This window comes from Shewanella oncorhynchi, assembly GCF_012584455.1.
Taxonomy (GTDB): domain Bacteria; phylum Pseudomonadota; class Gammaproteobacteria; order Enterobacterales; family Shewanellaceae; genus Shewanella; species Shewanella oncorhynchi.
Genome location: NZ_JABAEB010000002.1, coordinates 1 through 57,671, shown reverse-complemented (window position 1 = coordinate 57,671; position 57,671 = coordinate 1). Strand labels below are relative to the sequence as shown.

General features: G+C 46.6%; 51 protein-coding genes (1 of these 51 running past the window's edge). 35 read left to right on the top strand and 16 right to left on the bottom strand.

Going from position 1 to position 57,671, the window contains the following annotated elements; genetic code table 11:
• The 8 genes from phhA to ompW all read left to right on the top strand — a co-directional run.
• Window positions 1-762 carry the 3' portion of a phenylalanine 4-monooxygenase gene (gene phhA, locus HGO26_RS02645; RefSeq protein ID WP_168823149.1) on the top strand. The gene continues 39 nt to the left of window position 1, outside the view, so only the last 762 of its 801 coding nucleotides appear in the window; the start codon falls outside the window, past its left edge; its stop codon occupies window positions 760-762.
• A gap of 166 nt (window positions 763-928) precedes the next feature.
• Window positions 929-1,267, top strand: a complete 339-nt coding sequence (locus tag HGO26_RS02640) for a 4a-hydroxytetrahydrobiopterin dehydratase (protein ID WP_106650051.1) — start codon at window positions 929-931, stop codon at window positions 1,265-1,267.
• A gap of 268 nt (window positions 1,268-1,535) precedes the next feature.
• Window positions 1,536-3,074, top strand: coding sequence for a transcriptional regulator TyrR (tyrR, locus tag HGO26_RS02635; RefSeq protein WP_113938940.1), 1,539 nt, complete (start codon window positions 1,536-1,538; stop codon window positions 3,072-3,074).
• 384 nt (window positions 3,075-3,458) lie between these two features.
• The gene (locus HGO26_RS02630) at window positions 3,459-4,445 is read left to right on the top strand and encodes a fumarylacetoacetate hydrolase family protein (protein WP_028760574.1); all 987 of its coding nucleotides are present in this window, start codon (window positions 3,459-3,461) and stop codon (window positions 4,443-4,445) included.
• Window positions 4,446-4,532: 87 nt separating this feature from the next.
• Window positions 4,533-5,183, top strand: a complete 651-nt coding sequence (gene maiA, locus HGO26_RS02625; protein WP_168823147.1) for a maleylacetoacetate isomerase — start codon at window positions 4,533-4,535, stop codon at window positions 5,181-5,183.
• Window positions 5,184-5,269: 86 nt separating this feature from the next.
• Window positions 5,270-5,560 (top strand): hypothetical protein, encoded by a 291-nt coding sequence (locus HGO26_RS02620; RefSeq protein ID WP_168823145.1) that lies wholly within the window; start codon window positions 5,270-5,272, stop codon window positions 5,558-5,560.
• Window positions 5,561-5,636: 76 nt separating this feature from the next.
• Window positions 5,637-6,293: a nucleotidyltransferase family protein gene (locus HGO26_RS02615; RefSeq protein ID WP_247651456.1), complete on the top strand. Its 657-nt coding sequence runs from the start codon at window positions 5,637-5,639 to the stop codon at window positions 6,291-6,293.
• 476 nt (window positions 6,294-6,769) lie between these two features.
• Window positions 6,770-7,432: an outer membrane protein OmpW gene (gene ompW / locus HGO26_RS02610; RefSeq protein WP_168823143.1), complete on the top strand. Its 663-nt coding sequence runs from the start codon at window positions 6,770-6,772 to the stop codon at window positions 7,430-7,432.
• Window positions 7,433-7,531: 99 nt separating this feature from the next.
• Here ompW and HGO26_RS02605 read toward each other — a convergent pair whose 3' ends face one another.
• Window positions 7,532-8,275 (bottom strand): SDR family NAD(P)-dependent oxidoreductase, encoded by a 744-nt coding sequence (locus HGO26_RS02605; protein WP_131523783.1) that lies wholly within the window; start codon window positions 8,273-8,275, stop codon window positions 7,532-7,534.
• A gap of 117 nt (window positions 8,276-8,392) precedes the next feature.
• Here HGO26_RS02605 and HGO26_RS02600 point away from each other — a divergent pair, with 117 nt between their 5' ends.
• From HGO26_RS02600 to HGO26_RS02550, 11 genes are all read left to right on the top strand, one after another.
• Window positions 8,393-8,812 carry a YbaY family lipoprotein gene (locus HGO26_RS02600; protein ID WP_105249705.1) on the top strand — a complete coding sequence of 140 codons (420 nt, stop codon included), beginning with the start codon at window positions 8,393-8,395 and terminating at the stop codon, window positions 8,810-8,812.
• Between the two features lie 70 nt (window positions 8,813-8,882).
• Window positions 8,883-9,824, top strand: coding sequence for a homoserine O-acetyltransferase MetA (gene metA, locus HGO26_RS02595; protein WP_028760567.1), 942 nt, complete (start codon window positions 8,883-8,885; stop codon window positions 9,822-9,824).
• A 291-nt stretch (window positions 9,825-10,115) separates the two neighbouring features.
• Window positions 10,116-11,306 carry a thiolase family protein gene (locus tag HGO26_RS02590; protein WP_168823141.1) on the top strand — a complete coding sequence of 397 codons (1,191 nt, stop codon included), beginning with the start codon at window positions 10,116-10,118 and terminating at the stop codon, window positions 11,304-11,306.
• A 136-nt stretch (window positions 11,307-11,442) separates the two neighbouring features.
• Window positions 11,443-12,942: a CoA-acylating methylmalonate-semialdehyde dehydrogenase gene (locus HGO26_RS02585; RefSeq protein ID WP_105249702.1), complete on the top strand. Its 1,500-nt coding sequence runs from the start codon at window positions 11,443-11,445 to the stop codon at window positions 12,940-12,942.
• A 79-nt stretch (window positions 12,943-13,021) separates the two neighbouring features.
• Window positions 13,022-14,179, top strand: coding sequence for an acyl-CoA dehydrogenase family protein (locus HGO26_RS02580; protein ID WP_113938930.1), 1,158 nt, complete (start codon window positions 13,022-13,024; stop codon window positions 14,177-14,179).
• Between the two features lie 59 nt (window positions 14,180-14,238).
• Entirely contained in the window at window positions 14,239-15,012 is a 774-nt protein-coding gene (locus tag HGO26_RS02575; protein ID WP_011789976.1) for an enoyl-CoA hydratase, read from the top strand.
• Complete coding sequence (locus HGO26_RS02570; protein WP_168823139.1) at window positions 15,012-16,181, top strand: enoyl-CoA hydratase/isomerase family protein; 1,170 nt, start codon at window positions 15,012-15,014, stop codon at window positions 16,179-16,181. The genes HGO26_RS02575 and HGO26_RS02570 overlap by 1 nt, the downstream gene beginning before the upstream one ends.
• 134 nt (window positions 16,182-16,315) lie before the next feature.
• Window positions 16,316-17,218 carry a 3-hydroxyisobutyrate dehydrogenase gene (mmsB, locus tag HGO26_RS02565; protein WP_113938927.1) on the top strand — a complete coding sequence of 301 codons (903 nt, stop codon included), beginning with the start codon at window positions 16,316-16,318 and terminating at the stop codon, window positions 17,216-17,218.
• Window positions 17,219-17,242: 24 nt separating this feature from the next.
• Window positions 17,243-18,001 carry an SDR family oxidoreductase gene (locus tag HGO26_RS02560; protein WP_168823138.1) on the top strand — a complete coding sequence of 253 codons (759 nt, stop codon included), beginning with the start codon at window positions 17,243-17,245 and terminating at the stop codon, window positions 17,999-18,001.
• Between the two features lie 215 nt (window positions 18,002-18,216).
• Entirely contained in the window at window positions 18,217-18,459 is a 243-nt protein-coding gene (locus HGO26_RS02555; RefSeq protein WP_028760560.1) for a hypothetical protein, read from the top strand.
• 78 nt (window positions 18,460-18,537) lie between these two features.
• Entirely contained in the window at window positions 18,538-20,586 is a 2,049-nt protein-coding gene (locus HGO26_RS02550) for an alpha/beta hydrolase family protein (protein WP_168823136.1), read from the top strand.
• Between the two features lie 33 nt (window positions 20,587-20,619).
• On the opposite strand, the gene HGO26_RS02545 is transcribed toward HGO26_RS02550, so the two are convergent.
• Window positions 20,620-21,081, bottom strand: coding sequence for a MerR family DNA-binding protein (locus HGO26_RS02545; protein ID WP_247651451.1), 462 nt, complete (start codon window positions 21,079-21,081; stop codon window positions 20,620-20,622).
• 155 nt (window positions 21,082-21,236) lie between these two features.
• On the opposite strand from HGO26_RS02545, the gene HGO26_RS02540 reads away from it, so the two are divergent.
• Both HGO26_RS02540 and HGO26_RS02535 read left to right on the top strand, forming a co-directional pair.
• Window positions 21,237-23,471 (top strand): heavy metal translocating P-type ATPase, encoded by a 2,235-nt coding sequence (locus HGO26_RS02540; protein ID WP_168823134.1) that lies wholly within the window; start codon window positions 21,237-21,239, stop codon window positions 23,469-23,471.
• 382 nt (window positions 23,472-23,853) lie between these two features.
• Window positions 23,854-25,446: an ABC-F family ATPase gene (locus HGO26_RS02535; RefSeq protein WP_081729050.1), complete on the top strand. Its 1,593-nt coding sequence runs from the start codon at window positions 23,854-23,856 to the stop codon at window positions 25,444-25,446.
• 202 nt (window positions 25,447-25,648) lie between these two features.
• Here the strand turns inward: HGO26_RS02535 and HGO26_RS02530 are convergent, their stop codons facing one another.
• From HGO26_RS02530 to HGO26_RS02490, 8 genes are all read right to left on the bottom strand, one after another.
• On the bottom strand, window positions 25,649-26,173 hold the full coding sequence (locus HGO26_RS02530; RefSeq protein WP_168823132.1) for a lipocalin family protein: 525 nt from the start codon (window positions 26,171-26,173) through the stop codon (window positions 25,649-25,651).
• Between the two features lie 119 nt (window positions 26,174-26,292).
• Window positions 26,293-27,171: a DMT family transporter gene (locus HGO26_RS02525; protein ID WP_168823130.1), complete on the bottom strand. Its 879-nt coding sequence runs from the start codon at window positions 27,169-27,171 to the stop codon at window positions 26,293-26,295.
• Window positions 27,172-27,269: 98 nt separating this feature from the next.
• On the bottom strand, window positions 27,270-29,864 hold the full coding sequence (locus tag HGO26_RS02520; RefSeq protein ID WP_168823128.1) for an FAD-binding oxidoreductase: 2,595 nt from the start codon (window positions 29,862-29,864) through the stop codon (window positions 27,270-27,272).
• A 132-nt stretch (window positions 29,865-29,996) separates the two neighbouring features.
• Window positions 29,997-31,025: a sensor domain-containing diguanylate cyclase gene (locus HGO26_RS02515; RefSeq protein WP_168823125.1), complete on the bottom strand. Its 1,029-nt coding sequence runs from the start codon at window positions 31,023-31,025 to the stop codon at window positions 29,997-29,999.
• A gap of 673 nt (window positions 31,026-31,698) precedes the next feature.
• Window positions 31,699-32,073 carry a DP-EP family protein gene (locus HGO26_RS02505; RefSeq protein ID WP_168823123.1) on the bottom strand — a complete coding sequence of 125 codons (375 nt, stop codon included), beginning with the start codon at window positions 32,071-32,073 and terminating at the stop codon, window positions 31,699-31,701.
• A 36-nt stretch (window positions 32,074-32,109) separates the two neighbouring features.
• Window positions 32,110-35,319: an nSTAND1 domain-containing NTPase gene (locus HGO26_RS02500; RefSeq protein WP_168823121.1), complete on the bottom strand. Its 3,210-nt coding sequence runs from the start codon at window positions 35,317-35,319 to the stop codon at window positions 32,110-32,112.
• A 432-nt stretch (window positions 35,320-35,751) separates the two neighbouring features.
• Window positions 35,752-37,080 carry a DUF4785 domain-containing protein gene (locus tag HGO26_RS02495; protein WP_168823119.1) on the bottom strand — a complete coding sequence of 443 codons (1,329 nt, stop codon included), beginning with the start codon at window positions 37,078-37,080 and terminating at the stop codon, window positions 35,752-35,754.
• A gap of 11 nt (window positions 37,081-37,091) precedes the next feature.
• Window positions 37,092-37,949: a lipase family protein gene (locus tag HGO26_RS02490; protein ID WP_168823117.1), complete on the bottom strand. Its 858-nt coding sequence runs from the start codon at window positions 37,947-37,949 to the stop codon at window positions 37,092-37,094.
• Between HGO26_RS02490 and HGO26_RS02485 the strand changes: the two genes are divergently transcribed.
• The 9 genes from HGO26_RS02485 (at window position 37,948) to HGO26_RS02445 (ending at window position 45,819) form a co-directional block, all read left to right on the top strand.
• On the top strand, window positions 37,948-38,148 hold the full coding sequence (locus tag HGO26_RS02485) for a hypothetical protein (protein WP_168823115.1): 201 nt from the start codon (window positions 37,948-37,950) through the stop codon (window positions 38,146-38,148). The two genes, HGO26_RS02490 and HGO26_RS02485, sit on opposite strands and share 2 nt — an antisense overlap.
• Before the next feature lie 596 nt (window positions 38,149-38,744).
• A complete protein-coding gene (locus HGO26_RS02480) occupies window positions 38,745-39,092 on the top strand; it encodes a hypothetical protein (protein WP_105249687.1) in 348 nt (115 codons plus the stop codon).
• A 186-nt stretch (window positions 39,093-39,278) separates the two neighbouring features.
• Entirely contained in the window at window positions 39,279-39,980 is a 702-nt protein-coding gene (locus HGO26_RS02475; RefSeq protein WP_168823112.1) for a TetR/AcrR family transcriptional regulator, read from the top strand.
• A complete protein-coding gene (locus tag HGO26_RS02470; RefSeq protein ID WP_168823110.1) occupies window positions 39,980-40,975 on the top strand; it encodes an HlyD family secretion protein in 996 nt (331 codons plus the stop codon). The genes HGO26_RS02475 and HGO26_RS02470 overlap by 1 nt, the downstream gene beginning before the upstream one ends.
• The gene (locus tag HGO26_RS02465) at window positions 40,972-41,928 is read left to right on the top strand and encodes an ABC transporter ATP-binding protein (protein ID WP_168823108.1); all 957 of its coding nucleotides are present in this window, start codon (window positions 40,972-40,974) and stop codon (window positions 41,926-41,928) included. The genes HGO26_RS02470 and HGO26_RS02465 overlap by 4 nt, the downstream gene beginning before the upstream one ends.
• On the top strand, window positions 41,918-43,054 hold the full coding sequence (locus tag HGO26_RS02460; RefSeq protein ID WP_168823106.1) for an ABC transporter permease: 1,137 nt from the start codon (window positions 41,918-41,920) through the stop codon (window positions 43,052-43,054). Before HGO26_RS02465 ends, HGO26_RS02460 begins: the two co-directional genes overlap by 11 nt.
• A 169-nt stretch (window positions 43,055-43,223) precedes the next feature.
• Window positions 43,224-44,510: an acetyl-CoA hydrolase/transferase family protein gene (locus HGO26_RS02455; RefSeq protein WP_168823104.1), complete on the top strand. Its 1,287-nt coding sequence runs from the start codon at window positions 43,224-43,226 to the stop codon at window positions 44,508-44,510.
• A gap of 184 nt (window positions 44,511-44,694) precedes the next feature.
• Entirely contained in the window at window positions 44,695-45,168 is a 474-nt protein-coding gene (locus tag HGO26_RS02450) for an NTF2 fold immunity protein (protein ID WP_168823102.1), read from the top strand.
• Window positions 45,169-45,291: 123 nt separating this feature from the next.
• Window positions 45,292-45,819 carry a DUF4303 domain-containing protein gene (locus tag HGO26_RS02445; protein WP_168823100.1) on the top strand — a complete coding sequence of 176 codons (528 nt, stop codon included), beginning with the start codon at window positions 45,292-45,294 and terminating at the stop codon, window positions 45,817-45,819.
• Between the two features lie 228 nt (window positions 45,820-46,047).
• On the opposite strand, the gene HGO26_RS02440 is transcribed toward HGO26_RS02445, so the two are convergent.
• Window positions 46,048-46,602 (bottom strand): DUF1415 domain-containing protein, encoded by a 555-nt coding sequence (locus tag HGO26_RS02440; protein ID WP_168823098.1) that lies wholly within the window; start codon window positions 46,600-46,602, stop codon window positions 46,048-46,050.
• 26 nt (window positions 46,603-46,628) lie between these two features.
• Window positions 46,629-47,222, bottom strand: coding sequence for a LysE family translocator (locus HGO26_RS02435; RefSeq protein ID WP_028760538.1), 594 nt, complete (start codon window positions 47,220-47,222; stop codon window positions 46,629-46,631).
• 399 nt (window positions 47,223-47,621) lie between these two features.
• Between HGO26_RS02435 and HGO26_RS02430 the strand changes: the two genes are divergently transcribed.
• On the top strand, window positions 47,622-48,305 hold the full coding sequence (locus HGO26_RS02430) for a DUF4136 domain-containing protein (protein WP_168823096.1): 684 nt from the start codon (window positions 47,622-47,624) through the stop codon (window positions 48,303-48,305).
• Between the two features lie 248 nt (window positions 48,306-48,553).
• Here the strand turns inward: HGO26_RS02430 and HGO26_RS02425 are convergent, their stop codons facing one another.
• The 3 genes from HGO26_RS02425 to HGO26_RS02415 form a co-directional block, all read right to left on the bottom strand.
• Window positions 48,554-49,375, bottom strand: a complete 822-nt coding sequence (locus HGO26_RS02425) for a DUF2797 domain-containing protein (RefSeq protein WP_168823094.1) — start codon at window positions 49,373-49,375, stop codon at window positions 48,554-48,556.
• Window positions 49,376-49,536: 161 nt separating this feature from the next.
• Complete coding sequence (locus HGO26_RS02420) at window positions 49,537-50,190, bottom strand: DedA family protein (RefSeq protein ID WP_168823092.1); 654 nt, start codon at window positions 50,188-50,190, stop codon at window positions 49,537-49,539.
• Between the two features lie 460 nt (window positions 50,191-50,650).
• A complete protein-coding gene (locus HGO26_RS02415; protein ID WP_028760534.1) occupies window positions 50,651-51,151 on the bottom strand; it encodes a glycine cleavage system transcriptional repressor in 501 nt (166 codons plus the stop codon).
• A gap of 200 nt (window positions 51,152-51,351) precedes the next feature.
• Here HGO26_RS02415 and HGO26_RS02410 point away from each other — a divergent pair, with 200 nt between their 5' ends.
• The 4 genes from HGO26_RS02410 (at window position 51,352) to phoU (ending at window position 56,961) form a co-directional block, all read left to right on the top strand.
• Window positions 51,352-53,610, top strand: a complete 2,259-nt coding sequence (locus HGO26_RS02410; RefSeq protein WP_168823090.1) for an ABC transporter permease subunit — start codon at window positions 51,352-51,354, stop codon at window positions 53,608-53,610.
• 59 nt (window positions 53,611-53,669) lie between these two features.
• Window positions 53,670-55,328: a phosphate ABC transporter permease PstA gene (gene pstA / locus HGO26_RS02405; RefSeq protein WP_168823088.1), complete on the top strand. Its 1,659-nt coding sequence runs from the start codon at window positions 53,670-53,672 to the stop codon at window positions 55,326-55,328.
• Between the two features lie 33 nt (window positions 55,329-55,361).
• On the top strand, window positions 55,362-56,180 hold the full coding sequence (gene pstB, locus HGO26_RS02400) for a phosphate ABC transporter ATP-binding protein PstB (protein ID WP_028760531.1): 819 nt from the start codon (window positions 55,362-55,364) through the stop codon (window positions 56,178-56,180).
• Window positions 56,181-56,250: 70 nt separating this feature from the next.
• Window positions 56,251-56,961: a phosphate signaling complex protein PhoU gene (gene phoU, locus HGO26_RS02395; RefSeq protein WP_028760530.1), complete on the top strand. Its 711-nt coding sequence runs from the start codon at window positions 56,251-56,253 to the stop codon at window positions 56,959-56,961.
• A 321-nt stretch (window positions 56,962-57,282) separates the two neighbouring features.
• Here phoU and HGO26_RS02390 read toward each other — a convergent pair.
• The coding region (locus tag HGO26_RS02390; protein WP_168823086.1) for a transposase at window positions 57,283-57,671 on the bottom strand (389 nt) is incomplete at its 5' end.

Sequence of the window (57,671 nt, the reverse complement as noted above, 5' to 3'; positions counted from 1 at the left end):
GACACAGGGTTTATCAACTACCCGCAAGAAGAACATGAGATTTGGAGCCAGCTTTATGCCCGTCAAGCGATAAACCTGCCTGGCCGTGCCTGTAAGGAGTATTTGCAAGGGCTAGATGCCTTGGCTATGCCAAAGGATCGTATTCCGCAACTTACTGAAATTGATACTGTATTGCAAGCGACCACCGGCTGGAAAACGGCAGCCGTACCTGCGCTTATTTCCTTCGGCCGTTTCTTTGAACTACTGGCCAATAAAGAGTTTCCTGTGGCGACATTCATTCGCCGTAAGGAAGAGTTTGATTACCTTCAAGAGCCTGATATTTTTCATGAAATTTTTGGTCACTGCCCTTTGCTCACCAACCCTTCATTTGCCAATTTTTCACATATGTATGGCCAATTAGGTTTAAATGCCAGCAAAGAAGAAAGGGTATTTTTAGCGCGTTTATACTGGTTTACGGTCGAGTTTGGCTTGCTACAGCCTAAAGATGGCCCCTTGTGTATCTATGGTGGCGGTATTTTAAGCTCACCTGGTGAAACTTTATATGCAATGGAAAGTGACGTGCCAGAACGTCAGCCCTTTGATTTATTGAATGTGCTACGAACCCCATATCGCATTGATATTATGCAGCCGATTTATTATGTGATTGAGCACATTGATATGCTTGATGAAATTGCCAAAATGGACATCATGAGTTATGTCACTAAGGCACGTCAGTTAGGTTTATTTGCTCCTAAATATCTTCCCAAAGCCAAGGCGAGCTAGTCTCGATTCGATGGATAGTTTGATGTGTCATTTGAGTCGCCATCTAATTTAGTTATGTGATTTAAGTAATTAATAAGTAATAAGTAATAAGTAATAAGTAATAAGTAATAAGTAATAAGTAAAGTGCAACTGAATATCCCTATCAATGTTGCCAACAGGAGTATGTATGACTGCGTTATCGAATATGAAATGTGAAGCGTGCCAAGCCGATGCACCAAAAGTGACCGATGAAGAATTGGCAGAACTTATTCGTATGATCCCTGATTGGGGCGTGCAAGTGCGTGACGGCGTAATGCAGCTTGAGCGCGTCTACAAGTTTAAAAACTTTAAACTGGCGATGGCATTCACGAATAAGCTGGCGGATTTAGCGGAAGAAGAATTCCACCATCCAGGCATTTTCACTGAATGGGGCAAAGTGACTGTCACTTGGTGGTCGCACTCCATTAAGGGGCTACATAAGAATGACTTCATCATGGCCGCCAAGACAGACCAGTTACTAGGTTAATTATTTAATCAATTTAATCAGCATCTTAATGTGTTTTATGATGCTGATTTTTTCTTCCTGTTACAATTCAACTGTAAACTAGGCTTGCCACTTTCAGTTTAACCTTCTAACGTATACGGGCTCTGCTATTTCCCCTCATCGCTGACGTTTTCGTCAAAGGTAACGATTTGCCTAGCAAGCGTTATTTTTGTTGTAAAGCCTAAGGCGAAAAATAGCTCTGCACGGTTTATCCCCAAAATTCAAATCAAAAAAGGGAATATCAGTCATTATGCGCTTGGAAGTCAGCTGTCAGGATCGTGTTGGTTTAGCCAAAGATATCTTAGTCGTGTTAGAGCGTTATGGTATTAATTTAATTGCCATAGATGCCAGTAACCAAGGATTCCTGTACTTACAATTTGCCGAAATTAGTTTTGAAACCTTGAGTGCCTTGATGCCGCAGATCCGCAAAGTGGAAAGTGTCCACGATGTGCGTACGGTGTCATTTATGCCCTCAGAGCAAGAACATTACGCCCTTAAAACCCTGCTCAAAACCTTACCCGACTCCGTTTTTTCTATCGATGCCAAGGCACGTATCCGTATCGTTAATGAGTCCGCCTTGCTCAATATCGGCATGGGTGAGCACGAAGTGCTCGAAGAGTCGCTTAATCATTGGGTGCAAGGTTTTAACTTCAGCCGTTGGTTGAGTGAAGCACAAGTATTGCCACAAGCGGCGCGAGTTCAAATCGGTCCAAACGAATATTTAGCGGAAATGCTGCCGATTTACCTACCCGATGAGGATGAAAAAACCATCTTGGTTGGTGCTGTGGTGTCGCTGAAATCCCCTGCGCGCGTTGGAAAACAGTTTAACGCGCTGCAGAACCAAACCACTGGCTTTGAAAATGTATTAGCCAGCAGTGACAAGATGAAGGAAGTGCTTAAGCAAGCGCGGCGTATGGCCCAGCTCGATGCACCTTTGTTGATCACGGGTGAAACGGGTACTGGCAAAGAATTAATGGCCAGAGCTAGCCATGATGCGGGGATGCGCCGTGAAAAACCTTTTATCGCCATCAACTGCGCCGCTCTGCCCGACAGCGCTGCCGAAGAAGAATTATTCGGTTACGTCAGTCAGGGTAAAGTCGTCAAACGAGGCTTTTTTGAAGAAGCTAAGGGGGGCACAGTATTTCTCGATGAAGTGGCGGAAATGTCTAGGGCGGCTCAAGTTAAGCTGCTACGGCTATTGCAAGATGGCACTTTTAGACGCATAGGGGGCGATGAAGAAGTGCGTGCTGATGTGCGAATTATCTGCTCGACCCAGAAAAATTTAGCTGAACTATGCCAAACCGGTGAGTTTAGGGAAGATTTGTACTATCGCATCCATGTGTTGAGTTATCACATCCCGTCTTTACGCGAGCGTAAAGTCGATATCATTCCACTGACGGAAATGTTCCTCGAACATTACAGTCAACAGCTGTCTAGCCCTGTTCGGCGGATTTCGGCCCAGTGCCGCGATCATTTGCTCACCTACGCTTGGCCAGGTAACGTACGCCAATTAAAGAACGCGGTATTTAGAGCCGTGTCTATGTGGGATGGCTCGGCCGAGTTGACGGTAGAACAGCTGAAATTGCCGTCATACGCCGAAGGTTTTGGTTACTTTGATAATGAGTTTGAAGGCAATCTCGACGATGCAATGAAGCAGTTTGAAGCGAGTCTGTTGCGTCGATTATATCCGGCCTATCCGAGCACTCGCCAGTTGGCGAAAAAGCTAGGTGTATCACACACAGCTATTGCTAATAAACTGCGTGAATACAAGATAGCCAAGCGCCGTTAGTCAGAGTCTCGTTGGGTTGACACAGTCAATGTAACAGTATCGTTCCACTTAGTTGCCGACTTTTCAGGCATATTGCTTACCGAGATATTGATAAGCGGTAACTAGGTTATAAACGTAATGATTAGTTTACAAAATGTGAAATAATTGACCTAAATGTGATTTTGGTCACGCTATAGGAATCTTGAGCTGCATCGGGTATTTCTACGCGCAACAAATACGTTAAAGCAAGTAACAGAGCATGCCTCGTTGGCGCGGACTGCGTAAAGTGTATGCCCTTAATGAGTCAAAAAGTCCGATTTAAATCGCCGAATATAAGCTGGGTGACGTCGCACGTTTTCCAGCACAATAAAATTGTACACCTAGCCGAAGAGCACTGGAGCCAATATGAAACTTGCAAGTTATAACAATGGTCGTCGTGATGGTCAGTTGATGTTAGTCAGCCGCGATCTCACTAAAACGGTTGCCGTTCCTGCCATTGCCCACACTATGCAGCAATTACTCGATGGTTGGGATTTACTGAGACCGCAATTGCAAGAATTGTACGATGCGTTAAATGAAGGCATGTTAGATAACGCGCAAGCGTTCGACGAAGCTAAGTGTTTGTCGCCATTACCGCGTGCTTACCAATGGGCCGATGGTAGCGCTTATGTGAATCACGTTGAGTTAGTCCGTAAAGCCCGTGGCGCAGAAATGCCAGAAACCTTTTGGACAGATCCGTTATTTTATCAAGGTGGCTCAGACAGCTTTATTGCCCCTAAAGCGGATATCCCATTGGCGAGCGAAGACTGGGGTATCGATTTCGAATCTGAAATTGCGGTTATTACCGATGATGTGCCTATGGGCGTGAGCACTGACAATGCAGCTAAGCACATTAAATTGTTGATGCTAGTCAACGATGTGTCATTGCGTAACTTGATCCCTGGTGAGTTGGCGAAAGGCTTTGGTTTTTTCCAATCTAAACCATCGAGCAGTTTTTCGCCTGTGGCTGTGACACCGGATGAATTGGGTGTCCGTTGGGAAGATTCGAAAGTGCATTTACCGCTGATCACCTATTTAAATGGTGAATTATTTGGTCGTCCGAATGCAGGCGTTGATATGACCTTCAATTTCAGTCAGTTAGTTTCGCATGTTGCAAAAACCCGTCCATTGGGCGCAGGCGCGATTATTGGCTCTGGTACTATTTCTAACTATGACCGTAGCGCAGGTTCGAGCTGTTTAGCGGAAAAACGTATGTTAGAAGTGATTGCCGAAGGCAAAGCCACTACGCCATTTATGCGTTTTGGTGACACAGTGCGTATCGAAATGCTCGATGATAATGATGTAACCATTTTTGGTTCTATCGATCAAAAAGTGGTTGAATACAAAGCCTAAGGCTTTCCCTTAAAGGGCGACACCGACTCAAACTAACGGGGCTTAATTGCCCCGTTTTTATACTGACTTTTATAAGGACATGAAAATATGAAACTTTACGGTTATTGGCGTTCCAGTGCAGCCTATCGGGTTCGAATTGCCCTTAATCTCAAGGGGATTTCAGCCGAACAGTTTTCAGTACATCTCGTACGTGATGGCGGCGAGCAACATAAAGCTGCCTACATTGCGCTTAATCCTTTAGAGTTAGTGCCAACCTTAGTGGTGGATGATGAGCTGGATGTGGATGCCTTGTCGCAATCTTTAGCGATTATCGAATATCTTGATGAGATACATCCACAGTCACCATTACTGCCTGCATCGGCTCTTGAACGTGCCCACGTGCGTGCTATGGCACTGACGGTCGCCTGTGAGATCCATCCATTAAACAACTTGCGGGTATTACAGTATTTAACGCAAACCTTAGGTGCTGATGACACCGCCAAAAATACTTGGTATCACCATTGGGTCGCAAGTGGTTTTACGGCCTTAGAAACCTTGTTAACACGGCATAGCGGTCGTTATTGCTTTGGGAATGCCGTGACATTAGCCGATCTGTGTTTAGTACCGCAGGTGTATAACGCCCAGCGTTTTAATGTGGATTTAACGGCTTATCCCAATATCATGCGCGTGTGGGCCGAGTGTAATCAGCTTGAAGCCTTTGCCAATGCTGCACCAGAGCGCCAAGCGGATGCGGTGTAACGAATTGCGCGGATACGGTTTTTACGAATAGAAAGAATGGATGATGAGGCTTGCTTTAAAAGTCTAATCTCAGCGATGGAGTTTAAATGCTTTTCAGTAAAAAATGTCCGTATTGCAAAGGTAAACTCGGCGCTAAGGAAGTGCCGATTAAGGAAGGACGCTGCTGTCATTGTGATAAGCCGATACTGTACAAATTCAATATAATAAAATGGATGGTCCTGTTCGTGCCTATCTATATTGTTAGCGTTAATCTGCTAGACAAAGATGTACATGGTTTTTGGATTTGTGTTGCGGTGATGGCACCTATTTATAGTCTTGTTTCACTACTCTGTCATGAGGTCGTAAAGTGCCCAGAAATCGATGGCGAAGTGGAGTAAGCCTAATGTCTTTCCCGTGTTTTTATCTGATATTGAAGCGGGCGATACTGTTATGAGTGGTGCTAGGGGTAATGTCATGAGTGTTGCTACGAATAATGTTATGAATGATGCAATGAGTGAAACAGCGCTAGAACATCAATTACTCGAATGGATAGCTCAAGACTGCGAGCGGGTGAGGGCGCTTGAACTCGCGCTTCAATGCGCCCAAGTACACTCCATGCCGCAGTGGTGTCTGGCGGCAGGATTTGTCCGTAATTTAGTTTGGGATCGTTTGCACGAATTTGAGTTGAGTCCACTGAATGATATCGATCTGATCTATTTTTGCCCTTTAGATATTAGCCCTGAGCGGGATCTGGCGATTGAAGCCTATCTTCATCAGCTTGCCCCTGAGTTACCTTGGTCGGTTAAGAATCAGGCGCGCATGCATAGTCGCAATCAAGACATGGCTTACACATCTTGTATTGATGCTATGGCACATTGGCCAGAGTTAGAAACTGCGGTTGGGGTGTGTTTAAAATCTCATGTTGAGACAGATACTCAGGTAGATGAAGAGACTGATCATCATTGCACGCATTACGGTATTGAGCTGGTGGTTCCCTTTGGGCTGAACTCCCTGTTTGCCCTCAAATTGAGCGCCAATCCAAAGCGATCATTACCAGTGTTTGAGCACAGAGTTGCGACTAAGGGCTGGCTAACTCGCTATCCTTTGCTTACGTGTTGCTACTCAAGCTAATCTTCTCACTTTCTTATTCGTTCAGTCTAAAACTGATCTAACCGCCTCACACTGTCATTCCATGCAATCAAGTTATCTAACATGATAGGTATCATCCTCAAGCCGTTTTTATTTGTCCATTTTTTGTTTTTATCCTCATTCAACCAGTCTCTATAATTTGAAATTAATGTTCAAATAACCTCTTAGTTAAGTGCTTTTTATTGTTACTAAAATGTTTATGGTGTTATTGGTCACTACCTCTTGCAGAAGTCATTAGTGATGGCTAATACAACACTTAGCTCACAGAAAACAAAGGGGTATTATCAATAAATGTTTGAATTTCGTGATTCAGCTCCCATGTGTAGTACCTATAAGTGAGTATTGCTCACTCACTTTGATTTGGATCAATAAATCAGCCGCATATCTCTGGCAGTGTAGGCGTCAATTGTTAAGGATGTAATGCAAAACAAAAACCTATGTTGTACATATGGAGTATGATGATGAATAAAAACACTGTTTCTACACTGGTCGCTGCCACCCTTTTAGCCGCTGGTTTTTCTGCCTCTGTATCGGCTCACCAAGCGGGTGACATTATCGTTCGTGCGGGTGCTGTGGTTGTTGCGCCAAATGAATCAAGCCAAGATGTAGTTATACCTGGTGTAGGCAATCTTGGTGAATTCCAAGTGAGTAATAATACTCAAGTGGGTTTGAACTTCGGTTATATGTTGACTGATAACTTCGGGGTTGAGTTATTAGCAGCAACGCCTTTTAGCCACGATGTCTCTTTGGCTGGCGTAGGTAAGATTGCTGAAACTAAGCATTTACCACCCACTTTAGTGGCGCAGTACTACTTTGGTGATGCACAGTCTAAATTACGCCCATACGTGGGTGTTGGTGTGAACTATACTAATTTCTTTGACAATGAGTTTACTAATGATTTAGGTGGTGCGTTAACGGATTTAAGCATGAGCACTTCTTGGGGCTTAGCGGCACAAGCGGGTGTTGATTATCAAGTTAACAAAAACTGGTTAGTGAACGCTTCCGTGTGGTACGCCAAAATTGATAGTGACGTTAAATTTAAATACCAAGGTACCCCAGTTACCATCGAAACCGATATTGATCCATGGGTTTATATGGTCAGCGTGGGTTACACTTTCTAATCCACTGATTAGATAAGCGTAAAAAAGGAGCCTTAGGCTCCTTTTTCGTTTCTGCACTTTTTATCGCGCTATGTTCTGTTCCACTTAGGCTAAGCTGATTTAGCGCTTTGGCTTTTTAGCTTTCCAGTGGCGAGTGTTATAGATAAATTCGGGTAATAACACAGTAAGCCAAGCGACGAGGCGCCAGCGTTTGGTCACATAGACGCGGCGTTTGCCTTGTTTCATCGCCTTGATGATTTGCGCTGCGACTTGTGGCAATGGTGCAAGCCACATCGCACTTTGCTGCATAGCGGCTTTATCGAGCAAACCAAGTTGGATATCGGTAATCGTAATCGGTAGCTTAAGGCGCTGAGCATGCATACTTAAGCCCTCAAGGTAATTCTGCCCAAAGGCTTTTGAGGCGTGATAGGCCACACTCGGCCCGCCGCGTAGGCCTGCAATCGAGTTGATTGCCGCCAGTTGTCCATAACCTTGCTCGCGAAATAGTCTAAATGCCGTATTGCAGATGGCAGCAAAACCTCGCACATTGACATCGATAATGTCTTGCTCCGGTAGCCAAGGCAACTCGGGGTCATAGCTATTGAGACCTGTATTGACTAAGACTAAGTGTGCGCCGCCAAGACTTTGCCAGACTGATTCAAGTTGGTTGATGATGGCTTGAGGTTGTTCAATTTGAAGTGCAAAAACTTGTACTTTTGTTGGCAAGGATAAGGCAAAATCGCGCAGTGATTCTGGATCTTGGGCGAATAAGACTAATTCAACCTGTTGATCTGCCAATTGCTTTGCAAGTTCACGACTTAATTGTGAGCTAGCTCCCACAATGATTGCAGTTGCTTGGGTCATAGATTTTTCGGCAACGAAATGGTGGCTTATGATAGAAAGTTATGTTCACCAAGACAAGATTTATAGCTTGGGCGTGTGGACATCTAGAAGTCTTTATGTATGATTAGGAGAAACAAAATGAACAAATGGTTGCGTTTAAGTGCGTTGAGATTAACAGCCTTAGCATTAATGGCCGTAATGGGTGTGTTATCGGGTTGTGCGACACCGAATGCTATCGTTGAGATAAAAGGCGAGACCTTATATCGCGAACGGATAGCCTTACCTGCCGATGCTAAGGTCATAGTGCAACTGCTTGATGTCTCAAAAATGGATGTGCCAGCCATAGTGATGGCGGAGCGCGTGCAACAAGGTGCTGTGACACCCGCGCCATTCAGTTTTGCGATTGGTAGCGATCAGTTCCAACCCGGTCACACTTATGCCATAGGTGCCCGGATTATGTTGGGTGATAAGTTATTGTTTATTAATACTCAAGCCTATCACATTGATCTCAATTCCACTGAGCCAATGACGATACTGCTAGAGAAAGTCGGTGGCTAGTTAGCTCGCTCAGAAGTGAGCTGACATACGCGCCGAATCCGTTAGTATTTACGAACAGAAGAGGCGCGGTATGCCGGTTAGAATTCCAGATCATCTGCCCGCAGCAGGGGTGTTAGAGTCAGAAAATATTTTCGTTATGTCCGAGACGCGGGCGGCGAATCAAGATATCAGGCCGATGAAGGTGCTGATTTTGAACTTGATGCCGAACAAAATCGAGACTGAAACCCAGTTATTGCGCTTACTGGGCAACACGCCTTTACAAGTCGATGTGGATTTACTGCGCATTCACGACAAAGAGTCCAAGCATACTTCCATCGACCACATGAATACTTTTTACCGTGATTTTGAAGCCGTGCGCCATAAAAATTACGACGGTCTTATCATCACGGGCGCGCCGCTTGGGCAAATCGATTTCGAAGATGTGGTTTATTGGGATCATATCCGTGAAATCATCGACTGGTCCCAAGAGCATGTCACCTCAGTGTTGTTTTTATGCTGGGCAGCTCATGCGGGCTTGTATCATCTCTATGGTTTAAATCGAAAAATATTGCAACAGAAGCGTTCTGGCGTATTTGTACATAGGCGCACTTGTCAGCATTTCCCACTGTTACGTGGTTTTGATGATGAGTTCTTTGCACCCCATTCGCGTTTTGCCGAGATGGATGTGGAAGAAATTAGACAACACCCGCAGTTGCAAGTGTTAGCGCAGTCCGATGAGGCCGGGGCCTATTTAGTATTAAGTCGCAATAACCGTAACTTGTTTGTAATGGGGCACCCTGAATATCAAAAATCGACCTTAAACGATGAATACCATAGGGATTTAGCCCAAGGCTTAACGCCAAATGTGCCACAAAACTATTATCGAAATAATAATCCAGAAGCCGAAGCCATTGCCCGCTGGCATAGCCACGGTAGTTTGTTGGTCAGTAATTGGCTCAATTATTACGTTTACCAGTTAACGCCTTATGACTTAAGTGATATGACGGCGATGACGCCGTGGGAATCGCGATAAGGTTTTGTTTAGCCTTTTATGGTGATGTGGTCACATGGATGTGACCTAAGCTGATACCCAAAATCCCTTAATTTATCTCTCCCTTCGATTCTGTTGTCCACGCTTGACTGTGCTTAATTCCTGCCTCGCTGTAAATCCTTACTGACAATTTTTACCCGATAAAATCGACACATTAGACCAAGGAATACTTGCTTTACGTTCGCGTAAACGTCAGAGTTGTTTTATTGTCGATTTTATTAAACGTCCCAAGGCTAGCACTAGGCCTTGTGGTCAATTTGGGTTGGAGCCTGCATGAGTACTGAACCGTTAAATCAAGATATCGTTATTGTTGCCGCTAAACGCACCCCTATGGGTGGTTTTCAAGGCAGTTTGTCATCTGTTGCATCACCGACTTTAGCCGCGACAGCCATTAAGGGCTTGTTGGCGGAGACTCAATTGGCGGGTGAACATGTCGATGAAGTCTTGATGGGCTGCGTATTACCCGCTGGTTTAGGTCAAGCGCCTGCACGTCAGGCCACTTTAGGTGCAGGATTACCCTTATCCGTTGGTGCGACCACAGTGAATAAAGTCTGTGGCTCAGGCATGAAGACGGTAATGTTAGCCCACGATTTGATTAAAGCGGGCAGTGCAAAAGTGGTGATCGCTGGCGGTATGGAAAGTATGAGCCAAGCGCCGTATCTTTTGGATAAAGCTCGCGGCGGCATGCGCATGGGCCACGGCAAAGTGCTCGATCATATGTTTTTAGATGGTCTTGAGGATGCTTATACTGGCGGCGCCATGGGAACGTTTGCCCAGAAAACCGCCGATGAATTTGGGATCACCCGCGAGCAGATGGATGCTTTCGCCCTAAGCTCGCTCGAAAAAGCCAATGCCGCGATTAACTCGGGTGCCTTTAAGGCCGAAATTACGCCTGTCACAGTTAGTGATCGTCGCGGTGATGTGACTATCGATACCGACGAGCAACCCGGTAATGCCCGCCCTGAAAAAATTCCTACGCTGCGCCCAGCCTTTACCAAAGATGGCACTATCACAGCGGCTAACTCTAGCTCTATTTCCGATGGCGCAGCGGCATTGATGCTGACCTCGCGTGGCGAAGCTAAGCGTTTAGGTTTAACGGTATTAGCCACCATTAAAGGCCACACGACCCACGCCCAAGAGCCTTCACTCTTTACCACTGCACCTGTCGGCGCTATGGCTAAATTGCTGGCCAATGTGGGTTGGTCAACGGATGACGTCGATTTATTCGAAATCAATGAAGCCTTCGCCATGGTGACTATGCTTGCCGTGTCTGAACTGGGTTTAGATGTGGCTAAAGTTAACGTCAATGGCGGCGCTTGCGCCTTAGGTCATCCTATTGGTTGCTCAGGTTCACGTTTGCTGGTGACCTTAATTCATGCATTGAAAGCCCGCGGCCTTAAACGCGGTGTCGCCTCGCTGTGTATCGGCGGTGGTGAAGCAACAGCGATGGCCATTGAGGTCTAATCGCAAAGGTTTTTGTCAAATCAGGTTTTAGTTAAATCAACAAGACGGGGCTGGCAAGGGCAATCAATCACTTCCCTTGAGGATAATCATAATATCGCACCGCCAGCCCATCACTCTACAAGGAAAGGATTGCAACATGACCACACAAGTAAAGCATTACATTGACGGCGAGTTTATTCAAGGTACTGGCACATCACAGATTATTGTCACCAATCCCGCGAATAACTCGCCGATTGCCGTGATTAATGCTGCCACTAGCGAAGAAGTTCACGCTGCGATAGCCAGCGCCAAAGCGGCCTTTAAAACCTGGAAAGAAGTGCCAGTGTCTGAACGTGCGCGCGTCATGTTGCGTTATCAACATCTGCTAAAAGAACATCACGACGAACTGGCGACCATTCTTGCAAAGGAAACCGGTAAAACCTTTGAAGATGCCAAGGGCGATGTATGGCGCGGTATCGAAGTCGCTGAACATGCTTGTAACGTGGCTTCATTATTGATGGGTGAAACCGTCGAGAACGTCGCGCGTTCAATTGACACTTACAGCTACACTCAACCGCTCGGTGTGTGTGCCGGTATTACGCCATTTAACTTCCCTGCGATGATCCCGTTATGGATGTTCCCATTGTCGATTGCCTGCGGTAACACCTTCATTTTAAAGCCTTCTGAACAAGATCCAATGACGCCGCAGCGCCTTGTTGAATTGTTTGTTGAAGCGGGTGCACCTAAGGGCGTATTGCAATTAGTGCATGGCGACAAAACTGCCGTAGATATTCTGCTGGCAGACCCTGCGATTAAAGCCATTTCCTTTGTCGGTTCTGTGGCTGTGGGTCAATATATTTATAAAACCGGTACAGATAACTTAAAACGCGTACAAGCCTTTGCGGGCGCAAAAAATCACTGCGTCATTATGCCTGATGCAAACAAACAGCAGGTGATCAACAACTTAGTCGGCGCTTCTGTGGGCGCGGCGGGTCAGCGTTGTATGGCGATTTCGGTTGCCGTGTTTGTTGGCGCTGCTAAAGAGTGGATCCCAGAATTAAAAGAAGCCTTAGCCAAAGTTCGCCCAGGTTTATGGGACGACAAAGAAGCGGGTTATGGTCCGGTTATCAGCCCAGCAGCTAAGGCGCGGGTGCTTAAACTTATCGCCCAAGGTAAAGCCGAAGGCGCCGAGTGTTTACTCGATGGCAGCGATTTTACTGTGGAAGGTTATGAATCCGGTAATTGGATTGGCCCAACCATGTTCGATAAAGTCACCACTGAGATGAGCATATACAAGGAAGAAATCTTTGGCCCTGTACTGTGTTGTATGGAATCAGACTCCTTAGAAGCCGCCATCGAATTAGTTAACGCCAGTCCTTATGGCAACGGCACGTCTATCTTTACCGCTAGCGGTGCAGCTGCCCGTAAATATCAACATGAAATCGAAGTCGGCCAAGTGGGGATTAACGTGCCTATTCCTGTGCCATTACCTTTCTTCTCATTTACCGGTTGGAAGGGTAGTTTCTACGGCGATCAACATGCTTATGGTAAGCAAGCGGTGCGTTTCTATACCGAGACCAAGACCATCACTTCCCGCTGGTTTGAGTCTGATATTGCCGTAGCTTCAACGCCAAATATGAGCATTAACCTACGCTAAGCTCGGTTATAAACCATGGCGTCTTTATGGCGCCCAATTTATTCAATAAAAAGTGACCATAGAGTCATAGGAGAGCCCAATGGATTTTAATTTCAACGATGACCAACGCCAGTTTGCCGATCTTGCGCGCCAGTTTGCCGCGGAAGAATTAACCCCGTTCGCCGCCAAGTGGGATGAAGAACATCATTTCCCCAAAGACGTGATCCAAAAAGCCGGTGAGCTAGGTTTTTGCTCTCTGTATTCGCCAGAATCCGAAGGTGGCATGGGCTTATCGCGCCTCGATGCCTCGATTATTTTTGAAGAACTTGCCAAGGGCTGCACTGCAACCACAGCCATGCTGACCATTCACAATATGGCGACTTGGATGGTGACGACTTGGGGCACTGAAACCCTGCGTCAGACTTGGTCTGAGCCGTTAACCACTGGGCAGATGTTAGCGTCATACTGTTTGACTGAGCCGGGCGCGGGTTCGGACGCTGCATCTTTGCAAACTAAAGCGGTGCGCGACGGCGATGAATATGTGATTTCAGGCTCGAAAATGTTTATCTCGGGTGCGGGCGCAACTGAGCTTTTAGTCGTGATGTGCCGTACAGGTCAAGCTGGCCCTAAGGGGATCTCGGCCATTGCCATTCCGGCGGATGCCGCTGGTGTTATCTACGGTAAAGCTGAAGATAAAATGGGCTGGAATGCCCAGCCGACCCGTCAAATCACCTTTGAAAACGTGCGCGTGCCAGTGGCGAATTTGCTCGGTGAAGAAGGCCAAGGTTTTGCTTTCGCTATGAAAGGCTTAGACGGTGGTCGCATCAATATAGCCACCTGTTCTGTGGGGACGGCGCAGTCGGCTTTAGAGCGTGCAACTCAGTATATGAATGAGCGCCAGCAATTTGGTAAACCGTTAGCGGCTTTCCAAGCGCTGCAATTTAAGCTTGCCGATATGGCAACAGAATTAGTCGCAGCCCGTCAAATGGTGCGCCTTGCGGCCTTTAAACTCGATAGTGGCGATCCTGAAGCCACGGCTTATTGCGCTATGGCGAAACGCTTTGCCACCGATGTGGGTTTTCAAGTCTGCGATGCGGCGCTGCAAATTCATGGTGGATATGGTTATATAAGGGAGTACCCGCTGGAACGTCATTTCCGTGATGTGCGTGTGCATCAGATTTTAGAAGGCACTAACGAAATTATGCGCTTAATTATCGCCCGTCGTTTACTCGATGAAAATGCAGGACAAATCCTGTAATTCAACTCGCAATATGCGTGACTTACAGGTCGGCGATAACTGAAAAGGAGTCTATAAAGATGGAATATTTAGTTGAACGTATCGAAGGCCACACGGCGATTCTGACCATGAACAATCCGCCAGCCAACACTTGGACCGCCGAGAGTTTGCAGGCGCTTAAAGCCAAAGTGCTTGAGCTGAATGCCAATAAAGAGATTTACGCCTTAGTGTTAACGGGCCAAGGGCAAAAGTTCTTCTCCGCTGGCGCCGATTTAAAACTGTTTAGCGATGGTGACAAAGGTAATGCGGCAACGATGGCAAAGCATTTTGGTGAAGCCTTTGAAACCTTAAGCCAATTCCGCGGTGTGTCGATTGCCGCGATTAACGGCTATGCCATGGGCGGCGGCTTAGAAGTCGCGTTGGCCTGCGATATTCGTATCGCCGAAATTCAAGCTGTGATGGCATTGCCCGAAGCAACGGTCGGTTTATTACCCTGTGCGGGTGGCACTCAAAATCTGACTGCATTAGTCGGTGAAGGGTGGGCTAAACGGATGATTTTATGCGGCGAGCGTATCGATGCGACTCAAGCATTGAATCTACGTTTAGTGGAAGAAGTGGTCGACACTGGCGAAGCGCTTAATGCGGCAATCGCCTTAGCCGTCAAAGTGGCGAATCAAAGCCCAAGCAGCGTGACTGCATGTAAGACACTTATTCAAGCGGGGCGCACTATGGCGCGTAGCCAAGCGCTACCGATTGAGCGTGAGTTATTTGTCGGATTATTTGATACTGAAGATCAGGCCGAAGGCGTGAATGCGTTTTTAGGGAAACGTAAAGCTGAGTGGAGAAACCGCTAATGACGAATGTAGTAGATAATGACGTGGTCGAGCATGTCGAAAATCAGGTCACGACCACACAAAATGTGGTTTTTCAAACCTTAGCCACTGCTTCTGGCAAATTGGTTGGGGTGGTCACACTCAATGTGGAAAAAGCCCTCAACGCCTTAGATTTAGTCATGGTGCGCGCTATGACGGCGCAGCTTAATCTGTGGAAGAAAGATCCCCTTATTGCTTGCATCGTATTAGATGGTAGCGGTGAGAAGGCATTTTGTGCCGGGGGTGATGTGCGCGCTTTATACCATGCTTCCATTGCCGCTAATGGGCAAGTGACTGAGGAAGCAAAGGTTTTCTTCGAAGAAGAATATCGCCTCGATTATCTACTGCATACCTTTGGCAAACCTGTGTTGGTGTGGGGCGATGGCATAGTCATGGGCGGCGGCCTCGGTTTGATGGCGGGCGCGAGCCACAGAGTCGTTACCGAAACCTCGCGTATCGCTATGCCTGAGGTGACTATCGGCCTGTATCCCGATGTGGGCGGCAGTTATTTCCTTAATCGTATGCAGGGCAAGATGGGATTGTTTTTGGGATTGACCGCCTATCAACTCAATGCCGCCGATGCCTGTTATGTGGGCCTTGCGGATCATTACCTGAACCGCGACGACAAAGAGCTGATGTTTGATGCCATGGCAACCTTAGATTGGAGTGATACGCCAGCTCTTAATCATCAACGTTTAGATAGCATGATCAACGAGCTGTCTAATCAAGTGGATATTCCTAAGGGCGACAGTGTATTAGCCGAAAGCCAAGACATAATTGACAGGCTTATGGCGGGCAGTCTGCAGGATATTGCAGCACGCATGTCAACTCTGGTATCGGAAGAAAAGTGGTTAATGAAAGCGCGGGACACCTTCCTTGCGGGTAGCCCTATCAGCTGGCACTTGGTCTATATCCAAGGGCAGTTAGGGACTAAGCTTAGCTTAGCTCAATGTTTCAAATGGGAGTTAACCGCAAGTGTTAACGTGTGTGCCCACGGTGATTTCTGCGAAGGCGTTCGTGCACTCTTGATTGATAAAGACAAGAAACCGCAATGGCGTTTTAAGGATGTTAACTCAGTACCCACAGCGGTACTTGAGCAAATATTGGCTTCCCCATGGGGCGAGGCGCATCCCTTTAACCAACTGAGTTAAGCGTTTAAGGGCCGAGTTGGCTAAGCGCTGTGTTTATTTGCTTAGCCAAGCTCGCTTTACTCTGTGATAAAGTCAGCATAATCAATTTGATAGCATTATCACAACACTAAAAAGAACAACACAGGAGTGATGGCATGAGTACAGTAGCCTTTATCGGTTTAGGTAATATGGGCGGCCCAATGGCGGCCAATTTATTAAAAGCAGGCATGACGGTTCGCGTCTTTGATTTAGTCCCCGAGGCTATGCAGCAATTGGCCGAAAAAGGCGCCTTAGTATCAAGTACCGCCTGCGGCGCTGCAGCGGGCGCAAGTGTGGTGATTACTATGCTGCCTGCGGGCAAGCATGTGAAAAGTTTATATTTAGGCAATGGAACAGACAAAGGTCTGCTTGAAGTGGTTGCGGGTGATACCTTGCTCATCGATTGTTCAACCATCGATGCACAAAGCGCACAATTAGTGGCGGCCGAAGCGGCTAAAAGCGGCATCGAATTTATGGATGCACCAGTTTCTGGCGGCACGGCAGGCGCGGCAGCGGGTACTTTAACTTTTATTTGTGGTGGCTCGGATAACGCTTTTGAACGTGCGCAGCCCGTACTTAAGGCTATGGGTGTGAATATCTTCCACGCAGGCGGTCCAGGTGCGGGGCAAGTCGCGAAAATCTGCAATAACATGCTGTTATCTGTGTTGATGGTCGGTACTTCCGAAGCCCTGCAAATGGGCGTCGATCATGGTCTCGATCCCAAAGTGTTATCCGACATTATGAAGGTCAGCAGTGGCGGAAACTGGACGCTAGAGAAGTACAATCCCTGCCCAGGCGTGATGGAAACAGTGCCTTCTTCTAAGGGCTATCAGGGTGGCTTTATGGTAGATTTGATGGTCAAAGATCTCGGTCTGTCACAAGAAGCTGCATTATTGAGCAACTCTAGCACGCCAATGGGCGCTTTAGCCCGCAGCTTGTATGTCAATCATGCAAGACAAGGCAATGGCCGCCGAGATTTTTCCAGTATATTTGAACAATTTGCACCACTTAAAAAATAGACACAGATAACAAGGGATCACCAGATGGATTTAAAAGATAAGGTTGTCGTCATTACTGGCGGCGCGGGTGGCTTAGGCTTAGCAATGGCGCAAAATTTTGCGCAGGCGGGTGCTAAGATAGCGCTTATCGATGTGGACCAAGAAAAACTCGAGCGAGCCTGCGCTGAGCTTGGATCGGACACTGAAGTCCAAGGTTATGCCTTAGACATTACCGACGAAGAAGACGTCGTCGCGGGTTTTGCCTATATTCTCGAAGATTTTGGTCAAGTGAACGTGTTAGTGAACAACGCCGGTATTCTGCGTGATGGCATGTTAGTCAAAGCCAAAGACGGCAAAGTCACTGATCGTATGTCTTACGAGCAATTCCAATCGGTGATCAATGTGAACCTGACCGGCAGTTTCCTCTGTGGCCGTGAGGCCGCAGCTGCCATGATTGAATCGTGTCAAGCGGGGGTGATTGTTAACATCTCTAGCCTTGCTAAGGCGGGTAATATGGGTCAATCAAATTACGCGGCCTCAAAAGCGGGTGTTGCGGCTATGTCTGTCGGCTGGGCGAAGGAGTTAGCGCGCTACAATATCCGTAGTGCAGCCGTAGCACCAGGTGTGATTGCGACCGAGATGACGGCAGCAATGAAGCCAGAAGCATTGGAGCGTTTAGAGAAACTCGTGCCTGTTGGCCGCTTAGGTCATGCCGACGAGATAGCTTCTACCGTACGTTTTATTATTGAAAATGATTATGTTAACGGTCGTGTGTTTGAAATCGATGGTGGTATTCGTCTTTAGAGCGATATCTTATTGATTTGCATAAAAACCGAGCTTAGGCTCGGTTTTTTTATAGGGTAAATAAAGATAATGGTTCTTATACCCTAGCTTTCGGATTTATTTAGATTTCACTGTTGGAGTTGACATTTAGTTGTTAACCTTCAACAATCGCTCTCCCGTTTTTTTACATAACTTTACAAACATGTTGATCACATGTAATGGAGCTTGAAATCCGGATGTCTTGGCAGGAAAAAGCCCACTGGCTTGAGAAAATCACTAAGCGCATGATGTTGATCGTGGGTATCTTAGGGTTGGTTGTGATTTATTGCGGTTTCTTTTTTCTGCTCTTTAGTGGCCGTTCTGTGGCCGTGATCCCATGGTTTTTTCTTATCTCACCTTGGGTGTGTATTTATTTTGGTTTAACGCAAGTACAACAAGTGCAAGTGGTAAATTGGTTCTTAAAAAAATTTAAAAAATAACTAATTTACACATAACTCATTTCTGCAAGTTCATATTTTGTTTCGGTTTGTGCAGTTGGCAAACATTGGGGAGAAACAATGAAGCTACATGGATATTTATGGATGCTGGGGGGCTTATTTTGTTTAGGTGCTTGCGAGCGCTCGAACAAAGAGACGCCGCATCTTAGTGATAATGGCGCGCGCATAGTTGCGCCCTATGGTAGTTGGCTGTCTCCGTTATCGGCGACTGAAGTGTTTGAGCAGGCCGATAATGTGGCTGAGTTGCAAAGCGTTGATGGTGCAATTTATTTCTCTGAGTCTGATGGTGAAAAACAAGGCCAAGTCGGCATTAAACGCCTCGATCAACGGGGAAAAATTACCGACATAGTGCCGCCTGCGTTTAATGTTAAATCCGCCGTTCATGAATACGGTGGTGCCGCCTTTTTGGGGATTGGTCAGAGTCTGTTTGCCACTAAGGCACAGGACCAACTGTTTTATCGTTTTGCCCCTAATCAACCCCCTTTGCCTTTAACGCCAAATGGTACTCGTCATGCAGATTGTATTGCTTACCCCAAAGGGTCGAGGATTATCTGTGTGCGCGAAGATCATCGTCAAGCGGGTGAGCCTAAGGCGAGTCTTGTTACCATTAATCTTAATTTTGCCGGTGAAGGCGATACCTTTGTTTCGGGCCATGACTTTATTTCTTCGCCAGCCATCTCGCCCGATAACAGCCAACTGGCGTGGATCACGTGGGAACATCCCTATATGCCATGGGATAATAGCGTGCTCTGGCTTGGGGATCTGGACCGTAAAGGACAATTACACAATATTCGTAAGGTAAACACGCCCGCAGATTCTTCGGTGTCGCAGCCGTTATTTAGTCCTGATGGACAATTGTATGTCGTATCGGATATCAGTAACTGGTGGAATATCTATCGAGTCACGGCACAAAATACCTTAGACCCAGTGCTAAAGAAAAAGGCCGAGTTTGCGGTGGCTGATTGGTATTTAGGCAATCATAATTATGCCTTTGAATCCGAAAAAACTATTATTGCCAGTTATATGCTTGGTAGTCAGGCCGTTTTAATTCGACTGCATCTAGATTCAGGTCTGACCGAATCTTTGGCCGTCGACTTTGGTGAAATCACCCAAGTGATCCGAGGGGAAGATGCTGTCTATTTTGTCGGCGCTAAGGCGACGCCAGAGAAGGGCATTTATAAAGTGATCGGTCGTGGTACTGAGTTGGTGTATACCCCTAACTTACCAAAACTTAATCCCAATTATATCTCCCGTGCTAAAAATATTACTTTTAAAACAGGTGCTAACCAGCAAGCTTACGGTTATTTTTATGGTCCGGTTAACCCCAACTATACTGCGCCTAATGATACCCGTCCGCCCTTGATTGTAATGTTACACGGCGGACCTACGGCGCGGGCGAGTCTGGCTTATCGCAGTGATATTCAATTTTGGACCAGCCGAGGCTTTGCGGTTCTCGATGTTAATTTCCGTGGCAGCAGTGGTTTTGGCCGTGCTTATCGTCAAAGTATCTACGGAAAATGGGGCCAAGTTGATGTGGAAGATGCGGTCAATGCGGCCCGTTATTTAGTCGATAAGGGTTGGGTTGATGGACAAAAGCTGGCGATTCGAGGTGTTAGCGCTGGTGGGTTAACTGTGATGTCGTCCTTGGCATTTTATGATGTATTTCAAGCGGGGGTGAGCTATGCGGGGATCAGTGACTTTGAACAGCTCGCCAAGAGTACCCATAAATTCGAGACTGGCTACTTAGATCTGCTTATCGGCCCCTATGGTGAAAATCAAGCCCGCTATAGGGAACTGTCGCCCCTGCATCACCTTGAAGGATTGAATGAGCCTTTATTAATTTTTCAAGGATTACGTGACCAAATAGTGCCACCACAGCAGTCGCGGCAGATTTATGAGGCGTTGAAAGTGAGAGGCGTACCCACGGCTTATATTGCTTATCAGGATGAACCCCACGGCGGTTGGAAACCTGAGCACAAGGCCGCAGGATTAGAAACTGAGCTGGCATTTTATGGGCAAGTGTTTAACTTTACCCCTGCGGGTAAGCTTGCAACACTGGTATTGGATAACGCCGCGGCGCTAAAGCCAACTATAGTGAGAAGCCAATAACGCGGTATTTACCGTTATTGAACTTGGCCATCACTATTGCGATTGGCTTTTACTGCAACACTCAGAGCCAGCATTTTGCTGGCTCTTGTGATTTTTATGGCTGCCATGAGTCTCGTGACTTAGGCTGTCGATAATGGCGCAGTGGGGCTGATCGCCGCCTTGGCATTGGGTCACCATGTGCTGTAATTGCGCCCTAAGCTGCTGTAACTTATTGATTTGCTCTTCGACATAGGCAAGATGAGTTTGGGTCAGATGCTTAACGTCCTCGGCATTACGGCTTTCATTGCCCTTAAGACCAAGCAAGGATTTGCAATCCTCTAGGCTAAAACCTAAGTCGCGACATTGATGCACAAACTTAAGTGCTTCAATATCTTGATGGCGATAAACTCGATAACCCGCCTCATTGCGCTCGCCGCACACTAAACCAATATCATGGTAATAACGGATACTCTTAACACTTAAGCCCGTTTGTTTCGCGACTTCACCTATCTTCATTTTGACCTCTATTTTTCCAACTGAATGGTATCACCCATTTCGCCCAGCAATTAATTGTCGATGTGATCACATTGAGCAAATTCATCCTTGACTCTCCAGTGATGGGAGACTTTATCTTAGACCTATAGTGTGAAACATCAAGTGAGGGATCTCCCATGTCTATGACCAGACTCTATGTCGCCAATATGAATTGCGCTGGCTGCGTCGCAAAAATTGAAAAGGCGTTTGCCGCCCAAGCGGGCGTTGAAGCGCGTGTGAATCTCGCCGATAAGCAAGTGACGGTAGAAGGCAAGATGAGCGCTGATACCGCCTTGGCTGTGATGGCAAATGCGGGTTATCCGGCGCAGGTCGTTATTGATGCTAAAGTCGCCGCCGAAGAAAAACGCCTTGAAGATGCCGCCGAGTATCGACTGCGGATGCGCCAAGCTATAGCCGCGCTCGTTGTGGGTGTGCCCATGATGCTGTGGGGATTATTGGGCGGTGAAATGATGATCAACAGCCCAAATCTGCAGTTAGGTTGGGGCATCATGGGACTGGTCACTTTGGCTTTACTCATCACCACAGGCGGCCATTTTTATCAAGGAATGTGGCGGGCGCTCAAAGCCAAAACCACCAACATGGATACGCTGATTGTGCTGGGCACCAGTACCGCATGGGCCTATTCCATGTTGGTAGTCATTATGCCGAGCGCATTCCCTATGGATACCCGCCATGTGTACTTTGAGGCGAGTGTGATGATCTTAGGTTTGATTAACTTAGGTCATGGACTCGAACTCAAAGCGCGGGGCAAAACCAGCGAAGCGGTGCAGCGACTGCTCGGGTTGCAATCCACCACTGCGATTCGTATTACGGATAAGGGTGATGAAAAGGTTGAGATAAGTCAGTTGAAACTGGGCGATAAGCTGCGTTTGCGCCCCGGAGACAGAGTTGCCCTTGATGGTGAGGTCGAAACAGGACAATCCCTACTTGATGAAGCCATGCTCACAGGTGAGCCTATTCCCGTGCTTAAAAATCGCGGCGACAGTGTGAGTGCGGGCACAGTCAACGGCAATGGCAGCCTAGTTTACCGAGTGACGGCGGGGCAAGAAGATACCAAGCTCGCCAAAATCATTGCATTGGTGCAACAGGCACAAACGTCAAAATTACCCATAGGTCGATTGGCCGATAAGATCTCCGCGGTATTTGTCCCTACTGTGGTGGCGATAGCGCTACTGGCGGCGGCTATTTGGTATTTTGCAGGTCCAGCGCCCGCCTTAAGCCATGCGTTAGTGGTGCTGACGAGTGTGCTTATCATAGCGTGTCCCTGTGCGCTGGGGCTGGCTACGCCTATGTCTATCATGGTGGCTGTGGGCCGCGCAGCCCAAATGGGCGTGTTAGTTAAAAATGGCGAAGCGTTGCAAACCGCCAGTAAAGTTGACTGTGTGGTACTGGATAAAACCGGTACGGTCACCTTAGGTAAGCCGCAAGTCACTGACTTTGTATTAGTACAAACACTGAGTGATGCCGATAAAGAAACCTTGCTAGGCGAAATCGCAAGCCTTGAGCAGCACTCTGAGCATCCGTTAGCGGGGGCGATTGTCAGTTATGCCAAGGAATCACTGACTCAATTGCCCGACACACAGGCGTTTACGAACCATCAAGGTAAGGGGATTGAGGGCAAGGTCGATGGCGTATCGCTGGCGATAGGTAATCTCGCCTTGATGACGGCATTGAATATTGTCAATTCCGATGGCAGTGCCTTAGATCCTAACGCGACATTAAGTTTTGCGAACCAAGGTAAAACCCCGATTTATGTCGCTAAAGCGGGCAAGTTAGTGGCCACTATCGCACTTGCCGATCCGATTAAACCCGATGCCAAAGAAGCCATCGCGGCCATGCTGCAAAGGGGCATTCGCGTGGTGCTGTTAACGGGGGATAACCCACAAACGGCGCAGGCGGTGGCCGACCAAGTGGGCATCACCGAAGTGATTGCTGGTGTACTGCCCGAGCAAAAACAACAGCATGTGCTGGATTTACAAAAGCAAGGGCATGTGGTGGCTATGGTTGGGGATGGTATTAATGATGCGCCAGCTCTGATGAGCGCGGATGTGGGGATCGCGATGGGATCGGGCACTGAGGTGGCGATTGAAAGTGCGGACATCACCTTGCTGTCGCAGCAATTGATAGTGATTGCTAACTTATTGGCATTGTCGCGGGCGACGATTACCATTATTAAGCAGAATCTGTTCGGCGCCTTTGTGTATAACAGTTTGGGTATTCCGGTTGCGGCGGGCGTGCTTTATCCACTTACGGGCATGTTATTAAGCCCTGTGATTGCGGGTGCAGCCATGGCTTTGTCTTCACTGACTGTCGTCACGAACGCCAACCGCTTAAGACGACAGAAGTTATAAGCTGTCGATACCTAAGCTAACTTAAAATGTTGAAACGGGTATCTTGAGTTAGCTTAGGGCTATGTCCACATTAGCACTTACTGCATAAGCCTTTAGCGTCGGCAAGCTTTACGACGCTAAGGGTCATCAGATTGTCATTCTGCTCGAATACATTGAAAGCTAAGCCAATAGGGTAAAATCAATTACGCTTCTCATACAGGCATAGTGCGGCGATTTCGGCATTCCCTCTGGCTTTTGATCCGCCTTGGTAGTTGATAATTTAGCCCAAACTGCTATAGTGCCACGTTTATTTTTACCCCTTCGGCATAGCGTTATTTGGTTTATGCTTATTTAAAGCGGCGCCAGCGGGCTCGGCCAACATTACTCGATTTGGAAGTTCATTTTGATCACAACAGCAAATATCACCATGCAGTTCGGCGCTAAGCCACTGTTTGAAAACATCTCAGTTAAATTTGGCGGTGGTAACCGTTACGGTCTTATCGGCGCGAATGGCTGTGGTAAATCGACCTTCATGAAGATCCTGTGTGGTGATCTAGACCCTAGCAGCGGTAACGTCTCGTTAGATGTGAATGAGCGTCTGGGTAAACTAAGCCAGAACCAGTTCGGTTATGAAGAATTCAACCTGATCGATACCGTGATCATGGGCCACCGCGAACTGTGGAAGGTAAAGCAAGAACGTGACCGTATTTATTCTTTACCCGAAATGAGTGAAGAAGATGGCATTACCGTCGCCAACCTAGAGATGGATTTTGCTGAGATGGACGGTTATACCGCCGAATCCCGTGCAGGCGAATTACTGTTAGGTGTAGGTATCGGTATTGAAAGCCATTTTGGTTTGATGTCTGAAATCGCTCCGGGTTTAAAACTGCGTGTATTGTTAGCACAAGCCCTGTTCTCTGATCCAGACGTGCTGCTGCTTGACGAACCTACCAACAACTTGGACATCGACACTATCCGTTGGTTACAAGATATGTTGAACCAACGTAGCAGTACTATGGTTATCATTTCGCACGATAGATATTTTTTAAACTCAGTCTGTACTCATATGGCTGACTTAGACTACGGCGAACTGCGCGTTTACCCTGGTAACTACGACGAATACATGCAAGCAGCGACTCAAGCTCGCGAGCGTTTATTGTCTGATAATGCGAAGAAAAAAGCCCAGATCTCTGAACTGCAAACCTTCGTAGCACGCTTCTCGGCTAACGCTTCTAAGGCGAAACAAGCCACATCTCGTGCTCGTCAAATCGACAAGATTAAGTTAGATGAAGTAAAAGCCTCTAGCCGTGTGAACCCCTTCATTCGTTTCGAGCAAGAGAAGAAATTGTTCCGTAATGCCTTAGTGATTGAAAACCTAACGAAAGGCTACGACACTCCGTTATTCAAAGACTTAAACTTAATTGTTGAAGTGGGCGAGCGCATTGCGGTATTGGGTGAAAACGGCGTCGGTAAAACAACCCTGTTACGTACCCTGATCCATGACATCCCGCAGGATGCAGGTACTATCCAATGGTCTGAAAACGCTAACATTGGTTATTATGCACAGGATCATGAGTCTGATTTCGCTAACGAAATGACCTTGTTCGAGTGGATGAGCCAATGGCGCAAGCCAGAAGATGACGACCAATCGGTACGTGGCATCTTAGGCCGTATGTTGTTTGGCTCTGACGACATTAAAAAGTCAGTCAAAGTGCTGTCTGGTGGCGAGAAAGGTCGCATGTTATTCGGCAAGCTCATCATGCAAAAAGCCAACATTTTAGTGCTCGACGAACCGACCAACCACATGGATATGGAATCGATTGAATCACTGAACAACGCGCTGGAAATGTACGAAGGGACCTTGATTTTCGTGAGTCATGACCGTGCATTCGTATCGTCTCTGGCAAACCGTATCCTTGAAGTCACTCACTCAGGCGTGAATGATTTCAGAGGCACTTACGATGAGTTCCTTGCCAGCAAAGGCATTGAAGTCTAACGCTATTTGTTATTTAGCTGCATGTGTAAATACATGCATTTAAATACATGCATTTAAATACATGCATTTAAATACAGTGCAGCTAAATGCAACATCAATAAAAACGCCGCAATTCATTGCGGCGTTTTTGTATCCATTGGCTGTCTTTTTATCTAGCGATTAGCTTTTCGCCCACTCGATTTTAGTGCATTGGTGGCACTCGTTAGGGCGCTGACTCTTGCTGCACATAAATCAAATTGTCGGTATTAAAGCCGCGGGCTTTAGACATTTCAACAAACTTTTGCAGCACCTCGGGTGGCACAGTCGGGGTTTTAGCCAATAGCCACAAATAACCTGTGTCGGGTCCCGATATAAAAGCGTATTGATAGTTTTCATGATCTAATTCGAAGACCACATACGATCCATAAAATGGCCCAAAGAAGGAGACTTTCAAATAGCCTTCTGAATCCCCATTCACAAAATAGGCCTTTCCTTCGGCTTCTTTCCATTCGTCTTTAGCCGCGGAAAATCCACGGTTAATGACTCTAACACCGCCATCCTCTTTCAGGCTGTATTCTGCGCTAACTTGGCTTAAGCCTCTTTCGAATGAATGATCTAATCGTGCAATTTCGTACCATTTACCTAAGTATTTATTTAGCTCAAAATCATTCACGGGTTGAACCAGTTTAGGCATGCCTAAGCAACCGCTGAGCAAAAATATACTAATGACTAACAGTAGCTTTCTCAATTTGACCTCCTGATCTTAAGTCTTAGTCGCACGTCTTAAGTGCAATGTTCAATCAATCCTCTGTTGAGCTTACACTATTTTCTTCACATTATTTCAGCTACTTGGCAAAGTGTTGTTGGTTAGCCGCTCGTAATCAATACGTTGCGCTGACTGATAAAGCCTTGGCTAATGCCGGCCAGAAGAATTAAGCCGACACCGATTAATTGCATGGGACTCAAGGTTTCACCAAATATCCACCATGCTAACGTCACTACGATAACCGGTTCCACATAGGCGAGGGTGCCAAAAGTGACAGCAGGCAATTGGCGTAGGGCTTTTACCGCCAGCAAAATGGCTAAAAATCCGGGGAAGAATCCAATCGCAATTAACCAGCCCATTTGCGGCAAACTTGGCGTCAGCGGTGCATTTATCACTAAGGGCAGTAGGCACAAAGCGCCGACACTAAGCTGTACTAAAGTGCTTTGATAGGGCGAACTCAGACTAGGTTTTCGGTTGATTAACATAAAACCGCAGTAGGTTAATAAAGCGAGTAGGGCATAAAAATAGCCTAATAATTCAGTGTGATTGCTCGCTTGCTGCGGCCCTGTGGGGATCATTAACATAAAACCCATTAGTGCGACGACCACGCTTGCCATGCTTAAGCGGGTGAGTTTTTCGGCAAAGAAATAATGGGCGAAAATAGTCGACACCACAGGGGCTAAGTAAATAATCATGATCACTTTGGCCATTTGGGTGTACTGAATGGCTTCAATGTAAAACGCCATAAAGCCCGCGAGCATAGCGCCATTCACTAAGGTTCGTTTGCTGGGTTTATGGCGAATCTGATGGCCTTTACCTGTGAGCAGCATATAAGCCAATAGAAATAGGGCACCTAGCAGTAAGCGGTAGAAGGTAATATGCTCGGCGGGCAGGGCGGCAAAGCGCGCTAATACACCGATAGTGCCCATAAGAATGGCCGCCAATAGGGCAAAAATGATAGCTAAAGCTGAGCTTGGCATAGGCAACCTGTAACTGAAGAATTTAAGGGCGACACCGTCCTGTGGACGGCGTCGATTTTGCCTTAAAAACTCACCTTAGGCTATGTCGATGTATTAACTTAAATAATGCTTTTACGTGAACGGAAATGGTTAAAGCTATCTTGGCTGTAGGCCGCCTTAATCCGTTTTAACGCGGCGTAATTGTGGTCAAAGTACACATCTGTAGGAATGGCCTTATCTTTGAAACTGATAAAAGCGCCCGAGGTGTTGGGGATGTCATAGTTTCGGCTGGCATCAATCCAATCGAGTGCACGATTAATGCGGGTAAACACTTGGCTATCCTGCAATTGTTGCTTCTCTTGCAGGGCGTTATTCCACCAAGTTTGATATTGAATCGTGTATTGTCTGTCCTTGTAGGGGAAGGCGCTGCGGCTCTTTTGCTCTTCGCCCATAGTGCGATAATAATCACCAGTTATAGCGCCAAGGGTAACATAGGTAAATAGCCCCAATTGACGATTGCCTTCAAGCACATAGCGAGAGGTTAAGCTTTCAAGCAGTGGCTTATAACCGTCCCTCAGGCCCGTTTGATTCACTAAGCGCGAGGTGACTTTATGGGGCGCGGGTTCATCTACATCCGCTGGATTAGGTGAGCGGCTTATGCCTTGTAAGTCAGCTTGCAGATGATGAAAAGATTCCCTTTCCCAACTGGGCATTAGGTTTTCACCGTAGGCTTTGGTGAGTCCGCCCATACCCTCGATGCGAATATCATTGGGGACTAGGCCAAATTCATTAAATTGTGTCTGGATAAAGTGGTTTAGGCTGGCGGAATTGCCCTCCCAAAAACCATACATCAAGCAGTTATGCGTAATCGACTCAGTGTCTATGTCGGGTGTTTTGTGTTGTTCTACGGGTAAATGTTTGGCATTAATCTTGAGATTAGTGCCAATCAAACAGCCAGTGCTGTCGGCATTTATGATGGCTTCCCAGCGCTGTAAAATGTCTTTGGTTGGGGTGTGCTCAATGAGTTCATGGGTTTGTTTATCGTAGCAATTCCATTCTAATTCAAACTTGATAAGGCAAGGCGGTAGTGGAAAGGTTTGAACAAAAAAGCGGGTCACTATGCCGTAACTTAACCCACCGCCACCCTTGAGCGCCCAGAGTAACTCAGGTTTATTGGCAACAGAGACGACTTGGGTTTCACCAATGCCGAGGACGATTTCTGCCTGTAATAGGGATTCGCAGCACATGCCGTATTTGCGGGTCCAAGGTCCTGAGCCGCCTCCCATAATAAATCCCGCTAAGGCAACGCTGCCGCTCGTACTATGGGGGATCATCACGCCTTGTTTGGCAAGGGCTGTGGTGAGATTGATAAAACGATTACCTGGGCCAATGGCCGCAATACCTGTGATGGGATCTAAAGTGAGGCTATCCATCTTCAGCAGATCTAACACTACGGTATTCGTTTCAGTGCTTTCACCTTCGTGATCATTCCCACCCGAGCGCACGCTGATCGGCAAGTTATAATCGATGGCCGCTTTATAGGCGATTTTGACTTCTTCAGTTGACGTGCATTTGATGATCGCCAGTGGTTTTTTTTGTAATCTGCGGTTGAACAGTTGGCAAGCCTGTTGGTAGGCAATCATTTGTTTACCCGTGCTGACCGAGAGTTGCTGCTCACTATAATAATGGCCACCGGTAATAATATTATCGGCCGGAATGTGTGCGCGAACTTCATTGATGAAATTAACAAAGTTTTTGGCTTGAGTGATCACTAAGTTTTCACTAATACGCACTTCAGCACTTAATTCTTCTTCGGTCGATTGAATAATCAGACAATCCCGTTCGAGTTCATTTGCAACGGTGACTTTAATATTAGAGCGATAGGCTGTCAGCGATTTAAACACTTCAACATTGAGTGTAATATCCGCTTGATTACTCGCCGTGTAATTAACTAAATAACTAAAATTAGGCCAAGTGTTATAGTTACATTCAATAATATAGGCTCGGCGTTCGTGGGGTGGAATAATCTTAGGCAGTTGTTGATTATAAGTGTTGCTATCCGTAGTGGTTTTTATGAATTGATATTCAGTGTCATTAAATATGACCAGCAGCACTTTTTGTCTTTTAAGTGGGATAAAGTTTTCACCACGAATATTATGTGCATCTTGATGCTGGTAAATGTAAAGGTTATTTTCGCTAATCGATCTTTGTTGCGCTGGATTACGGTAATAGTCAACGATTTCAGTTCGGGTTAATAATCGATTAAGCAAGGTGATGCCAAATATTTCACCATCGAAATGTGTATCGCGATGATTCGGTAAAGACACGTTTTCAATTAAAAATTCATTGTCGGCAACCAGTGACAGGTTATTGAGTTGTGTATGGGTAATTTCACCATCCACATAACAACTGATTTCATGGTATTCATGGCAGATAGACAATAAGTGCCACTGACCGTCGTTAAGTCCACCTAAGGTTGATATTGCTTCAACCCGCAGTAAGGTGGTATTAATCACGCATTCAATATGCCCAAGTGAATTAATATCCACCGCGAAATAGGTATCTTCTCGATCGGTTTTATAATGGAACACACGCCCACCTGCGCTGGTTTTCAACCAACACTGGTAAGTGAATATGGCAAGGGGTGACGTGCTCACGGGTAAGCTTTTTTCAATCACTGCCCGTATATTTCTTGATGCCTCAAGCTTGTCCATATTCATGAGTCCTTTCGTGTGCTTTGCGTGTTTTCCTCAATGCGCTAAAGCGCCTACTGAGGTCATTCATCCCGTTGTTGATCCATCGCGGATAACTAAGCCGCGGGCAAATAAGTCGCCAATTAATAGGTATTAAAGCGATGTATTGATCCTGTCACGGCCATCAGCTTTGGCGCGATACAATGCGGTATCGGCGGCGCATAGCATGGCGAGTGAGGTACGGAACTGGCCATTAATTTCGCTCGCAATCCCTTGGCTCGCGCTCACAGAGACATAATCGCGCAGCCCTTGCTCGGTAAAGCGCAGGTCATTAATCCCTTGCTGCACTTTTTGGGCAATCGTTAGTGCCATTTTGGCATTGTGGCTTGGTAGAATTAGTGCGAATTCTTCGCCGCCGTAACGCGCTGCCAGGCCAACTTCTATCGGCACTATGTCAGCAATCACTTTGGCAATCTTTCGTAGACATTCGTCCCCTTGGATATGGCCGAATTGGTCGTTGAACACTTTGAAGTAATCCACATCGATAATCACCACGCTGATCGGGCGCAACTTACCTGTGCATTCTTCCCAATAGTGATGCAGCATTTCATCAAAATATCGGCGGTTCGCCAGCCCAGTCAGTGAATCTGTGGCGGCCAATTTACGTAGCTTTTGATTTTCCGCTTTGTGCTGCGTCAAATCGTGCATCATCATCACAAACAGAGGTTCATGGCTGGGGATGTAGGAAATGGAAAGCTCAACATCTTTTGCTTTGCCTGAGGCTGTAATGAGGGTGATTTCTTCGGCGGAGTGCTGCACTGGGATACCGCAATTTTTGCCTAATTTAATATCATTGCTCAGCAGATTGTCGTAGCGAGCTTGGTGGTGTTCAGTCAAAAAGTTGCGCCAATCTTGTCCCTTCAAACTGGCCTGCGGGCACGTCAGTAAGTCAGCACCTTTGCTATTGCTAAAGTAAATGTAACCTTGGGCATTGACGATAATCACCGGCTCAGTCAGATGCTGAATAAATTGTTGAATCGTTTCAATCGAGGCATGTTCGAAGAAGGTTAACGGCAACGAAGGTTCGACCAAGCCTTGCTGCGCAGTGCACTGTGAACCATTGCCTTCACCCACAAGTGATAATGGATGTTGTGAACGTGTCAGTTTAGGTGAGCTTGTCATTGTTATCATTCTCCGTGAACCTAATGTCATCTGCGCTAAGCGCTTTTCTGATGATGACTTTATTCTTCGCAAAGAAAAGATACCTTCTGCTTACCTTCCGATTTAATCTATTGTTTATAAAGGTTTTAAATTTACTCTTCTCACGGTAAATTCTCAGGTTTAGCTGAAACGTGCGAGGTTTTTGGGCATGGCTAAGTTGAAAGAGCGGTACCCATGAGTGGATTTTTGGCTATTAAGCGGCAAGCGCAAAGGATTTTAGTGTCTAAAGATGGTGGATAATGCTTTGATTTTATCGACAATCCAGTCACGTCTATGCTCATAACTGCGGCCTGTGAGTTTATCCTCACCGCACAGAAAAGCCCTTTTGACACAGCGATTTATCACATGATAGAAGGGCGTTGTATTAGCATCGATAAGCATTCTTCTGGCCGAGGTCATCATCCGCTCCAAACAGACGCAATCAAGATAATGTAAAGGCTAGTATAAGAGGGGATAAAGCACAAAAAGACATGGCTGTCCCCGCTTTTGCATTGAGCTCATTTCAGGAGGCGTTTATCTAGAAAATATATGGCTGTCCTGAAAGAATTGGCTGTCCTGAAAGAATTGTGAAAAAAAATTATTGGGTCAATAAAAGAAGGGACAGGGTAAGCTGTCCCCGATTTAATCTTTTAAATTAATTAGGTTTGTTAATAATCTGCGGATCAGGACTTAGTATTAGTAAGGTATTAGTTGTATTACTTAATACAAATTGGAACTTAGTGGTACCTGGAGTTCTATCGAGGTCAACAAGTTGTACTAACATACCATCGCTGCTAATGGTAACGGCATCGACTATTTCATCAAATGGAGTCACAAAGCCTACACCGACAAATTTTAAACCTTTACCTGTTTGGTCATTTAGCAGGTAGGTTACAGTACCAGCTTGAGTGACGGTGATATCACCTTGGCATTGTTGACCGTTGGCATCGGTATAGATAAATACAGGTTCACCATTTTCTAGATTAACATTGACTTTAATAAATTGAGCGGTACCTTGTGGTGTTATCATTTGATTATCCTTTTTTAAGTACAGTTATTGATTGTGTTATTTGTTCGGTTTTATTTTTTCAAGACAGTCTTCAGATTCTAAGTATGGCTTTATTATTTGAGGATTTTTATCTTTCTCTATTAAAGGTTGCAATAGTTTATTTGCTGTGTTGCATAACTCAAAGTTAGCATTTTTATTCCCCATTGCAAAATTAATTTTAGCGATTGTTAAATTAGTTTTTACAAGTCCAATGAGATAATCTTTCTCATCTGGGAATTTATTGGTTAGTTTTATAAAAATAACATTAGACTCTGCTATTTCTTCATGATTTTGGCTAATTTCATGATTGCTTATATTTTTATTTGCGATTGCTAAAAGGGCATTGGCGCGTAAATATTCTCTTTTAACTTCACTGGTTGAATTAAATTCAGTGTCCAGAGTGTCTAAAAGAGATTGAGATGTTTCTTTTACTCTAAAGTCATTAACTAAACTGTTTAAATGAAATATTTTGGTACGGACATGAAATAAGTCTCTTTTCCAAACTTCGTTTTCAGAATCCAAGGCTAGCGATTTCTCTATAATATTTTGTGCTAATAATAGCTTATCGAGCCCAGAAACAAGATCACCTTTATATTCCAGTAGCTCTGCTAATCTGCCTAAAGTGCTCGCTAGTCTATCGCGCATATAAGCGTCATTTTGATTTGGCGAGTTTAATAATTGGTCCTGTGTTTCTTCTTGAAATTTGATTGCCGTATCTATATCGCCAAGTGAGGTTAATGCACTGGCTAACCAAGAACGAGTATCCGCCACATCCGCAATCAACTGACTATCCTCAGGCGCTTTTGCCAAAGCCAGCAATTTAAGCCTTAGCGACTCTTCAAAATCTTGCTGCGCTTTGGCAAATTCCTGCTGTTTCATCGAAACTGAGCCCAAAGTGTTATGGGCATAAGACAGCTCCATCAGCGCATCTTTATCCTCTGGCGCAAGGGCGTACATGGTTTGGCTATAGGCCAAGTATTGCTCGAAAAAAGGGCGCGATGCCGCCCAATCACTCACATCATACTTAAGCTGGCCTAACCAAAAGGCATTGGCACCTAAGGTTTTCAGTAGGGCTAAGTTTTCCGGCTGCAATTCGAGCAGTGGCAACATTTTTTCTTGCGCGGCGAGTAATGCGCTGCGAGCTTCATCGATTTTATTGCGCGAATAGGCGACTTCGCCCATGGCCTCTAAGGTTTGGCCGTGTTGGAAACGGGCATCAAAGCTTAAGTACTTTTCATCGTCTGGGCTGGAGAAATCAGTGAAATATTCTAGCGCTTTATTGCTGATCCCATCGAGCAAGTCCATACGGCCTATGCCGCGCATCTTGTCGGCGAAGTCACCCACCATAAAGCCGAGCAAATCTTCGGCGGCGAGGCGTTTTTGCAGGGCAAGTTTTTCGGCTTCTATGCTGCGCACGCTCATAATGACGGAGGTTAAGGTGAGGACGCACAGCAGGGTGACGGTTAAGCGCCTAGTCCAGCGCAGCATATTGGCGCGTTTGGTGGAGGCTGCGATAAAGGCGGTTTCGGGATCGTCTAAATCGAATAACGGATTTTGGCTGAGGCTTTGGGCCTCTTTCAACGGCTTGCCGTCGGCGAGCAGATAAGCGCTGTGTTTGGCTTCGCTGAGCCAACGCTTGGATAAATGCTGTAGGCGACTCTTAATGCTTAAGCTGTCGTTATGCTCGCTAATCCAAGCCGTCGCCCGCGGCCAACGGCGTAAAAGTGCTTCGTGGGCGATGCTAAAACAGGGTTCTCCATTTTGCAGATGTGACACGAATAAGCGGCTATCGACCATGGCTTGCACTAGGGCGGTTTCGGCCGTGCTTTGCAGTTGTGACCAGCGAGCGGTGCGGCTGGTGATGGACTTTTCATCTTCGCGTAGGGTCACTAGCAGGGATAAAATCCGTGGTAGGCTGGCTTTTTCGGCATCGCTTAAATGGGAAATCGCTTGCTCGGCATTTTTGCCAATCGCCCCTTCAATACCGCCAAGTGCATGATAAACCGAGACTAATAACTTATCGTCGGCGCTACGTTGCAAATACAAGGCCTGCAGCGTGTATTGCAACATGGGCAACGCATCTGGGTTACTGGCCGCATCGCTGCAGAGCATTTCGTCGAGCGGCATCGCGGTGTCGCTGTCAACTTCCCAGCTTAAGTTGGCAGCCACTGCGGGCAGGCGGATCATTTGTAATAGCTCAGTGCGTGTTGGCGGCGCTAAGTCAAAGTGGGCGCCGCGGGCTTTACCCGCCATTAAGCTTGGGTAATTGACCAATAAAGGATAAAAATCGTTGCGACAGGCACTGATGATAATCACGGCTTTTGAGGTGGCGAGTTGTTCCAATAATTCTATGAACTGACTTCGTTCGGTATCGCTAAATAGCGGTGATGAGAGCAACACTTCTAATCGGTCGATAAACAAGGCAAAAAACGGATTGGAAAAGGGTTTAGCCTTGAGCGCTTGGGTGCACTGGTTGATCACGCTTTGGATATCTTCGACGAGTTGAATCGCCAGAGTCTCAGCGCTCATGCCTTCGAATACAGGGGTGTCGTTGATTTCCCAGTCGAGCATAGCACTGGCAAGATCGGTGAGTAGTTGTCCTTTACTCACATCGGCAAAATCTAAGCTGCTGAATGACGCGACACCAATGCCGTTATAGCCGTCGCCCTTCATTAAATTGGGCACAACACCCGCATTAATCAGAGAGGATTTACCGCTGCCACTTGGACCTAAGATCAGGCAGAAGGCACGGCCAAACAGGATTTGTTGGCTTATCCGGTTAAGCAAAGTGCTGATTTGTTCACTGCGGCCAAAAAATACCTCGGCATAATTAGCGCTATAGGCTTGCAGCCCCGGAAAGGGCGAGCCGCCTTGCCAACTCTGTGGGCTGGCGGTGGCTTGGTGTCCGATAGGAAAACGCACTTCGGCTAAGGTGCGATAGCCGCGTTTGCGTATGGTTTCTATATAGGTGGGATCGGTGGCGCTATCGCCTAATGCTCGACGTAGCTGATTGATAATCTTGTGTAGTGGATTGTCGCCGGTATCTACACTTGGCCAGCAGTGGCTGACTATTTCATCACTGCTGACGACTTCGCCCGCCCGTTGACAGAGAAATAGCAGCACATCCATCGCCTTGGGCTCAAGTTGTTTGACTTGTTTGCCAAGGAGCAGACTATTGGCGCTGGGATTGATTTGCCATTCACCAAAGAAAAATGTGCTGTCACTCATAACGATGTCCATTTATTGAGTATTGACCATGGCACGGTAAAAACTTGCGCTGTGAGTCACTCTTATTGTTATACGTATTGTTATAAAGATCTGTGCTTGTCATTCAAAGGTTTGACGTCAAGACCTTGACATTATGCCGTTGATGATTGTTATTTAAAAGGAATAACCCTTGATAATCAATGTAAATTTTATCAGGGTGAGGTGTGGTAAATAGTCTTTGGCTTGTCATTTTTCTGTCAACAGTTTGTGCTTTGCGCTAGATGTTAAATAAGGTGATGGCTTTTAGGTGTAGATTGCAAAAGATCAACAATAAAAAAGTGCCCGTGATTGGGCACTTTGTATTAGAGAGGAACTTAAGGATAACAAGCCTGACTTATCTGTACCTTAAGTTAAGTATCTTAACGTTAGCCCCTTAACATTGGTCCCTTTGGATTAGCGCGATAAGGTTAGTGCTTTGGCTTGATAGCTTAATCTGGCCATTTGACCTTGATCTTGCAGTTCTAATTCATTGAGTTCGAAGGGCGGCTGTAAACCCGAGGCTTGGATAAGCTTAGGATCTAACATCAGCTTTAACTTCGGCGACTCTGGGGTCAGCCAATTGGCCGCTTGGGTGCGTAGAATCGCTACCTTTTGACCTTCGGCATTGGTGCCCGTTAACGTGCCACTTAAGCCAAAACGTCCCGCCTCGGCGACAGTTAACTCAAAGTTGATTTGGTTAGGCAGGCCTTTATCCCAAACCGTGAGCACTTCGGGCTTGATGCTCGCCGAATTGACATAGGACTTAAAGACAGATTTGACCGTGCGCTGCACCGGTCGGCCATCGACTTGGGTTTGCACTGTGATTTCAATTTCACTGAAACCTGCATTGCTGCTCGAAAGTGCGACGCCCGCGGGGATCACCGCTTGCCATGCCTCCCCTTGTTTTACCATCGCCAGCGGTTGCATATTGCCATCGGCTTGTTTGAGTTTTGCCTGTGGTACAAAGGTGTTATCACTTTGGCTGAGAGCGAGTTCAAGCCCAAGGTTTTGCGCATCCGCCGCGATGGCGGTGGGGGCTTTGACGCTCAGTTGATAGGGCGAGCCTTTTTCCTTCACATTGACTAAGTAGCTGGCGCTCGGTGTTAACGGCTGGCTAACCTGTAGGCGATATTCGCCCGGTGTGGCCTTCGCCGACATTTGCAGCGCACTGGAATCATCGGTTAATCCTGCGCTAGCAAGGGCATCGGCGTTGGCCATCGATTTGACCAATGACTCATTGGTGTTTATCCCACTGCTGTTGGCCGCTTTGCCTTGGGGTGACTGATTAGGGCTAACGCGCTGAATTTGTACGCGCTCAGGGGCGATGACCTCGGCGTGCATCAAAGTACCAGAGCTGGTATCGCCCCGAGGTGCAATGCGCACTAAGCTCGACGCTTGGCTCATGGTGAGGCCCACGCCCGCATTAAGCTGTGCGCCTGTTACATTGACCCAATACTCGTCACTTTGGCTGGCTTGCTCAAGCTTAAGCATACTCGCTTGATACTCACCGTACAGCGGGGTGATAAAGCTAATGTAATCCGTACTGGTATTGATGGGCGTGAGTGTTGGGCTGGCAATATTGCTATCGACGAGATCGGTATCGCTCGGCGCAGCTAAGGTTAATCCTTTGGCGTACATAGGGCTGGTATTGGTTTTGGGATCTATGGGTGTGGCTTCATCTTGGCAGGCTGCAAGCAGTCCGCTTAGCGCCAAGACACTGGCAAGTTTGCTGAGTGTGTGCATCTTAGTGCTCCTTAAATGTGGTTGCGGATCAGCGTGTCTAAATTGAAACACGTACGACGGCTCTGCTGATGGCTTAAGGGCTCTTGGCCACGGGTCTTTTGTTTATCAATAAACCATACAGTGCCAGCCGCCTTTTGTGAGCTGCAATTTAAGAAGCCGTCGGAGCAGCTATCGAGCCAGTTTTGGGTGGTTTCGAGCGCGACTTGGTATTGATAACCCGCGCAGTAACTGTCGCTGTCCCAAATGGCGGAATCAACATCTGAGCCCACCACGACTTCGAAGGGTTTACCCAGCGATGGGCGACCCGCTGTGCCATTAAGCCAAGCGTTGTTGTAGTTTGCCATCCAACCGACTTGCTGTTGTTTCACCGCATTGCTGTCATAGCCTAAGAGCCAGCCTAAGCTGGTTTCGAACACATTACCTTGGTTCACCGCATCGGCCAGCGGCGTACCAGCACTGGAAGGCGCGATGGCGATAACCTTTGAGGTGGCGTTGATCACTGCAGGATAACGGCTGTCCCACGTTGGGTTAGATAAAATCCACCGCACTACGTTGCCACCATTGGAGTGGGTCAGCAGAATTAAGTCGTCGATATTTTTGGCTTGGATAAAGCTATTAAGCTGCGTGGCCAGACAACCTGCGGCGCTTTCTTCCCACATATATTGGTCAAAGTCGCAGTTGATCACTGTGTAATTGTTTGGCACTGGGATGCCTTGGCGCACTGAGTTAACAAATTCGGGCGTCCAGTAATCGGCTAAGGCATTGGTCTGGTGACCCGTACCATGGATAAAGGCGACTCCGGTTGCGGCTAACGTGACTGGGCTGACAGCGAACAGACCCAAGAGCATGAGGGCTTTTTTGATCTTCATGGCTATATCTCGTGTTGTTGGTCTTGTTGATTGTGGCCGCCAGTCCGTTGCGACAGTTCAGGGCAAGTCAGTTAATGCAGGATTTGCCGTAAATAAGCTTGAAATCGGCTGGCATGGCTCGGTTTATAGGCGCTCAAGCGCGGGTTACTCATTTTGGGTAAAACATGACTTAAGGCCTGAATACGACGGGATAGCGTGAATGCGCTAGTTTACGTTGGCATCAAATGTGATTGCCGTAACTTAGCCATTATCAACAGGACTTAACTCAAGCTTATTAACCTAGACGCAACATTTTAAGCTGGCAAGTAAAACAATCATTATAAAATGCAATCGCAGGGTCGCATTTTGAACGGTTCGTTTTAATGTCAAACAAAAGGCTGGCAACCTGATGATAAGCAATGTCTAATAAACTAAGTTGTGTTTTATCGTGTTTGAAATAGCGATTTGCTTACACAAAAGAATTTTCTGTGACACCCACTTAGCGTTTGAATTAATCGGTTTATCGTTCTGTATATAAAGGTTTTTTTTGTGATAAATAATTCAAACTCGTTCATTTACTCTGGGATATGGGTATCACTTTAGTGCATTTAAAGACTAAACCGATTAGGCTGAGCTGAGGTAAAGTGGGATAAACGGGATAAGAACCAACATTGCCGAGATGATATTCTTCTTATCTTAATCAGTCATCTGAGCCATGGATTGACTGGGAGTAGAAAAAGTAGCGCGATATGGGCAGGTTTAATCTAAATAGACAACAAACACGGGAGAATAAGTTTGGCGATAGAACATAATAAGATGGTGAGTTGCTTAAGTGGACTGCAATGTCGCACTAATTTCACCATAAAAAACATTACTGAATACATGCTCCCAGAAACCAAAGAGGCTTTCTATTTACACCTCGACGGTAAATCACCAAACTTGATTATTCGTCCCGCATTCGAAGTCTTTTCCGGCGAACTTGCCACTATTGCAGGCGTGCATGCCAAATACGACTATTTCCACAATGCCGAGATGACACGTTTCCCCAAACGTTTACATAAGAGTTTGACCGAAACCCACTATGGCCTTGCCTTTAGTTTTGACACAGTTGAAGCCGTACAGCAATTCATTACCCGTTTGAGTGCGATAGTGAAAGGCACATAAACTTTTACTGTATAAATCTTTAATAGAAGGCCGCTTAATTTTTCGATTGAACGGTACTCAAATTTTAGCACTTGCAGTGCTAGGGTTAAATTCCTCAATATCAATGAAAATGAGGAATTTAACTGCTGCCTTTTTACGCGGCTTTTCAGTATATTCATCAATAGATGAATTTTGCTGGAGCTTGCCATGTCGCTTATTCCCGGTCGCCCAAAGGGGGTTGTGCCATTTACCGCCCAAACTGAATCACAGCCGCAGACTCCTGGTCGTCCGAAAGGGGATTCCGATGCCCGCCAACGCTTAATTATCGCAGCCCTAAGTCTCTTCAGTCATCGCAGTTATCCCAGCGTTTCTACCCGTGAAATTGCCCGCGAAGCCGAGGTTGATGCCGCACTTATTCGTTATTATTTTGGTTCAAAAGCGGGCTTGTTCGAACAAATGGTGCGGGAAACCCTTGAACCCGTATTAGCGCGTTTTCGCGAAATATCCGCTGCGGATGCCCCAAATAACTTGGGTGAACTTATGCAGACATATTATCGCGTTATGGCACCTAACCTGGGATTGCCACGGTTGATTATACGGGTGTTACAGGAAGGCGATGGCTCAGAACCCTATCGCATTATGTTGTCTGTTTTTGAGCAAATTTTATCCCTCTCGCGGCAATGGCTCGAATCCACATTAGTCAATGCGGGGCTATTGAAAGAGGGATTAGATCCCGATTTAGCACGCCTCAGTTTCGTGAGTCTGATGGTCTTTCCGCTTATTGCGCCCCCGGTGTTAATGCGTCAGTTCGGCTTTTTTAGTGCTGATGCTGATGGTTTACAGCGTTTAGCGCTGCACAATATGCAGGTTTTTACCCAAGGTGTACTGCGTGAACCGAGGAAGTCGTAATGAGTGTGAATTTTAAAATTCTGACGCACGTGAGTGTGGGTTGTGTGATCTTGCTATTAGTCGGCTGCACCGAAGCGCCGCCCAGAGTGCTTGGCACTGTCGAGCGGGACAGGCTGACGCTTACCGCGCCCGTAGGTGAGTTGATTACTCAAGTGAATGTGGTTGAAGGTCAAAAGGTTAAGGCGGGAGAGGTGTTAATTCAGCTCGATACAACCTCTGCCAATGCGCGCCTCGCCCTGCGCCAAGCCGAGCTTGAACAGGCTAAAGCTAAACTTTCTGAGGCGGTCACAGGTGCGCGTTTAGAGGATATAGAACGCGCCAAGGCCGTGCTCGACGGGGCAAATGCCAGCGTGAAAGAGGCTCAGCGAGCCTTTGAACGAACAAACCGTTTATTTGTCACTAAAGTACTTAGCCAAGCGGATTTAGATACCGCCCGTGCGGCGCGGGATACCAGTTTCGCTAAACAAGCTGAGGCGCAGCAAAGTCTGCGATTGCTAGAAAATGGCACCCGTAGCGAGCAGCTAGAGCAGGCCAAAGCGGCGGTGGCTGCAGCTCGCGCCAGTGTAGCCATCGAACAAAAAGCCTTAGCAGACTTGAGCTTAGTGGCGGCGCGTGATGCCGTTGTCGATACGTTGCCTTGGCGAGTCGGCGATCGCATTGCCGCAGGCACTCAGTTGATTGGTTTACTGGCGAGCGATAATCCCTATGTACGGGTTTACCTGCCCGCGACTTGGTTAGACAGAGTGAAGGCGGGTGATAGCGTCAATATTCTTGTGGATGGCCGCGAGATACCGATTGCTGGCACTGTGCGCAATATTCGCAGTCAACCTGCTTACACGCCATTTTATGCGCTAAATGAACGTGATCGAGCGCGGCTGATGTATTTGACCGATATTACTATTTCCGCCACAGATCAGGACCTACCTACTGGCATGGCATTAGAAGTTGAACTCGATGTGCTGCAAGGAGTGCAGCCAAAAGTGGATCAGCCATGAAAAGCGCTGATTTTGCTATCGAGACCCAAGGGATGACCCGCGCCTTTGGCGGAGTCAATGCGGTGGAAAACCTCGACCTCGCCATTCCCAAGGGAACCATTTATGGGTTTCTCGGCCCCAATGGCTGCGGGAAATCGACTTCAATTCGCATGTTAACTGGGTTGCTGAGTCCAACATCGGGGAATATTCGTGTTTTGGGTGAAACCTTACCCGGTGCCGAGGAAAAACTGCGTCGCCGCATTGGCTACATGACGCAAAAATTCTCCCTGTACGACAATCTTTCTGTGCGGGAAAACTTAGAGTTTGTCGCGCAAATTTATGGCCTTAACCGCCGAGCATCAAAGCTGCGAATAGCCGAGTTAGTCACGCTATACGATTTAGTTGGCCGTGAGAAACAAATGGCGGGCTCCATGAGTGGCGGCCAGAAACAGCGTTTAGCCTTAGCGGCAGCGACCTTACATCACCCCGAATTGTTGTTTCTCGATGAGCCGACATCGGCGGTCGATCCTGAAAATCGACGCGAGTTTTGGGAACGCTTATTCGATCTCTGTGCCCAAGGCACCACGATACTTGTGTCGACTCACTATATGGATGAGGCCGAGCGTTGCCATGGTCTTGCGATTTTAGAGCGGGGGATAAAACGCGCCGACGGTTCACCCCAGCAGCTGATGGCGGCGATGGGGGCTCGGGTGGTTGAGATCTCAGGGGATGACTTACGCACTTTAAAACAATCACTGATCAGCGAGTCTGCGGTATTGTCGGCGGCGCAAATCGGCAGTCGTTTGCGGGTGTTAGTGCGCAGCGATATTGAAGATCCGCTTGCTTGGCTTAAACCAAGGGTTGCCAGCCGGACGATGGAAGAAGTGCGCGCTAGCCTTGAGGATGTGTTTGTCACTTGCACCGGCGAGCGCTTGGCTGGGGTTTCCAAGGGAGAGACTGACCATGTGGCGTAGGATTTTTGCGATTGTGGTCAAAGAGCTGCGGCAGTTGTCGCGGGATCGCATGACCTTTGGCATGATAGTCATGATCCCGTTAGTGCAACTGATGTTGTTTGGTTATGCCATCAATACCGATGCTCGCCATCTGCCTGCTGGGTTAGTTAATTTGAGTGATTCTGCCTACAGTCGCGCACTGGTTAAGGCGGTGGAAGCAACGCAGGTCGTAGATTTTAAACAGCGTTATTTAAGTGCTGCCGAGGCTGAGGCGGCGATCACTCGCGGCGAAGTCAAAGCCGTGCTGTATTTGCCCGCCGATCTTGATGAGCGCTTAGTGCGTCACCCAAGCTTTGTGGGTCAGCAATATTTAGCCCAGTCCTATATCGCACAACCCGCTGGCCAATGGCTGGTGGATGGTTCAGATACGGTTGTCGCTTCAACTATTCGTAGCCTAAGGCAAATGCCACTGGATGAAGTCGCAGGAAGAGCACTAAAAACGGCGATACCGAGTTTTGAAGTGGTGCAATATTTCAACCCAGAACAACGTTCTGTGGTCAACATAGTGCCCGGCCTGTTGGGGGTGATTTTGACTATGACCATGGTGATGTTTACTTCCGCCGCCATAGTGCGTGAGCGCGAGCAGGGCAATATGGAGTTTTTGATCACTACGCCTGTGCGGCCACTGGAGTTGATGCTGGGTAAAATCGTGCCCTATGTGATGGTTGGCTTTGTGCAAGTGACCATTATCCTGAGCGCAGGGCATCTGTTGTTCGATGTGCCCATTCGCGGCGGGCTTGATTCCATCGCCCTTGCTGCTATGTTGTTCATTTGCGCCAGTTTAACCTTAGGATTAGTGATTTCGACCATAGCGAAAACCCAGTTGCAATCGATGCAGATGACGGTATTTATCCTGCTGCCATCGATTCTCTTGTCGGGATTTATGTTCCCCTACGAAGCCATGCCTATCGCGGCGCAGTGGATTGCCGAAGCCTTACCTGCAACCCATTTTATGCGCATGTCACGGGCCATAGTGCTGCGCGATGCCCAAGTGATGGATCTGCAATTTGATGCCCTGTGGATGATAGGTTTTACCTGTATCGGGCTATTTATCGCCAGTATGAGATTTTCGAAGCGCTTGGATTAACCCTGTACTGAGTTTCATCATCAAGGGCAAAGTGCCGAGTTTTGATATAGCGCAAACTATAGATAAACAGTCGCGCTAAGCCATTGAAATCGATGTTGCTTAATTAGGATATCCCTTACACTGCCGCTAGGGCGATTGCCGCCATCATGCTTAGCGAAGGGAATTCATTATGCCTCCAATCATTTGTCATAGCGCGCTTGATGCGGTTGCTTTAATTCAAAGCGGCGAGACGCTGTGGACTCATTCCATGGGCGCCACTCCGCGCATTTTATTAGATGCGTTGGCGCAGCATGCACTCACCAAAGAAAATCTCACCCTGTTACAGTTACATACTGAAGGCGCCGAATCCTTAAGTCATCCCAGTTTACAGGGGCATTTACGCCATCGATGTTTTTTCGGTGGGCTGCCAACGCGGGCTTTACTGCAAAGTGGTGACGCGGATTATGTGCCGATTTTCCTGTCTGAAGTGCCTAAGTTATTTCGTTCCGGCGAGCAAAAAATTGATACCGCAATTATCCAAGTGTCGCCACCCGATAAGCATGGCATGTGTTCCTTAGGCATTTCGGTTGAAGCAACGCTCGCAGCTTGCCAAGTCGCGGGTAAGATCATCGCTCATATTAATCCACAAATGCCGCGCACCCATGGTGACAGCTTTATCCATATCGACCGTTTTGCCGCTGTGTATGAGCAGAGCGCGGCGTTGCCTATTCATTCCTTCGCGACGGGGGATGCGGTGAGTTTGGCGATCGGTAAAAATGTTGCCCAATTAGTGCGTGATGGCGATTGTTTGCAAATGGGTATAGGTGCGATCCCTGATGCCGTGCTGTCTTGTTTAACCGAACATAAAGACTTAGGTGTCCACACTGAGCTATTTTCTGACGGTATATTGCAACTGGTTGAAAAAGGTGTGATTAACAACAGCAAGAAGCGTTTTTATCCGGGAAAACTCGTCACAGGTTTCGCCCTGGGTAGCCAGAAATTATACGACTATGTTGATGATAATCCTGCGGTCATCTTTATGGACATAGAGCAAGTTAACGACACGGCCATTATCCGTAAAAATCCCAATGTGATGGCGATTAACTCGGCGCTGCAGGTCGACCTTTCAGGCCAAGTGTGTGCCGATTCCATTGGCACTAAAATCTATTCAGGTGTTGGCGGCCAGATGGATTTCATCCGCGGAGCAGGGTTATCTGAAGGTGGTCGTTCTGTGATTGCGCTGCCCAGCACTGCCGCGGGGGGAACGCTTTCTCGCATTGCAAGCGTGTTATCACCTGGCGCAGGGGTTGTCACCACTCGTGCCCATGTGCATTACATTGTGACCGAATACGGCGCCGCCAATCTACGCGGCCGTTCACTGCGCGAACGGGCACAAGCGCTGATCGCCATCGCTCACCCAGATTTTAGGGAACAATTAAGTCGTGATGCCTTTGATGTGTGGGGATTAAATCTATAGCATTGTAAATCTTGGTGTTATGGCTTGCTGCCGAGTTTGCAGTGGTGCAAGCTCGTTGAGCGTAAAGGGTTGGTTTTAATACGTCATTTAATCGTGGTAAAGAGTCATTTGTCTGTCCCGATATGGTATAAACTCTTGGCGGGTTTGACCGACAGACTTATAAAGAAAGGAGTCAATGATTTAAATGGATGAGATTGAATTAAAAGCATATTTAACAGAGAGGGTGTTATCTTTTTGTACGCGCTGGAACAGTATCGAAAATACCCTCTATACCGAAAGAACTGCCGAAGAAGATAAGCTACGGCAGGAATTGCCAGTGGCTGAATTCCATTATGCGAAGCAAACCGATTGGTTTGCTTTACTGAATGAGCAAATAGCGCCGTTATTTGACGATTTTTGCACCGATAAGCCCCGTGTTTACGGCGGAAAAGTGCGTAATTCCTTCGGGTTTCCTTCAAAATTTAATGGTTGCGATCATCCTCTTGAAGTGCAAATTACTTTAAAAAATAAAAGCAGAGCCGAAATCTATATTAAAACCAACACTAACTTCGAAGATGAGTATTTGTTTATTGCTCTTAAAAAAGCCGATGAATGGCGTATCGATAGCTATAAAAATCGTCGCTATGGCAATGAGAAATGGAGCGTACAAATCCTTTAATTCAGCTTAATCTCAATGCTTGACGTCAGTAAAAAATGACTAAAGCATTGAGTTTAGTAACGTCGGTTTAATTTAAGTGATGCACTGAGACACAAAAAAATATTGTGTAAATGGAACATCTTTATGCCATTAGATAACGCTCTTATTGCTCGCATCAAAGCCGAGATATTGCGCTTTACAACGGTTGAGGTTGAGCAATTTTTATTAGCTCATCCAGATAAAACCTTTTATGCCTTTGCTTTTGACACCCATGCCGAATACGCAGAATTAAATCTTTGTTTTAATACAGAGGCAGATTTTCAGCAGCGATTAGCCTATTACCAGTCTGGGAAATGGGCTGAGTCATACCAAAGCCCTGAGGCCATCCAAGAACTTAAATTCAATACAGGTGACTGGGAGTATCAATGTTTTAGTACATGTTACCTGCTTTCAGAGGATGAGTTGCAGACGATTCAACATAGCTTACCCGAAGATGACTTTAGTGAGTGGGAGGAGATAGTGCGGCAAATACGCGCAGTGTTTAACGAATGCCTTGTGCTGTTTACCCAAACTGAAGTCTATCAAGCGATCCCTAAAACCGATGGCTTTATGGCCTTTAGTATCGACCATGACGAAGATGTTGCTGATATGCTGGCCGATAGATTTTTATAAAAATTGATTTTAAACACTTTAAAATCATTAACATCTACGTTATTAGTACGCCCTGATTTCCAATTGCTCGATTATCTGGTTGCCTTGTTCAAGCCCTAGATGGTTAACAATCATCGTTTTAATCAGCTCAACATAGGTTGGCTGGATATTGGAGTTATCATCGAAAAGGGCTTCATCCGCTTCAGTGATAAGGGCCGCAATCTCATTAAAGCTGCCGTATTTGGACTGTTATGAGGATTTCCCCATGCATTCTGCTAACAGTTTGACGAAAAAGTCGCTGCCTTTGCGTTCGCAAAAGGCGATGTTACGTTCTGGGATGGTTTCGGGATCTGTGTAGCTGGCGAGAGCTAGCTCCATGCTGGCTTCGCGGATGATGTGCAGGGTTGGGTAGGGCGCGCGGTTGGTGAAGTTGGCAGCCCCGTCCTGTGGTTCGCCATCGAAACAATAGTCTGGGTGGAAGGTGGCGAGTTGGTAAGTGCCTTCGTACTCGTGTTCGATAAGTGTATCAGTTGCCATGTCGATAAGGTCGAGATAGGCATAAAACCCCTCAAAACCACGGGGCAGAATAAACAGTGTGGTTTCTGCTTCGGGGTGGGCGTCGAGGTATTGGCATTCTTCGATCAATGCCTTAAGCACTTGTTTGACTTTAGTTTGTTCCACCACCAGATACCGAATACTGCCGCGCTCGACTTCTTGTCTGGCGAAGGGGCAAATATTGTATTTCATGATCACTTTTTTCACCCAGTCGTCGGTTTGTTGAGTGATCATGTCAATTTCGTTCATGGCGGTCGTTTGCTCGTGCTTAAAAATTAGGGGGCGATCATAGGGATGATAGACGCCACAAGCAAGAGCGCCATAGTGATATTAAAAATCTTCTGTTGGCGCTCATTTTTTAAAATGCGTTTAAGGGCTACACCAAAGCCGAGCCAGACGATAGCGCAGGGAAATGCGACGCACAAAAATACCGTTGCAATAGTGATGACCTGCGGGGTCAAATCCTGCTGTACTGACGTGAACGTCGCAATCGCGCCCACGGCCATGATCCAGCCCTTAGGGTTGACCCATTGAAAGGCCGCGGCTTGGATAAAACTGAAGGGTTTAGCAATGGCTTTACCTTCCATCTTGCTACTGCTGTTGGCAATCAACCAAGACAGATACAAAAGGTAACCTATGCCGACGACTTTAATCACTTGATGGATGATAGGATAGCTTTGGAATAGGGCGCTTAAGCCCAAACCTATCGCGAGGATCATGGTCGGGAAGCCAAGGCTTATTCCCATAAGATGCGGAATACTGCGTTTTACGCCAAAGTTTACCCCTGAGGTCATTAGCATAATATTGTTAGGCCCTGGGGTGATCCCAGATGAAAAGGCAAACAACGCGATAGCGAGTATTAACTCCATAGATAGATCCACACCTTTATTTTAGTTTTATGGCATTGTGATTATTTGCCGCATTGAGCCTGCGATTTACTCATCGGACGGTACGCAATACTCTGTTGCTATTATTTATAATTGCGACATTTGATTGCAACGCAGGCGTGGCATTCTAGCGATTAAATGTTGCCGCGCCTATACGACATAGCGAGTTTATAAACTAAAAAGAATAACAAAATATGTACATGCCTCGATGGGATTAATGGCGTGAGAATAGGGCTAGCGCAGTTTGATGGTTTTCTGTGTTAGTACGAATATCAAGATATATTGGAATATGCTGATTTAACACTATGATGGATATCAGCTTTCAGTTTTAGTAATAGCAACTATCCTTAGACAGCATTTTATAGATTGAGGTAACAGGGCATGATGAATCCATCATTACATAGTGAGCTAAGTGGAGTGCTAAATCGACAGTTCAGTCGAGTTCCTTGCTGGGTTCCCGACCGAGTGTTAAGTCGGTATTTGAGAGTGTTAATACTGCTTTTTAGCAGTGTTTTAGGTCTTACTGGGTGCGTGACTGTGACGGATAACGCGGCGCAGCCGTTGCGAACCACAATCGTGATGTCTGGCGATCTCAGTGAATTACCGTCAACGGCAATGACATTCACTTGGCATCCTAAATTTCAAAAAATCATCACAGATAAACGCTTAGATCCGCAGCCAGTGTTGCAACACATGCAAGCTGTATTAAAGCAAACTTTGCAGAGTAAGGGATATCGCTGGGTCGAAGATCCACTACTGGCGGATTTTCAGGTTGGCTTTGGCGTCGCTATGGGAACTGAAATGAGCGATGAACAAATTTTGGCAGTGACAGGGTTAGTCGCTGGGCTGTCAACCGACGGTGTGAATACCCAAAAGTATGACAAAGGTACCGTGGTGATAGCGCTCTTTAAACCCACTAAAATACAGGGCGTTGATGAGCCAATTTGGCGAGTGCTTGCCCAAGGTTTTGGCAACATTAAAAAGATGGATGAGCTAACCGAAAATTTCGACAGTCTCATTACCAGTATGTTGGTCAATATGCCGTCGGTTAATATGGCTCCTTAGTCAGCGTTTGAGCTTTAGTTCAGTTCTAAGTGAATTGAGTCAGCATTTTGGTTGGAGCATTCGCCAGATAAACGGGATTAGTGCTTAATTGAGGTGTCTTGGTCCCATGTTTGTGGTGCTAGCTCCCATTTTTGAACTGTGGGACATGGTACTTTAGTGACAGCCATCTCAATAAAGGGCGCGACAGTGAAAACTGCCGCGCTTTTTCATTTTAATGGAGGGAGGTTCCATTTTGATTTCAGACTGTTTCAGTCGTGCTCGACTGTGATCTCGTAGGATGAAAACTTACGAATGTTAATCACGCCCGTATCAAACATTAAATACTGCCCCTTGATCCCCTGCAAAATTCCGCTGACGACCACATCTTTATCGAAATTGTGCGAAGTGATCTTCTTCGGAAAGGTGTCAATTGGATAATGAATTGGCTGAATCGTTTCGTGCAAACGCTCGATACTGTAATCACCTTTTTGCATGCCGATTTCGTGCAACTTAGCCTCAATTTGCGGGATCAGTTCCGCAGCCTTAGCATTTAAATCAATATCGTCGGCATGGCCTTTTAACATGGCTTGCCAATGGGTTTTATCATTAACCAGTTTTGCCAATTCTACTTCGACTAAGCCTGAGAGCTGTCTTGTTGAGACTTTAAAAATCGGTAAACCTTGGGTAGCACCTTGGTCAATCCAACGGGTGGGCAGTTGAGTGTGGCGGGTAATGCCGACTTTAACGCCCGAAGTATTCGACAGATATACATAATGCGGCACAAAACAGTGGCTCTGGGCCCACTCTGGTTCGCGGCAAGTGCCTTGGTCGTAATGACAAGTTTCCGGCTTCATGATGCACATATCGCAACTCGCCAACTTTTGCATACAGACAAAACAATGGCCCTGCGAGTAACTCTTCTTGCTCTTTTTACCGCAGTTGCAGCAGAAGATATTGCCCGTGTGGGTCAAGGTTAATTGCTTGCCTATCAATGGATTGAGCGGGAGTAACTCATCACCAACAAAGAGTTGATATTGCACTTGTTGCGCGTCATCTAACTGCACGCGCATCTTTTTTAGCGTTCCTAACATGGTCATCCTAATGTGTTGCGTTCTGGTGCAGCTTAGTCGCTCATCATGCGGTCTAGTGCACGCTTTCGTTATATCGTCATTGCGTGACCGCCAGTATACAAGATTATCCAAGCCAGTTTAGATAGGATTTTTCGATAAGTAAGTCGATTGACTGAGTGCACCTAAACCTCTTTTGTTTTACTTAACCATTTGTACACTAAGGCAATAATACCGAAAGTTAGCAAGGCTACTGGCAAGTAAATGATTATGCTCATAAATTGTGTTTGGTATTTTGTTGCTAATTGGGTATGGCTAATGAGATACCCAAAACCAACAACGGAAAAAATCCACACCATTGAGCTGATGAAGTTAATGAGTAAAAAACGACGGGAAGAAATACCCGTTGCACCTAAAATATAGGGGTAAACGGTACGAACAAAAGGAATATAACGTGCGAGTAGCAGGGTTATCACTCCATAGTTATCAATTAGGTGGGTCGCTTTTTCCTGATGTTTGATATCAATATTCGACAGCAGTTTTTGGTAAATTTGGGTATGCCCTAAAAATCGACCCTGTAAATAACCTATAGCTGTACCTGTAAAGGTTGCTAGAACCAATAACGGCATAATACCGATATGAAGAATATCTTGATAAATCAGCACTCCAGTGAGAAAGAGTAGGCTATCTCCGGGTAAAAATGCGGTGGGAATAAAGCCATTTTCTAACACTAAAAAGCCACAAATTAATGCGCTGACCATGAGGGCGATTTTAGGATTGGCTAAAACCGCCAGATCATTGTGTATCATAGCTTGGGCCAGTTCGTATAACTGCTCCATACGTACTACTCCCTAAAATAATTGATAAAACATAAAGATGGAAAAGCTCGAAAGCGGCAATTTTGAACCTGAGCTATGGTGTTTCGTGGGTTATTCTACCAAGGGAGCATGAATCGAAAGGCAGTTACAACATTAAATTTTGTTGGTGTTAGTGTGTTTATGATTCAGTAATCGGGTTTTGTGGGCTTTTTATAGTAAAAATATTAAGCATTATTATAGGGTTAATAAATTTCGAATGATGGCATCAACTTACAAACCCACTTGCCAGATTCCTATGCGCATTCCAACTATCCAGTATTGATTGCACTGGCTTAACTTAATTTGAACATCTTGCCGCGAATATCGGTTTTTAAACATTCTTTTAAGCGCTCTTAAAGTGCTGTTTGAAAGTGCCATTGCGAGTGCACTCTCTAAATGTATTGGTGTGCTAAGTGTTAGCTTGCCGTAAAAGTTAATGGCATTAACGGCTTAATCTATCGAGCACGAGATCATCCCCAAGAGCATAGAGGGATTCTACCAGTTGATCTTCTTGGGCGAGATCTGTGAGTCCAAGGCCGATGGTCGCCCGAAACAAAGCTATACCTGTGTGGCCTGCGGTTTCATATTGACTACTAAACTGCTCGATATTGATGCCAATTGCATTGATTTTATTAGATATATCGAGCACAAGTCCGGGTCTGTCATAGGCCACTAGGTTGTAACTTAAGCGTTTGATGGGCTTAAGGGCGACCGAGGTTTTGGAGTAAGTGAGGGACAGGCTATCGATGCATTCTAGGGCCTCAATAAGCTCGTCCATGCGCAGTGACGGCACTTCGAGTAACAATATCGCGGCAAAGACACCGTCAATATGGCGTAATTCTGAGTCGAGCCAGTTGCCGCCATGACGACTCACAGCATGGGCGATTTGTTCTACTAATCCTTTTCTATCAGGTGCTTGTAGTGTGATTAAGTATCGTAGCATAGTGACTGACTCCTATTTTTTGTAAAAGGCACCTGTTTTAAAACGGGGTGTAACACAACTGTCATCTTTGCGTCATATAATCCAACGCACTTAGAATAAAGGATGTTGTTATTGCTCAGTTTACGTTCAAACAGTGTAAGCATAGCACTCGGCAAATCCTAGCGAAAAAACTCGCTAGCTATTAATAATAGAGGTTCTTAATGGAAAGTCAGGTCACTCAACCTGGTTCTGCATCGCACAGTATGCTTAAAGGCGGACGCTCGAATCGCAGGGCATTTAAGGATAAAGCGGCGCAAATCAGCGTCACTATCGGCGGCACTATGGTATTTGTCGCCTTATTGTTGATCTTCTTTTATCTGTTGTATGTGATTAAACCCATTTTCGACAGTGCTGATGTCACACCCGTTAAGAGTGTGAGCTATCAACACGCGGATGTGCCGACCTTAATGGTGGGTGCTGAAGAGCAAAATGAGGTGATGTACCGTGTGAGCGTTCATGGTCAAGTGGACTTCTATACTGTTGCCGACGGTAGCTTACTTTCTAGCTTTACCCCGACGTTACCTGCGGGTGTTACCGTCACCAGCGCCGCCGTTGCTGTACCGAGCGAACAACGTTTTGCGCTGGGATTAAGTAATGGTCAGGTCATAGTGGCGGGCCTAGAGTTTGGTTTAACGTACCCCAATAACAAACGTTTAATCACACCTAAACTGCGTTATCCCGCAGGTGAAACCCCCATTACCGTCGATGAGACGGGCAGCGCGATTCATAAGCTGACCTTCACTTATAGCTCAGACAAAATGAGTTTTGCTTATCAAGATGAAAGTGGTGTTTGGCGCCTCACTCGTCTCGAAGGGCAAGAGAACATGATGACTGAAGAAGTGGAGTGGGTTTCTACGACGTCACAAATTCAAGATGCGCCGAAGAAAGTCTCCCACGAGCTGATGACGCCCGATCAACGTCAATTGATGTTGCAAACTGGCAATAAAATTTTCGTGTACGACATCCGTGATACTGACAGCTTAGATCTGCTGCAGGTGATTGATGTTGAACGTGCTAAGGCACAAGTCAATAACGTGGCTTTGCTGGCGGGTGCGAGTTCATTACTGGTCAGTTATGACACAGGTATTGTGGCGCAGTACTTCCAAGTTAATGGTGAAAAAGGGCGTTTATATCAAGAGATTCGTCAGTTTGATGACTTACCGCCCATCAGCTCGATTACCTCTGAATTCTACCGTAAGAGTTTTGCGACTGTGAGCCCTGAGGGTGAGCTAACACTACTCTATACTACGAGTCATCGTGAACTGTTTGATGCAAAGTTTGACCTTAAAAACCCCGGTAAAATGGGCTTTACCCCACGCTCAAACGGCATAGTCGTTGAGGCGGACAAAAAGCTGCATATCTTCAGTGTGGAAAACTCCCACCCAGAAGTGTCATGGAGCGCCATGTGGGACAAGGTGTGGTATGAAGGTTATCCAGAGCCACAATATGTATGGCAATCGACCTCAGGTTCTGACGATTTTGAAGCTAAGTTGAGCTTAATGCCATTGGCCTACGGCACAATGAAAGCGGCATTTTATGCCATGTTATTTGCCGTGCCTTTATCCGTTGCTGGTGCGATTTACACGGCTTACTTTATGTCGCCTAAGGTGCGCGGTTTCGTGAAACCGACCATTGAAATCATGGAAGCATTACCAACGGTGATTTTAGGCTTCTTGGCGGGTCTGTGGTTAGCGCCACTGATTGAAGAACATCTCCCCGGCATTTTAATTCTACTGATCTTATTGCCGACCTCGATACTCACGTCTGCCTATGGCTGGAGTAGGTTGCCGGGTAAGTGGAAACAACGTTTACCCGAAGTGTACCAAGAGCTGATGTTAATCCCTGTGGTCTGTTTCGTGGGGTGGTTCTCTTTTGCGGTCAGCCCAATCATCGAAGTGGCGCTGTTTGATGGTAATACCCGTCAATTCATCACTAACGAACTGGGGATCACCTTCGACCAACGTAACGCGCTGGTGGTCGGTATTGCCATGGGCTTTGCGGTGATCCCAACGATTTTCTCCATCGCTGAAGATGCCATTTTCTCTGTACCGCGTCATTTATCTAACGGCAGCTTAGCCTTAGGTGCGACGCCTTGGCAGACATTGACACGCGTGGTGTTGTTAACCGCAAGTCCGGGTATTTTCTCGGCCATTATGATGGGCCTTGGCCGCGCCGTTGGCGAGACCATGATCGTACTGATGGCCACCGGTAACACCGCCATCATGGAATGGAGCGTGTTCGAAGGGATGCGAACCTTGGCGGCAAACATTGCGGTTGAAATGCCTGAATCGGCTATCGGTAGCTCGCATTATCGTGTGCTCTTCCTTGCTGCGTTCGTACTATTCATCTTTACATTCTTCTTTAACACCATTGCAGAAGTGGTGAGACAGCGTCTACGTGAACGCTATAGCTCGCTGTAACGGGGATAAGACAATGACATTAAATACTATTTCGCCAGTGACCTTGAGAGGTTTGTGCAATGGGTAAGTGGGTAAAATCAGGCTCGCCATGGATATGGATGACGGGCGGTGCTGTGAGCATCAGTTTGATTGCCGTCTTAGGCTTATTATTGTTAATCGCATGGCGTGGCTTAAGTTACTTTTGGCCTGCAACCGTTTACCAGTGGGAGCTTGAAGATAACACGGGTGTACGTTCGACCTTAATTGGTGAGGTTTACGATAGGGAAGAAGTACCGACTGAGCGTTTGATTGCTGCTGGCCATGTGTTTAAGCAACACCCGGGCGAGTTTGTGACCCGTTACTTAGTGAAAACCGGTAACCGTGAATTTGTGGGTTTGGATTTCCGCTGGATATTAGGTACGGACATTGTTAGTCGTTCTGTGCCAAGCGAGGTCGCACTGATCGAGCGGGCTAAAAACGGTAACTTCTACGGTTATCCGATAGCCGTGATTGAAAATGGCAAGCGTCTTGATTTAGTGAATGATGCGATTGAATCCTCCTTAATGGAGCATATCGAACGCGCTGTTGCCTTATCGGACAAAGCGGTTGATTTGCAGAAGCAAGATATTGGCTCGATTAACTACGCCATTGAAAAATTGCGTTTGCAGGAGCGTCGTTTCGAGCTGGATGGGGAACTGACCGACAGTATAAAAGCTGAGTTGGTCGCCAAGAGAGTTCAACTGCAAGAAGATTACTTAGTGCTTGAAAAGGCGTTATTTGCCCTGCGTGATGATGCGGCGCGTGACTCGGTTATTGTCCGAGATATGCGCGGCGAAGAAGTTGAACTGAAGCTCGATACCGTTCTGGATGTGACCTATGTGAATCACTTAGGACTCATAGGAAAAATTGGTAAGTGGTTTGTCGGTATTGGACGCTTTATGAGTGACGACCCGCGTGAAGCCAACACTGAGGGCGGCGTGTTCCCCGCGATTTTCGGCACTGTATTTATGGTGATGTTGATGGCGGTTATCGTGACGCCATTTGGCGTGGTCGCGGCGGTTTATCTACATGAATATGCGAAGAAAGGCCCTATTACTAAGATGATCCGCATTGCGGTAATCAACTTAGCGGGTGTGCCCTCGATTGTGTATGGCGTATTCGGTTTAGGTTTCTTCGTGTACATGATGGGCGGTTCCATCGACCAATTGTTTTACGCTGAAGCTTTGCCTGCTCCTACCTTTGGTTCGCCAGGGGTGATTTGGTCGGCATTAACCCTCGCGATTTTGACGCTGCCAGTGGTTATTGTGTCGACTGAAGAAGGGTTAAGTCGTATTCCAAGCGCGGTGCGTCAAGGTAGTTTGGCACTGGGCGCGACTAAGGCTGAAACCCTGTGGCGGATTGTGATCCCGATGGCTAGTCCAGCGATCATGACGGGTTTGATTTTAGCGGTCGCTCGTGCTGCTGGTGAAGTGGCACCGCTGATGTTGGTGGGTGTCGTTAAATTAGCGCCAACATTACCACTGGACTTTAACTTCCCGTTTGTGCATTTAGAACGTAAGTTCATGCACTTAGGGTTCCATATATATGATGTGGGCTTCCAGAGTCCTAACGTTGAAGCGGCACGTCCTCTGGTGTATGCGACCTCTTTCTTGCTGGTGTCTGTGATTGTGGCACTCAACTTGACGGCCATTAGCGTGCGTAACCACTTACGTGAAAAATATCGTTCGCTTGAGCACTAATCAGCGATTATCCTGAAAGTATTAGGACTAAATATGATTTCTATAGATTCGACAGCAATGAAAACCAATAACTTTGATTTAGCTAACTTAAGCCAGAACGACACCGCGCTGGAGATCCGTAACTTAGATTTGCGCTATGGTGATAAGCAAGCGCTGTTTAATGTATCGATGAAGATCCCCAAGAAGCAAGTCACTGCCTTTATCGGCCCCAGTGGTTGTGGTAAATCGACACTATTGCGCTGTATTAACCGCATGAATGACTTAGTTGATAATTGTCATATTGGCGGCGAGATATTGCTGCACGGCCAGAATATCTACGACAAAAAAATCGACGTCGCGGCCCTGCGCCGTAATGTCGGTATGGTGTTCCAACGCCCAAATCCTTTCCCTAAGTCGATTTACGAAAACGTTGTTTATGGCTTGAGATTGCAAGGGCTGAATAACCGTCGTGAACTCGACGAAGCGGCTGAGCGTTCATTGCGCGGCGCGGCGATTTGGGACGAAGTTAAAGACAGATTACACGATAACGCCTTTGGTTTGTCTGGCGGTCAACAGCAACGTCTGGTGATTGCCCGTGCGATAGCCATTGAGCCAGAAGTGCTATTACTCGACGAACCAACATCGGCACTCGATCCGATTTCGACGCTGACGATTGAAGAGTTAATCACTGAGCTTAAGACGAAATACACTGTAGTTATCGTGACTCACAACATGCAACAGGCGGCGCGGGTATCGGATCAAACGGCCTTTATGTATATGGGTGAATTAGTTGAATATGCTGATACTAATACGATTTTCACCACGCCGAAAAAACGTAAGACTGAAGATTACATCACAGGACGTTACGGTTAATCGCTTGAGTATCGGATAAGGCCACCACGGCTTGGTATGGGTCAACAGTTAAGTAACAGGTTGGAACGCAATGGAAAACATGAATTTAAGTAAGCACATTTCGGGTCAGTTCACCGCTGAGCTGGATGATATCCGTAATCGAGTGCTCGCCATGGGTGGCTTGGTTGAACGTCAGCTAGAGCAAGCGATTGATGCCTTAAGTGCCCTCGATGCCGAGTTAGCCCAGCGGGTGATTGCAGGCGATCATAAGGTCAATGCGATGGAAGTCTCCATTGACGAAGAATGCACGCGTATTATTGCCAAGCGTCAACCTGCGGCCAGCGATTTACGCTTGATTATCGCTATTTCAAAAACCATCGCCGATCTTGAGCGTATTGGTGATGCCTGTGTGCGGATTGCAAAAGCGGCATTAGATAAACGTTTGAATAATCAGCAGCCTTTGTTAGTTAGTATTGAAAATATGGGGCGTCATGCGACTCGGATGTTGCATGCGACTTTAGATGCCTTGGCCCGTATGGATGCCGATACCGCGTTAGAGCTGCATAAAGAAGATGCTAAGCTTGACCGTGAATATGAAGGCATTATTCGCCAGTTAATGACCTATATGATGGAAGATCCGCGTTCAATCCCAGACATACTCGACGTATTATGGGCTGCACGCGCAGTAGAGCGTGTCGGTGACCGCTGCAAAAATATCTGTGAATACATCATCTACTACGTAAAAGGTAAAGACGTTCGCCATACTTCCTACGAAGATATGGAAAAAGACATGAAAGGCTAACACACGCATTAATCTGCAGTTTTAATGCCTGAATAAAACGCTCTACAGTCTCTGTGGAGCGTTTTGCTTTTAGGGCTTTTAAATGCGGCTTAATAAATGCCGACTGCTTTTATAGACTGATTTGACAGTACTAATAGCAATGATGAGTCAATTCGATTTGGTAAAAACGCATTGGAAAATTCTGCAGGCTAGTATAGCTGAGTGAACTGTCATTTTAGTTGCTAGGCGTTGGCTGGTATCCACGCATATAGGCTTGCCATGGCATTTGCTCACCGACGCGCAGCAAGTCCGTCCTTGGATGCTCGACCCTGTAGGATCCCCTCATAATTCATAGCCCCAACAACCATGAGTTAATGAGAGTTCAGCTAGTTTCTTCGCAGCACAAAGCAAATCATCTGCTGATATGGGATAATCATGCCGTCGCCGCAGCAGTTCTTTGCCCATCCTGATTGTTGATAGCACATTCCTTTTCTTTATCGTGTTTGCTTGGAAGTGCAGCTGTAATTGCTGTGTTTCCCCGTATAATCCTAACCACCAAAATGCCAGTTGCACCAATAACGCTATCAATAGCAGTATGTCCATCCTCGCCGCGTAACGTGTTCTGCTATGACGTAAACCAAAGCCATAAGCGGAACTTTTTAAATCTCTAAAGGTTTCTTCTATTTGCATCCGCTTTTGGTAAATATTAACCAGTTTTTGAGGCGACATGG

Coding starts and splice junctions, on each gene's coding strand:
- HGO26_RS02640 (WP_106650051.1), top strand. CDS start 929: ATGACTGCGTTATCGAATATGAAATGTGAAGCGTGCCAAGCCGATGCA.
- tyrR (WP_113938940.1), top strand. CDS start 1,536: ATGCGCTTGGAAGTCAGCTGTCAGGATCGTGTTGGTTTAGCCAAAGAT.
- HGO26_RS02630 (WP_028760574.1), top strand. CDS start 3,459: ATGAAACTTGCAAGTTATAACAATGGTCGTCGTGATGGTCAGTTGATG.
- maiA (WP_168823147.1), top strand. CDS start 4,533: ATGAAACTTTACGGTTATTGGCGTTCCAGTGCAGCCTATCGGGTTCGA.
- HGO26_RS02620 (WP_168823145.1), top strand. CDS start 5,270: ATGCTTTTCAGTAAAAAATGTCCGTATTGCAAAGGTAAACTCGGCGCT.
- HGO26_RS02615 (WP_247651456.1), top strand. CDS start 5,637: ATGAGTGTTGCTACGAATAATGTTATGAATGATGCAATGAGTGAAACA.
- ompW (WP_168823143.1), top strand. CDS start 6,770: ATGATGAATAAAAACACTGTTTCTACACTGGTCGCTGCCACCCTTTTA.
- HGO26_RS02605 (WP_131523783.1), bottom strand. CDS start 8,275: ATGACCCAAGCAACTGCAATCATTGTGGGAGCTAGCTCACAATTAAGT.
- HGO26_RS02600 (WP_105249705.1), top strand. CDS start 8,393: ATGAACAAATGGTTGCGTTTAAGTGCGTTGAGATTAACAGCCTTAGCA.
- metA (WP_028760567.1), top strand. CDS start 8,883: ATGCCGGTTAGAATTCCAGATCATCTGCCCGCAGCAGGGGTGTTAGAG.
- HGO26_RS02590 (WP_168823141.1), top strand. CDS start 10,116: ATGAGTACTGAACCGTTAAATCAAGATATCGTTATTGTTGCCGCTAAA.
- HGO26_RS02585 (WP_105249702.1), top strand. CDS start 11,443: ATGACCACACAAGTAAAGCATTACATTGACGGCGAGTTTATTCAAGGT.
- HGO26_RS02580 (WP_113938930.1), top strand. CDS start 13,022: ATGGATTTTAATTTCAACGATGACCAACGCCAGTTTGCCGATCTTGCG.
- HGO26_RS02575 (WP_011789976.1), top strand. CDS start 14,239: ATGGAATATTTAGTTGAACGTATCGAAGGCCACACGGCGATTCTGACC.
- HGO26_RS02570 (WP_168823139.1), top strand. CDS start 15,012: ATGACGAATGTAGTAGATAATGACGTGGTCGAGCATGTCGAAAATCAG.
- mmsB (WP_113938927.1), top strand. CDS start 16,316: ATGAGTACAGTAGCCTTTATCGGTTTAGGTAATATGGGCGGCCCAATG.
- HGO26_RS02560 (WP_168823138.1), top strand. CDS start 17,243: ATGGATTTAAAAGATAAGGTTGTCGTCATTACTGGCGGCGCGGGTGGC.
- HGO26_RS02555 (WP_028760560.1), top strand. CDS start 18,217: ATGTCTTGGCAGGAAAAAGCCCACTGGCTTGAGAAAATCACTAAGCGC.
- HGO26_RS02550 (WP_168823136.1), top strand. CDS start 18,538: ATGAAGCTACATGGATATTTATGGATGCTGGGGGGCTTATTTTGTTTA.
- HGO26_RS02545 (WP_247651451.1), bottom strand. CDS start 21,081: ATGAAGATAGGTGAAGTCGCGAAACAAACGGGCTTAAGTGTTAAGAGT.
- HGO26_RS02540 (WP_168823134.1), top strand. CDS start 21,237: ATGTCTATGACCAGACTCTATGTCGCCAATATGAATTGCGCTGGCTGC.
- HGO26_RS02525 (WP_168823130.1), bottom strand. CDS start 27,171: ATGCCAAGCTCAGCTTTAGCTATCATTTTTGCCCTATTGGCGGCCATT.
- HGO26_RS02520 (WP_168823128.1), bottom strand. CDS start 29,864: ATGGACAAGCTTGAGGCATCAAGAAATATACGGGCAGTGATTGAAAAA.
- HGO26_RS02515 (WP_168823125.1), bottom strand. CDS start 31,025: ATGACAAGCTCACCTAAACTGACACGTTCACAACATCCATTATCACTT.
- HGO26_RS02505 (WP_168823123.1), bottom strand. CDS start 32,073: ATGATAACACCACAAGGTACCGCTCAATTTATTAAAGTCAATGTTAAT.
- HGO26_RS02500 (WP_168823121.1), bottom strand. CDS start 35,319: ATGAGTGACAGCACATTTTTCTTTGGTGAATGGCAAATCAATCCCAGC.
- HGO26_RS02495 (WP_168823119.1), bottom strand. CDS start 37,080: ATGCACACACTCAGCAAACTTGCCAGTGTCTTGGCGCTAAGCGGACTG.
- HGO26_RS02485 (WP_168823115.1), top strand. CDS start 37,948: ATGGCTATATCTCGTGTTGTTGGTCTTGTTGATTGTGGCCGCCAGTCC.
- HGO26_RS02490 (WP_168823117.1), bottom strand. CDS start 37,949: ATGAAGATCAAAAAAGCCCTCATGCTCTTGGGTCTGTTCGCTGTCAGC.
- HGO26_RS02480 (WP_105249687.1), top strand. CDS start 38,745: ATGGTGAGTTGCTTAAGTGGACTGCAATGTCGCACTAATTTCACCATA.
- HGO26_RS02475 (WP_168823112.1), top strand. CDS start 39,279: ATGTCGCTTATTCCCGGTCGCCCAAAGGGGGTTGTGCCATTTACCGCC.
- HGO26_RS02470 (WP_168823110.1), top strand. CDS start 39,980: ATGAGTGTGAATTTTAAAATTCTGACGCACGTGAGTGTGGGTTGTGTG.
- HGO26_RS02465 (WP_168823108.1), top strand. CDS start 40,972: ATGAAAAGCGCTGATTTTGCTATCGAGACCCAAGGGATGACCCGCGCC.
- HGO26_RS02460 (WP_168823106.1), top strand. CDS start 41,918: ATGTGGCGTAGGATTTTTGCGATTGTGGTCAAAGAGCTGCGGCAGTTG.
- HGO26_RS02455 (WP_168823104.1), top strand. CDS start 43,224: ATGCCTCCAATCATTTGTCATAGCGCGCTTGATGCGGTTGCTTTAATT.
- HGO26_RS02450 (WP_168823102.1), top strand. CDS start 44,695: ATGGATGAGATTGAATTAAAAGCATATTTAACAGAGAGGGTGTTATCT.
- HGO26_RS02445 (WP_168823100.1), top strand. CDS start 45,292: ATGCCATTAGATAACGCTCTTATTGCTCGCATCAAAGCCGAGATATTG.
- HGO26_RS02440 (WP_168823098.1), bottom strand. CDS start 46,602: ATGAACGAAATTGACATGATCACTCAACAAACCGACGACTGGGTGAAA.
- HGO26_RS02435 (WP_028760538.1), bottom strand. CDS start 47,222: ATGGAGTTAATACTCGCTATCGCGTTGTTTGCCTTTTCATCTGGGATC.
- HGO26_RS02430 (WP_168823096.1), top strand. CDS start 47,622: ATGATGAATCCATCATTACATAGTGAGCTAAGTGGAGTGCTAAATCGA.
- HGO26_RS02425 (WP_168823094.1), bottom strand. CDS start 49,375: ATGTTAGGAACGCTAAAAAAGATGCGCGTGCAGTTAGATGACGCGCAA.
- HGO26_RS02420 (WP_168823092.1), bottom strand. CDS start 50,190: ATGGAGCAGTTATACGAACTGGCCCAAGCTATGATACACAATGATCTG.
- HGO26_RS02415 (WP_028760534.1), bottom strand. CDS start 51,151: ATGCTACGATACTTAATCACACTACAAGCACCTGATAGAAAAGGATTA.
- HGO26_RS02410 (WP_168823090.1), top strand. CDS start 51,352: ATGGAAAGTCAGGTCACTCAACCTGGTTCTGCATCGCACAGTATGCTT.
- pstA (WP_168823088.1), top strand. CDS start 53,670: ATGGGTAAGTGGGTAAAATCAGGCTCGCCATGGATATGGATGACGGGC.
- pstB (WP_028760531.1), top strand. CDS start 55,362: ATGATTTCTATAGATTCGACAGCAATGAAAACCAATAACTTTGATTTA.
- phoU (WP_028760530.1), top strand. CDS start 56,251: ATGGAAAACATGAATTTAAGTAAGCACATTTCGGGTCAGTTCACCGCT.